This is a genomic window from Huaxiibacter chinensis (assembly GCF_022171985.1).
Taxonomy (GTDB): domain Bacteria; phylum Pseudomonadota; class Gammaproteobacteria; order Enterobacterales; family Enterobacteriaceae; genus Enterobacter; species Enterobacter chinensis_A.
In genome coordinates this window covers 57,672-114,150 of the sequence record NZ_JAJVHF010000007.1, presented here as the reverse complement: position 1 = coordinate 114,150, position 56,479 = coordinate 57,672, and the positions used below count along the sequence as shown (strand labels likewise).

Sequence of the window (56,479 nt, the reverse complement as noted above, 5' to 3'; positions counted from 1 at the left end):
TGGGTACGCAGGTTCGCTGAATTGATATCCTTTTTAGCGACGCCATTCTGCTCCAGGAAAGAGAGATATTGCGCAACGCGATCGTCCGCCTGCTTCTTGGCAGAAGCGGCATCTTTCGCGGCGACGTTCACTTCGATTGCAAGCGTTGCAACATCAGGAACAGCATCCACGCTCGCTGTACCAGAGGTAACAATGTGCGGGCCGTCAGGTAATTCGCTTGCCTGCACCGACACTGCACCAAAACTCACTAATGCCGCCAGGGCCATCACTTTAAACTTCACTGTCATTCCTCCATGTTGCGAAGAGTACCCATTAACAGGGCGCATGCCTGCAAGCTTAGCGGGTCTTATTCAGATGTCCATAAGACAACGCTTAGTTGAAAAGTGTCTGCACGTGCTGGATGCCGTCTTTCGCTAACTGGAAGGCAATAAACCACATGACCAGCCCCACCAGCATATAAATGATGCGCTGGGCTTTCGCGGTCCGCAGACGTGGCGCAAGCCAGGCGGCAAGAATGGCCAGGCCAAAGAACCACAAAAACGAGGCGCTGACCGTACCCAGGGCAAACCAGCGCTTAGGCTCAACATCAAGCTGACCGCCCAGGCTGCCGAGCACAACGAAGGTATCCAGATAGACGTGCGGATTGAGCCATGTCACCGCCAGCATGGTTGCCACGATTTTCCAGCGCCCCTGCTTCATCACTTCGGCGCTAGCCAGCTCAAGATTACTGCTCATCGCGGTTTTCAACGCACCAAAACCATACCACAGCAAAAAGGCCACACCGCCCCAGGTCACCAGCGCCAGCAACCATGGCGACTGCATCAGCAGTGCGCTACCGCCGAAAATGCCGGCGCAGATCAGTAGCAAATCGCTCACCGCGCACAGCAGGGCAATCATCAGATGGTACTGTCGGCGAATGCCCTGGTTCATCACAAAGGCATTTTGCGGACCGAGAGGAAGGATCATCGCCGCGCCTAGCGCAAACCCTTGAAAATAGTAAGATAACATTGCATAACTCTCATCAGGTTTTCTTTATGTGCAGACTATACTGCGCGCGCGCCATTAGAGAAAATTGATAATTTTAATGATTAATTAGAATATTTAATAAAATCCTGTGCAGGGTGCAAGATTCAGATTTTATCAAATCCCCTGCCCCCTCAACCGGCGTATCCTTAATCCCTCCCTGACTCGTTAAACCTCTCCAGGAAATACTATGAAGCATCCAGGATTTGCTGCGTTCGTCTGTGCCGCATTCGCGCTTTTATCTGCCTTCCCGGGCACCGTGAGCGCGGAAAAGATCCTGCGTTACACTGACCACGAACCGTACGGCAATATGCGCACGCAGTTTATAAAACAGGTTTTCTTTCGGGAGATTGAAAAAGAGTCGCAAGGCCGTCTGAAAATTGATGCCCACTGGAATGGGGAAATATCAAATAGTTACAATGCGTTAAGGACGCTGAGTCAGGGTAAAGAAGCTGACATCGGCATAGTCGTGCCCGAATATACGGCTGAACAACTTCCGCTGCATCAGATATTTAAAAGCTTCCCTCTGGGGCCAGATAACGGTGATGCACAGGTGACGTTCTTTCATCGCGTGTTCAAGCAACATCCACAATTTGCCCGGGAACTGGAGCAAAATAACCTGATTAATGTGCAGTTCTTCCTGGGTTATCCGGTAGGTTTTTTTACGCGTCAGCCAGAAGTGAAGTTAAGTCAGTTAAAGGGAACAACGTGGCGAACCGCCAGCTTCTGGCATCAGTCATTTTTGCGCAACGCTGGCGCTACCACCGTGGCAATGCCCTGGAACGACAAAATTAACGACGCATTGCGCGCCGGACAGTTGAACGGGCTGATGGTCAACCTCGACAGCGGATACGACATCCATGCGCAGCGCGAGGCACCCTATATATACTCTTCTCCAGCGCTCTGGCTTGGACATGTCTATCTTCTGGTAATGAATAAAGACACCTGGAACGCGATGTCCGGGCAGGATCGACAGGCTATCTATCGCGCGGCTAACATCACCGAGAAACAGCTCGGCGCGACCCTGGACAAGGGGCTGGCAGCTCTGACCGCTACGCTGGAAAAGGAAGGCGCTCAGTTTCATCTTCTTAGCCGTGGCGAGCTGGAGAAATGGCAAAGAGTGACGCAATATCAAGCAGTACAACGTGACTGGGTGATTCAGCAGGAAAGTAAAGGTAATGCGGACGCGGGCGCATTGATGCGCGATGTTAGCCAGCTTCTGGAGGGAAGCGCGCGCAAACAGCCATAAAGCACAACGCCCGCGTTTCAGGCGGGCGTTGGCTGAGCCGACACGCGTTATTCGGCTTCTTTTACGCGCTTGAAGTTCACGTCCATCTGCGGATACGGGAAGCTGATACCGTTCGCATCAAAATCACGTTTGATACGTTCCAGAACATCCCAGTAAACGTTTTGCAGATCGCTGCTCTTACTCCAGATACGCACCACGAAGTTAATTGACGATGCGCCCAGCTCGTTCAGGCGTACGGTCATTTCGCGATCTTTCAGGATACGTTCATCAGACTCGATAATATCGGTGATGAGCTTCTTAACCAGTTCGGTATCAGAATCGTAACCCACGCCAATCACCAGTTCATTGCGGCGAATCGGCTCACGGGAGAAGTTGGTGATGTTCCCGTCGATGACTTTTTTGTTCGGAACAATAACGATTTTACCGTCTGCCGAACGCAGCGTGGTGGAGAAGATCTGCACGTTCAGCACGGTACCTGCCGTGCCACCCAGATCGACATATTCACCGGCGCGGAACGGACGGAAGGTGACCAGCAGAACGCCAGCCGCCAGGTTAGAGAGCGAGCCCTGAAGTGCCAGGCCAACGGCCAGACCAGCGGCACCCAGCACGGCAATGACGGAGGCGGTCTGCACGCCAACCCGACCTAATGCAGCAATGAGAGTAAACGCAATAATGCCGTAGCGCACCAGCGCTGACAGGAAATCAGCAACCGTGGCGTCAATGTGGCGTGAGAGCATGACGCGATTGATGGCCCGGGAAACGGTACGGGCAACAATCATCCCCACGACGATAATGGCAATTGCCGCCGCAATATTCACGGCGTAGCTGATGAGCAGCGCCTGATTGCGCACCAGCCAGGAGCCAGCGTTATTGATGCTATCTACAACACCGAGATCTTCCATTTATCATTCCTTATGCTCTTATAAACAACAAAATCCATCCCACACGGAGACAGGCAGGTTAGTAAAGGGTAAACAAAAAGCGTGAAAGATGCCAAACAGATCACAAAAACAGAGGATGCAGCTTATTGAAAAGGCATAAAAAAAGGCCCGCAAATGCGGGCCTTTTTGACACGTTTAGCGATTCAAATTACAGAACGTCAACCGCGTTCAGTTCTTTGAATGCCTGCTCCAGACGGGTGATCATTGAAGTCTGTGCAGCACGCAGCCATACGCGTGGATCGTAGTATTTCTTGTTCGGCTGGTCTTCGCCTTTCGGGTTGCCCAGCTGACCCTGCAGGTAAGCTTCGTTTGCTTTGTAGTAGCCCAGGATACCGTCCCATGTTGCCCACTGGGTATCGGTATCGATGTTCATTTTGATAACACCGTAGCTAACAGAGTCTTTGATTTCCTGAGCAGAAGAACCGGAACCGCCGTGGAAGACGAAGTTCAGGCTGTTGTGCGGCAGGTTGTGTTTCTTAGAAACATAGTCCTGAGAATCGCGCAGGATAGTTGGAGTCAGAACCACGTTACCTGGTTTGTAAACGCCGTGAACGTTACCGAAGGACGCTGCAATGGTGAAGCGCGGGCTGATTTTGCTCAGCTCGGTGTACGCGTAGTCAACGTCTTCTGGCTGGGTGTACAGAGCAGAAGCGTCCATGTGGCTGTTGTCCACACCGTCTTCTTCGCCACCGGTGCAACCCAGTTCGATTTCCAGAGTCATGTCCATTTTGGACATACGCGCCAGGTATTTGGAGCAGATTTCGATGTTCTCTTCCAGAGATTCTTCAGACAGGTCGATCATGTGAGAAGAGAACAGTGGTTTACCGGTCGCGGCGAAGTGTTTTTCGCCCGCGTCCAGCAGACCGTCGATCCACGGCAGCAGTTTCTTCGCGCAGTGGTCAGTGTGCAGGATAACTGGAACACCGTAGTGCTCAGCCATCTGGTGAACGTGATGCGCACCAGAGATTGCGCCCAGGATTGCCGCGCCCTGAGGAACGTCAGTTTTCACGCCTTTACCCGCGATGAATGCTGCGCCGCCGTTAGAGAACTGAACGATAACCGGTGCTTTTACTTTTGCAGCGGTTTCCAGTACGGCGTTAATGGAATCGGTACCCACGCAGTTAACAGCAGGCAGAGCAAAGTTGTTTTCTTTAGCTACCTGGAACACTTTCTGAACGTCATCACCAGTGATCACGCCAGGTTTTACGAAATCAAAAATTTTAGACATGTTACGTAGTCCTGTATCTTCGGCCGTTAGAAAAGGTGCGTGCTCATAAAGCGCGCTGAAATTTGGGCAGGTTTCCCTGCCCTTGAATGGCTTACTTCTTAGCGCGCTCTTCGAGCATTGCTACTGCTGGCAGGACTTTGCCTTCCACGAACTCGAGGAATGCACCGCCACCAGTGGAGATGTAGGAGATCTTGTCAGAAATACCGAACAGGTCGATTGCTGCCAGCGTATCACCGCCGCCTGCAATGGAGAACGCGTCGCTGTCTGCGATAGCGTTAGCCACGATTTCAGTTCCTTTACGGAAGTTAGGGAATTCAAACACGCCAACCGGGCCATTCCACAGAATCGTTTTCGCGTTTTTCAGGATTTCAGCCAGTTTCTGTGCAGACACATCGCCCAGGTCCAGAATCTGCTCTTCATCTTTGATGTCGTTAACAGATTTCAGGGTTGCGGTCGCTGTTTCAGAGAACTCTGTTGCGACGCGTACGTCCGTTGGAACCGGGATATCGCAGGTTGTCAGCAGACGTTTTGCTTCGTCCACCAGGTCTGCTTCATACAGGGATTTACCCACGTTATGGCCTTGAGCCGCCACGAAGGTGTTTGCGATACCACCGCCAACGATCAGCTGGTCAGCGATTTTAGACAGAGAATCCAGAACGGTCAGCTTGGTGGACACTTTAGAACCACCAACGATAGCCACCATTGGACGTGCAGGTTCTTTCAGCGCTTTACCCAGTGCTTCCAGTTCGTCTGCCAGCAGAGGACCTGCACAAGCAACGTCTGCAAATTTACCGATACCGTGGGTAGAAGCTTGTGCACGGTGAGCCGTACCAAATGCGTCCATCACGAACACGTCGCACAGAGCGGCGTATTTTTTAGACAGTGCTTCGTCGTCTTTCTTTTCGCCTTTGTTGAAGCGAACGTTTTCCAGAACAACCAGTTCACCTGCGGCAACTTCCACGCCGTCCAGGTAGTCTTTGACCAGACGTACCGGGCTGGACAGTTTGTCTTTCAGATAGTTAACAACCGGCAGCAGAGAGAATTCTTCATTGTACTCACCTTCGGTCGGACGACCCAGGTGGGAGGTAACCATCACTTTTGCGCCCTGCTTCAGAGCCAGTTCGATGGTCGGCAGAGATGCACGAATACGTGCGTCACTGGTCACTTTGCCATCTTTAACCGGTACGTTCAGATCGGCACGGATGAAAACGCGTTTACCTGCCAGATCCAGATCGGTCATCTTAATTACAGACATGGTGAATCCTCTCGTTGATTCTTAAAGTTTTGCAAGCGCACTCTGCGCTCTACCTGAAACCTTGTGCGGCCATTGCTAACGTGGTGTCGAGCATTCGGTTAGCAAAGCCCCATTCGTTATCACACCACACCAGCGTTTTGATGAGGTGGGCACCGCTGACCCGCGTTTGTGTGCCATCGACAATGGCACTGTGCGGATCGTGGTTGAAATCTACTGAGACCAACGGTAATTCCGTATAGTCAACTATACCATGAAATGCACCTTGCGCCGCTTTTTGCAGCAACAGGTTGACTTCACACGCTTTTACCGGTTTCTTCACCGTTACGCTGAGGTCAATAGCCGTCACATTTATGGTCGGCACGCGGACCGCAATGGCCTCGAAACGGTCATTAAACTGGGGGAAAATTCGGGTGATCCCCGCCGCCAGTTTCGTATCCACCGGAATAATGGACTGACTCGCCGCACGTGTGCGACGCAAATCCGGATGGTACGCATCAATGACCTGCTGATCGTGCATGGCAGAGTGAATTGTGGTCACGGTGCCTGATTCAATGCCATAGGCATCGTCTAATAGTTTGATGACCGGAATAATGCAGTTCGTGGTGCAGGAGGCGTTGGAGACAATGCGGTGTTCAGCCTGAAGCTCTTGATGGTTTACGCCATAAACGACAGTGGCATCAAGATCGTGACCACCGGGATGGGAAAACAGGACTTTTTTCGCCCCTGCCGTCAGATGCGCCTCGCCATGTTCGCGAAGGCCATAAACGCCGGTGCAGTCGAGGACCACATCCACTCCCAGCTCACGCCAGGGCAGCGCGTCGATGCTTTGCTCATGCAGAACGCGAATCACATCGTCACCGACGAAGAGCTGCTCTCTTTCCTGGCGAACATCCCAGGCAAAGCGCCCATGACTGGTGTCATATTTCAACAAATGCGCCATGCCCGTGGCATCCGCCAGTTCGTTGATTGCCACCACGGTGATTTCCGCCCGGCGTCCGGATTCGTATAAAGCCCGAACCACGTTACGCCCGATGCGACCGAAGCCATTAATCGCTACGCGTACGGTCATAGATCTCCTGCAAGGCTATCCCTGAGTTGAGGTGCTGAAAGAGTAATCCAGCGACGCCCGAAGGGGAACCTTACCTGTCACAAACTGCGATTGATTGGTCAATTGTCGAACATTTAATCGACTGAAACGCTTCAGCAAGAATAAGCGAAACGAGGAATAAAAGGAACGTCCCGCCGTAGAGATTCGCCATTTATCTGACTTGCGTCACATTTTCGCGAGCAAATGCCCGGCGGATTATTCCATTCTGCCAACCCTGTATTCGCCCCTCTCCGTCATGCACAATAAGACATCGGCCTGGCGACTCTGGCCGAGCACGCGATCGACATTGGGACCATCCGTGCGCAAATAAAAGGCCTGCGCCTCCTCCTGAGATAACCCCCCGGCGATCTTACGCTGCACAAGCCTTTCTCGCAGCGCCGACGCGGGGGCGGTAATAAACACCGAAAGATCGCAACAGGCACCCAGCGCCTTCCAGTTATCGTCATCCAGCAATAGCCAGTTTCCTTCCACGATGACAATACTGGCGCTGACCGCAATCGCGGCTTCAACAGGGTCATGTTTTTGTCGGTCATACTGCGGCCAGTCTACGGTCTCCTCGCCAAGCTGGCGCAGATAGTTTGCCAGTTTTGCCACATCAAAGGTTTCCGGTGCGCCTTTAAAGGGACGCAGCTGATTTGCATCCAGCCAGGCGTTGTAATGATGGAAACCATCCATCGGGAGCGTTTGCATAGCGGGCAGGCCGGGCTCCCGCTGCGAAAGGTATGCCCAGAATGTCGTTAAGGTGGACTTACCTGTACCTGGCGGGGCGCTAAGAAAAACCACGGTTCTTCGTTTACCGCTACGTCTGTGCAGCTTCGCTATATGCTGTAGCAAGGGCAAATGGACCTGTTGAATTTCGGCTTCGCTGTACTGTGCATCAACCTGTAATCCATTCACTGTCAGGCTTATCTTCACGGCTCTAATTCCTTGAGTATTGTCGTTACCGCCAGCGTCATTGCCGTTTTGACCATACCCGTAAAACGAACCTCAGACCATGCGGCAAAATCGGCAAATTTCATCGAGGTAAGCGCATTGAACAGGGTCGCATTACGGGTAATGCTATTTACGTTGCGGATAAAATCCCAGGTGATGTCATCCGCAAAACCCGGAATTTCGCTCTGTTCATTCAGGTACTGACCAAACTGAGCGAAATGGGTGATATCGGCGTAAAGCCACTTATCCATTTTTCCCAGGGCATAAATTAAACGCAACGCTACATTGATATCGTCAAGCGGCCCGCTTTGGGCGAGTAACGGCTTCACTGCATATTCCACGATCTCTTCATCATTATTCACGAACAGCGACGGCAGAAAACGTCTAATCCCCAGCAGCAATATTTCATTTGCTGTTGTCATAAACGAAAGTAAATCCAGCTGAGCATCCAGTTGCTCAATTACGTCGTCTTCGGTTAGCGTCGTCATTCGTTTCTCGATAAATCACCATGAATGCAGGGAGTTTATTATATTACACGTTCGGTCTGCGCCGCCGATCAGTAAAGTTTGCGTGCGCACACCCTTCGTCACCTGTTGAATACCGCTCACCAGATCGCCGCCGGTGACACCTGTCGCAGAGAAAATGACGTCCTGACTTGCCACGAGTTCACGGAGGGAATAGACGCGGTTGATTTCCACCCCCATCGTTTTACAGCGAAGATGTTCCCCGGCGGCCAGGCGTCTGTTCGCTTCCGACTCCCCTTTCGCCTGACAGTAATCAATAAGCTCTGCCTGCATATCTCCGCCCAGTGCGGCAACCGCACAGGCAGAGATCACCCCCTCCGGCGCGCCGCCTGTGGTGTACATGACATCGTATTGATTGTCCTGCAGACAGGTCAGTACACTGGCAGCCACGTCACCATCCGCCAGGGCGAAAACCTTCACGCCCAGCGCGGTGGCGTCATGAATTGCATCACGTAATCGAGGCTTATCGAGCGTGACCATTCGCAGTTTTTCCAGCGGCTTGCCCAGCGCCTGCGCCACGTTACGGAGATTATCGACCAGGGGTAAGCGGAGATCGATGGCCCCTTTTGCCAGCCGGTTAACCACCAGTTTTTTCATATACATATCGGGTGCATGGAGCAAACTGCCTTGTGGAGCAAAGGCCATTACCGCCAGCGCATTGCTTTGCCCCATCGCCACCATCCGGGTGCCTTCAATAGGATCGACGGCAATATCCACGTTCGGTCCGCCGCCCTTGCCGACCTCTTCCCCTATCCACAGCATGGGCGCGCGATCAATCTCGCCCTCACCGATGACAATGCGCCCATGAATCGCCATCTGGTTGAGAGAATGGCGCATTGCGCTCACCGCCAGTCCGTCAATTTTGTTTTTATCGCCGCATCCGATTTGAGGCCAGGCCGCGAGCGCCGCCTGCTCCGTAGTGCGAAACAGCGGCCAGGAAAGCGACATCATGCCATCGCCTCCCCGGTATCCACGCCAAAATGCGCCAGCAAATACTTTTCTGCTTGCTCATTCCAGATGCCGTGCGTCCCGGCAACCAGTGAGGCCAGCTCGCGAAACAGCGGATCGGTCTTACCTTTCTCAGCAAAATCTGAGATTGCCGTTAAAGGCAGGGTCACGCCGTTATAAATCAGTTTCTTGCCCCCAGGAATTGACGGCAAATTAAGGACCGTCTCGGGCACCGCGTCCAGCCCGCCAATATGTGTCACCATAAAGGACGGTTGCAGCTTGCCTGACGCGCTCAGCGCGATCGCTTCTTTCATATCCTCGGTCGAACCGCCGGAGGTCCCCACCACGTGCGTGCTGTTGTAATGGACGTTATAAAAGTTAAGCGGAACCTTAAAATCTTTATCCGTAGGTCCGGCAAAGAAATTGAGGCAACCATCTTCCGCCAGGAGTTCGTCGGCCATTTCCACTACCGACGGAACCGCCGCATAGACAAAGACGTCATCGAAACCGGCATCGTCGGTCAGCGCGCGCAGAGCCGTGGCGGGGTTGTCTACGCCACTGGTATTCACATAAATAAGCTCAATCCCTTTTGCAGTGGCCTGCTCTACGGGCAAAAGCTTACGCGCCTGCGCCAGGCGTGCTTCATCAATATCACCCACCACAATACGAGAAGGCTGAACACCCCCGTTGATGGCGTAATCAATCGCCCCGATTCCCATTGGCCCTGCACAGGCCAGCAGAGCAAGGTTTCCGCCAGGCTTTATTCCCATACGGTGTTCGTAGACGTACGGCGTAGTGTGGTAATTCGCTTTGTACGCGCCAATGATGCAGCAGGCTGGTTCCGCCAACGACGCGGCAGCAAAATAAGATCCGTTATAGGGTAATACGCACCCCAGATTAATGGCCACCTCCGGAATAATCATATAGGTAGCATTACCGCCAAAGTATTCATAGCTATAGCCCGCCGAATAACCTGACGGTAAACCCATGGCAGGTTGTAATACAAAGCGCTGCCCCTTTTTATATTTCCCTGTCAGGTTCTTACCTACTTCAACAATCACCCCGGCGCATTCATGCCCGGTAATGACAGGATGATTCTCTAAATCATCCGGCACACGCTTATGCTCACTGCCAAGCATGGCGGCTTTCCAGGTTGATAAGCAGACGCTATCCGAAATAACGCTGACCAGTAATTCGTTATCCGTTATTGCAGGCAAATCGAATTCGCGCAAACGTACATCGCCCTTACCATAAATCGCGGCAACTTTAGTTTTCATGTTAAACCTCTATAAATCAGATTAGATTTCAGCAGTTATCTTTTTGTAGAGCACGTCGAGCTGCGGATCGCCGATATAATTATGAATAAGGATTAACGGTTTCTCTGATACGCGTTTTACCCGACCTTCAAGACTGGCATGCGTCACGACAATATCTGCATCTGAAGGTATATTCTCAATAGCATAATGTTTTACCTCAATTGCCAGGCCGCCCTTCTCAAGTCGTTTTCGGAAGGTGGTCGCCCCCATCGCGCTTGATCCCATTCCCGCATCGCAGACAAATGCGATTCGCTTAACGTTCTTGAGTGAAAATGCGCCTTCCTGCTTCATGGATTTAATGGCTTTTGTTGATTCCGCAAAACGATCTTCATTTTCGGTTACAACCGGCTTTTCCATTTTCAGGATCACGGATGTCACCGCAAAGGTCACTATCGCCCCTACCGCGACGCCAGCGACCGTCGCCATAAACGAGCCTTTCGGCGTTAAGGCGAGATAGGCAAAAATGGAGCCGGGGCTGGGTCCTGCCACCAGACCGCCGTCGAGTAAATTAAATGTCCAGGTACCGGCCATTCCCCCGGCAATCATGCCTGCCAGCGTCAGGGGCTTCATCAACACATAGGGGAAATAGAGTTCATGGATCCCGCCAAGGAAGTGGATAATCATCGCTCCTGGCGCAGAACGTTTACTCATCCCCTTTCCGAAAAGGGAAAACGCAAGGAGTAATCCGAGCCCGGGACCGGGATTGGAGGCAACCATAAAGAAGATGGATTTTCCGTCAACGGAGGCCTGCTGCATACCCAGCGGATAGTACACTCCCTGGTCAATGGCGTTGTTCAAAAAGAGGATCTTGGCGGGTTCATTGATAACCGATAACAGGGGGAGATAACCTGCGTGTACCAGCGCTTCAATGCACTCTTTCACGAAGGTGTTGGCAATTAACACCGCAGGGCCGATAATTTCGAACCCGAGCAGGCACAGCAACATACCGGCGATGCCCAGCGAAAAGTTATTAATCACCATTTCAAAACCAGCGGGGATGCGCTTCTCCAGAGCCCGGTCGATATATTTAATCATCAGCCCGCCCAGCGGCCCCATGATCATCGATCCCAGGAACATAGGGATATCCGCCCCCACGATCACCCCGATGGTGCCAATTCCGCCCATTACCGCACCACGTTTACCGCCGATGAGATGGCCCCCCGTTGAACCAATCATCACCGGCAACAAATAGGTAATCATCGGGCCGACGATTTTGGCAAAATGCTCATTTGGCAGCCAGCCGGTTGGGATAAATAATGCGGTAATGAATCCCCAGGCAATAAAGGCACCAATATTTGGGATGACCATTGCCGTCAAAAAGCCCCCAAAAGCCTGGACTTTTGCGCGAGCAGACTTATTTTCCATGATATTATCCTGTAAAGGAAAGTGTGATTAGGCCTTAGCAATAATGTCCGTCAGTTCTGTTTCCGTCTGACAATTTAACAGTGCCGCTAAGTGTTCATCTTCAGATAACAACTCACTGAGCGCCTGAATAGCGCCTATATGGGAATCAGGATCGGCGGCGGATAAACCAATTAAGAGTTTTATGGGCTCATCGACGTCATTAAAGGTCACGCCACTCTGTAATAAGGTTAATGACATTCCCGTTTTTAAAGCCCCACACTCTGGTCTGGCGTGCGGCATCGCCACGCCGGGCGCCAGAATATAATAAGGACCATTCTTTAGCGTCGATTCTTTAATAGACTGAATATAGCGCGCATTGATAAATCCGTTTTGCAGCAACGACGCCATGCTGATATCAATAGCCTCTTGCCAGCTATGAGCTGAATGTTTAATTTTTATTGATTCATTCGGGAAATAATTTATGAGTCGCATAAGCACTCTCTTATTTTTAGGATACAGTCTTAACGTAAAAATAAAATACGCGTGCCAATGTATGAAAGCAAACAGGTGAAATGGGGGAAGGAGAAGAATTGAAGGAAATTGAATATCTTAAATAACAATGCGTTGCGCGTATTATTATATTTTGCAACTCGATGAATGCGATCCTGGCTGCAAATATACAAAAAAGACAATAATCATTTATGCGAGACGCATCACTTTTTATCTCTTGCTATATCTAAATAAAGTGATCTTAAGCATAAAAAAAGCCAGGCGATTTTAGTCTACCTGGCCTTAGCGTTTCCCCGGCGACGACCATCCGCCGGGGCAGCTGCGATTACAGCAGTTCTTTCGCTTTCGCGACAACGTTCTCAACGGTAAAGCCAAACTCTTCGAACAGCTGTTCTGCCGGAGCAGATTCACCGAAGGTGGTCATACCCACGATAGCGCCGTTCAGGCCTACATATTTGAACCAGTAGTCAGCGATACCCGCTTCGATTGCCACGCGTGCGGTAACCGCTTTTGGCAATACGGATTCGCGGTACGCGGCATCCTGCTTGTCGAACGCGTCGGTAGACGGCATGGAAACCACGCGCGCTTTCACGCCTTCAGCAGACAGTTTTTCCCAGGCTGCAACAGCCAGTTCCACTTCAGAACCGGTCGCGATGAAGATCAGCTCAGGCTGACCCGCGCAATCTTTCAGCACGTAACCACCGCGCGCGATGTTCGCCAGCTGCTCTGGAGTACGTTCCTGCTGTGCCAGGTTCTGACGGGAGAGGATCAGAGCGGTTGGGCCGTCCTGACGCTCAACGCCGTATTTCCACGCAACCGCAGACTCAACCTGGTCACATGGACGCCATGTAGACATGTTCGGCGTGACGCGCAGGGAAGCCACCTGCTCTACCGGCTGGTGAGTTGGACCATCTTCGCCCAGACCGATGGAGTCATGGGTGTAGACCATCACCTGACGCTGTTTCATCAGCGCAGCCATACGTACGGCGTTACGCGCGTACTCGACAAACATCAGGAAGGTAGAGGTGTACGGCAGGAAACCACCGTGCAGAGAGATACCGTTCGCAATCGCGGTCATACCGAATTCACGCACGCCGTAATGGATATAGTTACCCGCGGTGTCTTCGTTAATCGATTTAGAACCAGACCAGATAGTCAGGTTAGATGGCGCCAGGTCAGCAGAGCCGCCCAGGAATTCTGGCAGCAGCGGACCGAAGGCTTCGATCGCATTCTGAGACGCTTTACGGCTGGCGATTTTAGCAGGGTTCGCCTGCAGCGTAGCAATGATCTCTTTCGCTTTCGCGTCGAAATCAGCGGGCATTTCACCTTTCATACGGCGGGTGAATTCAGCGGCTTCCTGAGGGAAGGCTTTCGCGTAAGCAGCGAACTTCTCGTTCCATGCCGCTTCTTTGGCCTGACCGGCTTCTTTCGCATCCCACTGAGCGTAGATCTCAGAAGGGATTTCGAATGGACCGTATTTCCAGCCCAGTTTTTCACGGGTCAGCGCAATTTCAGCGTCGCCCAGCGGTGCACCGTGAGAATCATGGGTGCCTTCTTTATTTGGTGAGCCGAAACCAATGATGGTTTTGCACATCAGCAGAGAAGGTTTATCGGTTACTGCACGGGCTTCTTCTACAGCGCGTTTAATCGAGTCAGCATTATGGCCATCAACGCCGCGCACAACGTGCCAGCCGTAGGCTTCAAAACGCTTCGCCGTATCGTCTGTGAACCAGCCTTCAACGTGGCCGTCGATAGAGATACCGTTGTCGTCATAGAACGCAACCAGTTTGCCCAGTTTCAGCGTACCGGCCAGGGAGCACACTTCGTGAGAAATGCCTTCCATCATGCAGCCATCGCCCATGAATGCGTAGGTAAAGTGATCGACGATATCGTGACCCGGACGGTTAAATTGCGCCGCCATGGTTTTTTCAGCAATCGCCATACCCACGGCGTTCGCAATACCCTGACCCAGTGGACCAGTGGTGGTTTCGACGCCAGCGGTGTAACCCACTTCAGGGTGACCCGGGGTTTTGGAGTGCAGCTGACGGAAGTTTTTCAGCTCTTCGATAGGCAGTGCATAACCCGTGAGGTGCAGCAGGCTGTAAATCAGCATAGAGCCGTGACCGTTTGACAGCACAAAACGGTCGCGGTCAGCCCAGAGTGGGTTCTGCGGGTTGTGATTCAAAAAATCTCGCCACAGCACTTCGGCAATGTCAGCCATACCCATTGGGGCACCCGGGTGACCAGATTTGGCTTTCTGTACTGCGTCCATGCTCAGCGCACGAATAGCATTAGCAAGCTCTTTACGTGAGGACATTTTAACTCCAGATCGGACTGTTAAAGGCCATGCCCTTGACGACAGCGCGTTTTGGGCTACGCCGGAAAAAAGTGCCAACAATGTAACCCAAGCCGCAAAGCATGTACATGGAGCATTCTTTTGCCGTTTAAGAAATCTCTGGATCATGCTCGCATGTTGCGCAATCTACTCGCCCGGCGCTGTCGATATTCCTTATACTGAGCACATTCCCGCATCGCTGTCGGTGCTTTTCAGATTTTTTTCAGATAAATGGCTACGGAAGCAACATCATGAAAATGCGTGCAATTGTGCTGGCTTTTGGAACAACGCTCCTGCTGAGCGGCTGTCAGAATATGGATTCTAACGGCCTGCTGAGCTCAGGTGCCGAAGCCTTTCAGGCCTATTCACTGAGCGATGCGCAGGTAAAAGAATTAAGCGATCAAGCCTGTAAAGAGATGGACGGAAAAGCGACCATCGCCCCGGCAAACAGCACCTACGCGCAGCGTTTGACCAAAATCGCCTCCGCGCTGGGCGATAACATCAACGGCCAGCCGGTGAACTACAAAGTGTATATGGCGAAAGATGTGAACGCCTTTGCCATGGCAAATGGTTGTATCCGCGTTTACAGCGGGCTGATGGACATGATGACCGATAACGAAGTGGAAGCGGTGATCGGACATGAAATGGGCCACGTTGCGCTGGGTCACGTGAAGAAAGGGATGCAGGTCGCACTGGGGACCAACGCTGTGCGCGCGGCAGCGGCTTCGGCGGGCGGTATTGTCGGCAGCCTGTCACAGTCCCAGCTTGGCGATGTGGGTGAGAAACTGGTTAACTCTCAGTTCTCCCAGCGTCAGGAATCTGAAGCAGATGACTACTCCTACGATCTGTTGCGCAAACGCGGAATTAATCCATCCGGTTTAGCCACCAGCTTCGAAAAACTGGCGAAACTGGAAGCGGGTCGTCAAAGCTCCATGTTTGACGATCACCCGGCGTCCGTTGAACGTGCCCAGCATATTCGCGACCGCATGGCCGCCGACGGGATCAAATAAGAGGGAAAGGAGGCTGAGTTGCCTCCTTTTTTTCGCATGATTTGGCACCTTACCCGCTCATTGTGATAACCCCAACCCCACGCCAGTAAACCAGGCCCGGTAAGCGTAGCATTACCGGGCAAACGACTAGTACAGCGTCTTCTGCGGCGGCCCGGCAAACTTCAGGGCGCCAATCTGCCCCATCCGCACTTCCACAACCGACGGCCCCGGTATGGCAAGTGCTTCGGTCATCACCGCGTCGAAATCCTCCGCCCGTTCAACGCTCCACGCCTGTAATCCCATCGCATGCGCCAGCTGCGTAAAGTCAGGGGTATGGAGTTCGTTGTAATACTGACGCCCGCCGAAATACTTATCCTGAATGCCGCGCATGACCCCGTAACCGCCGTCGTTCATCACCAGCAGCGTCACGTTGGCCTTCTCCTGCGCCAGCGTTGCCATCTCGCCCAGATTCAGACTCACGCCGCCATCGCCCACCAGCCCCACCACTTTGCGCTGCGGGTTGGCAATCGCCGTGCCAATCGCCATCGGTAGCCCCATGCCGATGGCGCCTGCCAGCGAGTGGATGTTCATTAACGGTCCATTGGCGCGGAACAGACGGCTGCCCCACAGGCTTCCGGAGACGGTGATATCCCTGACCAGCAGGCCATCCTGCGGCAGCGCTTTTTCGATGGCGTCGTTGAGCTTCGCATACGCACCGCACTGCTCACGTAGCCCCGCAACGGCTTTCGCCAGCGCCTGCTGCACCTGCGTATCCCACTGTGCATTGCCCCATTCGCGCCCCTGCGCTTTCGCCGCCAGCGCGGTTAACAGCGCCGCGCAGTCGGCCACCAGGGTTGTGTCCATCAGATAGTTGCGGCTCGCCGCCGCGGGGTCGATATCAATCTGGACGCGGGGATGCGGCAACTCCAGCGTCCACGAGCGGGTTTCGTTGCTGCGCAGGCGTGAACCGGCGACCAGCGTAAAGTCGCACCGGGCGATCAACGCCTCAACGGACGGCGAGTTATGAAACGCCCGCAGGCTGGCGCGGTGGCCGTCCGGCAGCACGCCGCGTGCGTGGGTGCTGGAGATAACCGTTACCCCCGCATCCGCCAGTTTTTTTACCGCATCAGCGCTAAGGAGCGCGCCGCCACCCAGCCACAGCAGCGGCTGTTTTGCCGCTTTAAGCTGCGCCCACAGCGTGTCGACCACCGCCGTATCAACCGCGGCAACCGACGTCGGTTTTACCGGAGCGGTGATCAGCGATACGGGGATTTTTGCCCCCTGAATATCAATCGGGATCTCCACGGAGACCGGCCCGCACGGCGGGGTTTGCGCCTCCTGAATGGCCTTGTGCAGGATCGCAATTGCCTGGTGCGCGTTGCTGATGCGGTATGCCCGTTTTGAGCTGGCCTTCAGGAAGGTGAGCTGGTCGCGGGTTTCGTGGATAAAGCCGGTATCGGCATCCAGCCAGGCTTTTTCCACCTGGCCCGTGATGTGCAGCAGCGGCGTGCAGGCGTTCATGGCTTCCACCAGCGCGCCGACGGCGTTACCCGCCCCGGCGCCGGTACTGGTCAGCGCCACGCCAAGCCCGGAAAAACGGCCATGGGCATCGGCCATGGTGACCGACCCCGCTTCGCCGCGTGCGGGGACAAAGCGGATATTCCCGCGCTGCCCTACCGCATCGGCGATGGGCAAATTGTGGATGGAGATGACGCCGTAAATGGCCTCAACCTGATACTGCTCCAGCGTTCTGGCGATGGCGTCGCCGACGGTGATCATTTCGCTCATTGCTTACCCTTTCTCAGTCGCACCAGTGGTTGACGCCGTTACCCGTCGCCAGATAAATGCTCTTTTGCTGCATCCAGGCTTTCAGCCCCTGTATGCCCTTTTCGCGGCCCAGACCGCTCTCTTTAAAGCCCCCGAACGGGGTCGAAATCGCAAACACTTTGTAGGTGTTGATCCACACCGTGCCCGCTTCAAGCTGTTCGCTCAGGCGCAGGGCGCGCCCGGTATCCCGCGTCCAGATCCCGGCGGCCAGGCCATAAACGGAATCATTCGCCTCACGGATCAACGCGTCTTCATCGCTAAAGGGCATTGCCACCAGCACCGGGCCGAAGATCTCCTCCTGACAGGCGCGTGAGCTGTTGGTCAGGCCTTCAATGATGGTGGGCTGGAAGTAACTGCCGTTTGCCAGCAGCGGATCGGCCGGGATCTCCCCGCCACAGAGCACGCGGCCCCCTTCACGCTTTGCCAGCTCAACGTAAGCCTGCACGCTCTGGCGGTGCGCGTCGTTAATCAGCGGCCCCACATGAGTGCCGTCGGTAAAGGGATGCCCGACCCGCAGGCCGCGCGTGAATTCCAGCAGCCTCGCCATCAGCGGAGCGTAAAGGCTCTCGTGGATAAAGAGCCGCGAACCGGCAATGCAGGCCTGACCCGCCGAGCTGAAAATGCCGTAGCAGATCCCGCGCGCAGCCAGCTCAACGTCGGCATCTTCCAGTACGATGGTCGGGGATTTACCGCCCAGTTCCAGCGAGGCCGGGATCAATTTTTCCGCCGCCACGTGCGCCAGATGACGGCCCGTGGTGGTGCCACCGGTAAAGGAGATTTTTCGCACTTTCGGGTGACGCGCCAGCGCATCGCCAATCACCGAGCCTTTGCCCGGCAGCACGCTCAGCAGCCCGGCGGGCAGCCCGGCCTGTTCAAAAAGACGCGCCAGCTCCAGCGCCATCAGCGGGGTGGCTTCGGCTGGTTTGAGCACCACCGCATTACCGGCGGCAATGGCCGGCGCCACTTTCTGCATTTCGCTGGCAATAGGGGAATTCCAGGGGGTGATGGCCGCCACGACACCGAGCGGTTCATATCGGCTCAGCGTCAGGAGATCGGGTTGACGCGGCGTGGGCAGCTCACCTTCCAGAAGCTCACAGGCGGCGGCAAAATAACGCGCCGTGCCTGCCGCGCTCATCACCAGACCCCGCGCTTCCGCCAGCGGTTTACCATTGTCGCGGCTCTGCATGCGGGCCAGTTCATCGACGCGGGATTCGATCAGATCCGCCACCTTATGCAGGATCTTCGCCCGCACATGCGGCAGGCTGTGGCGCCAGGCAGGATCGCGCCACGCGCGCTCTCCGGCGTCGATAGCGTCATGCAGATCGTCCAGGCTTGCCGCGTGGAGCGTGGCGTTCACCGCACCGTCTGCCGGGAAATGGCTCTGCATCGGATTGCCGCCGCCGCGCCGCCAGTGGCCGCCAATAAAAATATTCAGATCGTCCATCGTCGCTCCTCAGCGCTGCGCCAGTTCACGGCAGGCGCGAACCGCGCTGAGTGCCGCCAGGGTGGAGGTTTTAGGGTTGCTGGCAAGCGGTAATCCGCTCAGTTCGAGATGGAACTCACCAAACAGCCCTTCGACGTGCAGCGTGTGGGTGTTGCGTTGCGTGGCCGGGTCGACCATCAGCTGCACGCGGGTGTCGTCCATCCCCACGCCGCCAAGTGCCACGGTCGCCGCCACATTGGCATTGGCGGGGAACAGTCGTGCCGCTTCGCGCGCGCTGCCTTCAAAGAAGATCTGCGCCTCGGACACGGCGTTAAGATCGATAAGCTGCTCGGCATAGCTGCCGCGCCAGCTGGCCGGGCTTTTACGCGACTGGTAGGTCACCTTCTCAAGCCCGCCCTCTTTTGCCGCCGCCAGGCCATCTATGCCCGCCACCGCCCCGGAGAGCAGCGTCAGCTTTCCGCCTGCATTAAGCAGACGCTGCTCCAGCGCGCTGTCTGCCAGCGCGCCGGTGGAGATCACCGCCAGATGCCATCCACGGCGTAAAATCGCTTCCCCGTACTGCGCCACCGCCTGCTGGCTGGCGCACTCCAGCACCAGATCGGGAGTCTCCGTACATAATGCGGGCGAGGTCAGTGCCGCCACCGCATCGCCAAACTGCTGACGAATCGCGGCATGATGCGTTTCGCGCGCCACGATCCAGCCGATGGCAACCTGCTCGGGCAGACGCTCAATGACCGCCTGCGCCATGGCACCGTAGCCGATTAACATGATTTTTTTCATGATGTGTCCTTACAGATGACGGCAGAAGCCGCCGGAAACGTCCAGCGCCGCACCGGTGGTAAACGAAGCCAGCGGCGAAGCGAGGAACAGCAGAGCCTGCGCAGGCTCCTGCGGCTTACCGAGACGCGCCATCGGAATGCCGCGTTTGCGGGCGATATCCGCCGTCCACTGCGGCCAGCTCTGGCTTTTATCCGCCCGGTTCTCAAAGCGACGCCGCCACTGGCCGGATTCCACCATGCCAAGCAAAATGGAATTCACGCGGATGCCCTTACCCACCAGCTCTTTCGAGAGCGTGAGCGTCATGTTGAGCAGCGCGGCACGTGCTGCGGAGGTGGCAATCATGTGTTCCTCTGGCTGTAGCGCCAGCAGCGAGTTCACGCAGGTAATGGAAGCAATATCCGACTGCTCCAGCTGCGCCTGAAACGCCTGCACGGGGTTAATTACCCCAAACAGTTTCAGTTCGGCTTCATGCAGCCAGGCCTCGCGCGGGGTGTCACTGAAGTGCGCCACATAACCCTGTCCGGCGTTATTAATCAGCAAGTCTGTCCCGCCAAAGCGGGCCTTAACGGCCTCTGCGAAGGTCAGAACCTGGTCTGCATCCAGCACGTCGCAACGGTGAGAGAAGATCTCGCCATCAGGGAATTCGTTTTGCAGCGACGCATGCGCGCTGGCAAGCCGGTCCGGGTCGCGGCCGCAGAACGCCACTTTTGCCCCCTCGCCCAGCAGCAGGCGCAGCGTTTCAAAGCCAATGCCAGAAGAACCGCCGGTGACTACCGCTACGCGCCCGTCAATTTGTGCATTCATCGCGCACCTCTTCGTTGATACGTAAAAGCTGTTGATTAAAAAACGCGTCGTTATCGAGATAGCTGGCGTGCCCGGCCTGTGGGATCGCGGTATAGGGCATGCCGTAACGCAGCGCCAGCCCCTGCACCTGCTCAGGCTGGGTAATGGCGTCCTGCTCGCCGCACCAGGTTTCAAAATTCCCGGCGTAACGCTTTAGCCAGCCGTGAATATCGTCATGTGCCAGCATCCATGCGGCAGCGAGGTAGCCTTCCGGGCGCAGGGCACGCATGCCCGTCGCAACGGTCGCGATGTCGTCCGCCCGCGCGCCGGGGCGCAACAGCTTCGCCGCGCGGGTCTGGGCGAGTATGTCGCCGCCCAGCGCGATCTGCTGCTCGCGGTTGCGCCACACCTGCTCGCGCTGTTCCGGCGCGGCCTGGCCGTAGCCCTGCGCCGCGTCCGCCAGCACCAGATGCAGTACGCGTTCGGGAAATTTCGCCGCAAAGGCGCATGCCACCAGCGCCCCGAGAGAATGCCCGACCAGCACCACCTGCCAGACGCCCGCGCGGTCCAGCATGGCCGCCAGCGCGTCGGCGTAATCCCCCGCGTTGGCGCGCTCAACCGCCAGCATCGGGCTTTCGCCATAACCGGGCATGTCCCACGCCAGCACGCGAAAACCGCTCAGCGCCATCTGCTTATGCCATGACGCGGCGCCGGAGCTGATCCCGTGCAGCAACATCAGCGGAATGCCGCTTCCCTGTTCACGAAAACCCGTCATCGTGCCCCCTTAATTGCGCTTCACTTTGGACAACGGATGATCTTCCGGATAGGTCGGAATATGCGGCTTCTGAGTACCGAGCATCACGCACATCAGCGCCTCTTCTTCACCATGATTAAACAGACCGCGATAGATGCCCGGCGGAACGGAGATCAGATCGCGTTCGCGCAGCACGGTTTCGGTGTAGTGATCGCCGTCCTGAATCATCAGCGTGATCTGCCCTTTAAGCATAAAGAACACCTCTTCCACGTCGTCATGCAGATGCAGCGGTCCTTCGCACTTTGACGGCAGTACCATAGTGGAAAAGGTGAAATGATCGGCCGCGACGGTATTGGTATCGCTACCCACCCCCGTGGCGCCGGTACCGATGTAGCGCATCTGCGCGCGGCGGTATTTAGGATCGAAATCGGCCTGGAACTTCAGGGCGTTCCAGTCATATTTACGCCCTTCGAAGCGCGCAATACGCGATTCGACCCACTCTTCCATGGTCAGATGGTCAGGTTTAATGCCTGGTTTTGCAGTTACGGTTGAATCAGTCATGACACTCTCCTCAGTAACGTTTCAGCAGCGGCAGTAACAGGACGCAGCCCACCGCCGCCATCACCGCCAGAAAAATCATTCCGGAATCCATGCTGTGGGTGAAGGCGATCAGTGCGCCCATCACCGCTGGCGACAGCGCGCCCGCAAAGTTTCCCAGCCCGTTGAAAATCCCGCCCGCCGTCGCACTCACCCGGGGATGAGTAGCCTTCGCCAGCAGGGCGAAAATGTTCGGCGCACCGGTGCCCCACATAAAGGTGCTAAAGCTCATCGCCGCGATAACCGCCAAAGGGGTATCGAGATGCATGACCGCCGTCAGGCCTACACCCGCGCCAGCCATTGAGATAAAGCAGGCCGCCGCGCGTTTATCGACCCGGTCAGAAAGCCAGGCGCCAATCACCTCGCCCGCCAGCATGGCGATAAAGGGCATCGACGACAGCCAGCCCGCGTGTTCAAGATGAATGCCTTTCCCGTTAATCAGGTAGCCCGGCAACCAGCCGTTGATCCCCCACAGGTAGGTCAGAAACGCGATGTTAAAGATGCAGATAATCCAGAAGTGCGGGCTGACAAACAGCTCGCGCCGGGCGGCACGTCGTTCATCCTGTGATTCGCGATCCGCGGCAGGTTTAGCCCCCAGACGGATCCCGCGCAGGCCAATGCGCACAAACACCAGTACCGGCACGGTAAGCATCGCCATCACAAAGAAGGTGCTCTGCCAGCCGAACGTATTTAGCAGCCAGAGGGAAAGCGGAAAACCAATCGCCGCGCCTACCGGGGTGCCCAGCAGCCACAGCATGGTGGCCCGCGCCTGTAAATGCTGCGGGAAGTTATGCCGCACGATGGCGAACGCCAGCGGAAACAGCGGCCCTTCTGCCACGCCCAGCAGAATGCGCAGGACGATCATGACCGTGTAGTTATGGGTAAACCCCATGGCCACCATCAGCACACACCACACCACCATCATGCCGGTGAGCAGGCGCAGCGGCGCAATCTTGTCCCCCAGTCCGCTCAAAAAGACCGACGAGAAGCCGTAGCTCAGCAGGAAGGCGCTCATCAGAATGCCCAGACGCGTGGTGTCAAAATCAATGCCCATCGCCTGCTGGAAATGGCTGTCGGAAAAGAGCGCCGCAATGCTGATTTTGTCGAAAAATGCCAGCAGCACGCAGGCCAGCAATGACAGCGGGATGGCCCAGCGCACCGCTTTTTCGGGCGTGCGGGTGCCCTCACCGCCTGCCTCAACCGGCGCGGTGTTGGTCTCAAATGTGGTCATGTCTCCCCCTACGGGTGCGGGTAAGCTATCGCAATGACATCAGTGAAAAAGCAGGGTCCGCCAGCGGGACAGCGGACAGATCCCGTCCGGCTGCCATCCAGCGCTTCGCCAGCTTGACGGTACGCGCATCGTTGAACGCCACCAGCTGCGTCAGCCGTCCGTTTTCGTCCAGCGAAAAATAGAGCGCGTTATCGCGAACGATTGTCTTGCTGCCTGGCTGCGGAATACCGAGGATCTGGATGTTGTGCTGGTATTGATCCGACCACAGCCAGGGCGCGTCGTCATAGCCGGGCGCATCGGGATTGAGCATCGCCTTTGCCGTGGCGACCGCCTGATTCTGGGCAAAGGCCCACGACTGAATGCACAGCCCGTAATGGTGGTGCTGAGCCACATCCCCCGCGGCAAAAATAAACGGATCGGACGTGCGGCCCTGCGCATCTACCACGATCCCGCGATCGGTTTTCAAACCCGCGTCGCGCGCCAGCTCAAGATTGAGATCAACACCGATCCCGACGACGACCGCGTCGAAGGTTTCACGTTTACCGTCGCAGTGAATGACCGGCAGACCATTGTTATCCTCCAGCTCCAGCGCCCCGCAGCCGGTACGGATGTCCACACCCTGCTCGCGGTGGAGCGTCTCTAAATGCTGCGACACTTCGCCACTCACTGAACGCATGCACAGCGCGGGCTGCTGTTCAAACAGCGTTACGGCGACGCCACATTTGCGCGCGGAGGCGGCAATCTCCAGGCCAATCCAGCCTCCGCCGATAATAGCCAGGTTTTGACTCTCTGCCAGGCGCGCCTTCAGCCGCTGCGCATCCTGCCAGTGGCGCAGGGTGTAGACCTGCGGGTGCGTCGCCCATGCCTCACCGGGCAGGCGCGCCCGCCCGCCGGTCGCCATTAAAAGGATGTTGTAACTAAGGCATTCACCGTTGCTCAAACGCACCGTTTTCGCGTGACGATCGAGAGATTCCGCCCGCACCGGCCGGCACCACGTCAGGTTTAACGCCTGTTGCGCCTCTTCAGAAAAGAGACGCGGCAGCGCCGCGTCCGGCTCCAGTAAAGTGGCCTTGGACAGCGGAGGGCGTTCGTAGAAATCCCACGCCTCTTCCGCCACGACGCAAATCTCGCCGTCGAAGCCTTCGTCGCGCAGGGTTTTCGCCGCCCAGCCGCCTGCCTGACCGCCGCCAATAATGACAATGCGCGAGGTCATACCGCCTCCGGCTTTTTCTGCTGGCGGCGGGTGTCGTGGTCAATCCCCCCCTCTACCGCCCATTCGGTGAAGGAGATCAGGGAGTGTTCCAGCTCGCGCGGTTGCCAGTTTTCGGTCAGGTAGTCGTCGTTGGTGTAGTACTCAAACGCCCCGCCGGTCGGGCTGTTGACGTACCAGAAGTAGGCGGACGACACCGGATGACGGCCCGGGCCGATAAAGGTGCTCCAGTCGTTTTTATTCATCGCAATGCCGCCGCCGATCACCTCGTGAATGTCGCGCACGGTAAAGGCGACGTGGTTCAGGCCGCGCTTGCGGTTCGGCAACTGAAGCAGGAACAGGTTGTGATGGCCACCGCGCGGGCCACAGCGCAGAAACACCGCACGGTTGATGTAGCGGTCAGACACCTGGAAACCAAGCACCTCACGGTAGAACTGTTCTACCGCCGCCAGCTCCTCGACAAAGAACACCACGTGGCCTACGTTAATCGGCTGGGCGCGATCGTAGACCGGGCTTGGCGTGTCGATACGGCGGGCATCGCCCCACTGGTTAATCGGCTCGACGTTCAGCTCCACCGGCACCTGATGGCTGACCTGGACGCGCAGGGTCATGCCGTTCGGATCGCGGCACTCCAGCGCGTCGCCCGCTTCACGAAAACCGGGCTGCTTCTCAAGCTTCGGGCGCAGCGCGTCGAGCTCGGACTGTGTGGCCACCGCCCAGGTCATCCGGCGCAACGTATTTCCTGCTTCAAACGCTGGCGGCAGATCGGGGCTGTCGATGGGGTTAAGCTCCACGCGTGCGCCGCTCAGGGTGGTAAAACGCTGGCCGCTGGCATCGCCCGTCAGGCCAAAATCTCGCATAAATTTGGCGCAGTGCGTCAGGTTCTCGACGCCAAATTCCAGCTTTTCAATTCCGGTTATACACATCGTTCGTTGCCTCATCTGGCCCAAATTGGGCGTAAAACATGCCCGACGCACTCAAGCGCCTGACGTTAACGTGTTGATTTAGCTGGCCTGTGACAAATACCCTAAGAAGCCAGAAATTTTATCCGCCGCCATGCGGACTTCGTTTTGCAGACGCTCGCGATCGGTCTGGGGGATCTCCTCCGCGGGCACCAGAATGCTCACCACGGCTGCCACCCTTCCGCTGCGGTCGTACACCGGATACACAATGGAGGAGATGCCATGGCGGAAGAAGGATTCGCCGATCACATAGCCGCGTGCTTTGTCCTGCTGCACCATCTGCCACAACGCTTCACGGTCGTGGATCTGGCCCGGCGTGTTGCCCGGCAGACGCTCGTGCGGGAACAGCTGTTCGAAATCGGCTCGCGACATATCGGTCAGCAGCATGCGTCCCAGCGACGTGCAGTGCACCGGTAAACGGGTACCAATGCTCACCTGATTAATACGGGAACCGGCGGCGCTGACGCGGGCGATATAGATGATGTCGCGCCCGTCGCGGATCGCCAGATGACTGCTGCACTGGCTGACGTCACGCAGCTGCTCGATGACCGGCTGACCGACCTGCGCCACATCCAGTGAGGCGATGTATTCAAAGCCCAGACGCAGGACGTTCATGCCAAGCGAGAAGGTATTGGTTCGCGTGTTGCGCTCCAGAAAACCCATGTATTCCAGGGTTTGTACCACGCGGTAGGCGGTGGCTTTCGGCATATCGACCAGCCTGTGCAGCTCGGCAAAGGTCAGTTCACGGTGCTGCTCGCCAAAGGCCAGCAGCAGCTGTAAGCCGCGCTCCAGCCCCGGCACCAGGTACTTCACGTCGTGATCGCTTGCCATATTTGCTTTACCTCAGTTAAAGACAAAACCGCCGTTGACCGGAATCAGCTGTCCGGTGATAAACCGCGACAGATCGCTTAACAGCCAGACCACGCTGCCCGTGACGTCTTCCGGCTGCTGCGCCCCGGTGAGCGCCCGACCGTTTTCGTAGAGCTGATGCCGCTCTGCAGGGACATATTCCGTCGCTTCGACGCGGGTTAAGCCCGGCGCGATGGCGTTAATACGAATGCGTTTTTCACCCAGCTCGCGCGCCATTGAACGGGTCATGGCAATCACGGCGCCCTTGCTGGCCACATAGGCCATCAGGCGCGGCGCGCCCCACAGCGCGGTGTCGGAAGCCACATTGACAATGGCGGCCCCTTCGCGCAGCAGCGGTACCGCATCACGGGTTACCAGCCAGGTGCCTTTGACGTTCACAGACATGACGCGATCCCACAGATCCGGATCGTAATCGAGCATGTTCTTGCCGCCGACGCCGGTCGCCATCGCCGCGTTATTCACCAGGCCGTCGAGGGGGCCCTGTTCGCCAATGGCACTGAACACGCGTGATATGGACTCAGGATCGGCAAGATCGATGACATGTGACTCAATCGCATAGCCCTGCTCACTCAAGCCATGCGCGCTTTCGGCCAGCTCGCCCTGAAGGATGTCGCACATCACCACCGCTGCGCCCTGCTCTGCACAGGCCTTCGCAAAATGAAACCCCAGCCCCCGCGCGGCACCGGTCACCACGATGCGCTTGCCCTGTAACAGACCATTCATCAGGCGGCTCCCTGTTGCGCTTCACGCGCCGCCAGCTGCTCTTTTGCCGCTTTTTGCATCATGCGGCGCAGGCGCGAGAGGCCCACATCATGCTGGTAGAGGTATTCATGTTCCCGTGCATCTGGCGCCATGCTCTCCAGCACCACGCGGTCCTGCTCAAGGACTTCCCAGTGCAGTTTTTCCAGACGGTTACGGTACATAAAGCGCCACATATCGCGCTGCCAGCCCTGCACGCGGCGGATACGCCAGAAGAAGACGCGGCAGTTATCGTTATCTTCCGGCACCACCATGCCGACAATGAAGAAGTGACCGCCCGGCCCGAAACGCTTCTTATAAGGAATGGACAGACGCATCCAGTAGGTGCCGCTGTTGCCGAGCTCAACCCAGTCGAAGTTGATGCCGCTCTGGCCTTTTTTCTCAAAGATAAACCCGGTTTTCGTCGGCTGCAGGACCATATCCGCTTTGCGATCCCCTTCCGCCATGGAGTGCGACGAAGAGTGCAGATAGGTGCCATGCATCGGGTCCATGACGTTTTCCAGCGCGTACTGGTAGTTGCATTTCCACCCGGCGGTGCAGAGAAAGTGGCTGAAATTTTCCGTGTCAGCGAGTTCATCCGGGAAGCTCAGTTCGTCGGGTTGCCGATCGGCGGTCACGCCAAACCACAGGAAAATGGCACCGTGCGCCTCCTGCACGTTGTAGCTGCGCACGCACTGCTGCCCGACCAGAGGACATTTGTCCACCGCAGGCACATCCTTCACTTCGCCGTTGCCCGCCACCTCCACGCCGTGATACCAGCAGGCGATACGATCGCCCAGATTCCAGCCCATCGACAGACGTGCGCCACGGTGCGGGCAGCGATCTTCCAGCGCCTGCACCTGGCCATCTTTGTTGCGCCAGACCACAATCTGTTCGCCCAGACGGGTGATCCCCACCGGCGCTGACTGCACTTCCCAGCTGGCCAGCACCGGATACCACAGGCCGCGCAGACCTTTATCAAGATAGTTTTGTACGGTAGTCGTCATCGCATCGTCCTCAGTAGCCGTTAACCTGTAAGAATGCCTGGAAGCTGGCATCGCTCCACGGCTCGCCCTGCCGATCGTGCATGCGTACCGCGTTCAGCCCGTTGACCAGTTCCGGCAGGGTTTCTGCACCCTGTTCGAACAGCTCTTCCAGCGTCGCGATCAGCGTGATTTCCCACTCTTCCGGGACGCGGCTGCGGGTCTGCCAGATCAGGTTGGGGTAATCACCGGGCTTATGGATGGCGCCGTTACCGCCCTCCGCCGGCGGGGTAAACTGACGGCTTTCCGGCAATGCAGGATTGAAGTTCAGACGTTCGCTCATGCCACTGTCTCCTCGACGAAGGTAATCTGGATTTGGTTTTCAAAGAGCCGAACCGGGTAACGGTTGAGGTTACGTCCGCCGGGGCCGTGCAGGCACTGGCCGGTTTTGACATCGAAAACCGCCTCATGCAGCGGGCACTCCACCTTACCGTCCTCGACGAATCCCTGACTCAGCAGGGCGTAAGCGTGCGGGCATACGTCTTCCAGCGCGTAATATTCACCATCAATCACATAAACGCCGATCTCTTTGCCCTCGACGTTGCCGCTAAAAGGGAAATCTTCCTGTACTTGTTCTGCGTCACATACGCCTATCCAGCTCATCACGATCCTCCAGGCTTTTGTTTCATATATGAAACTCTGTTTCTTATTTAATACGGTCAATATAAAAGCGATGAATGTTTCGTCAAGCTCGAATGTGACGAATTTGTTAACCAGGCGGAGTTTAATTATCTAACTGTGCAAGCGATCACGAAAAAATGCAGCGAGATGAAATTTTCATTATTGAAGGGAGAATAAATCGCTTTTTCAGAGGGCCCTCTGTTTTTTTAAAAAGATATTGACTTCTTTTGCTCTCATTCCTTAAAAACTATATGCGCGCCTGATCAGGGTGTTTCACCTGTGAAACTGATATTTAATTTATCTTTATTTAACAATGAGTTTCACAGGTGAATCATTTTAGTTGCGTGACAATAACATTCGTAAAAATATAAACAGACAGCACGCTTAAGGCGGATAAAATGACGGCGAGATGGCAAGGTACTTTAGCACTTTTGATGCTGATTATTATTTCTTACATCGACCGGGTAAATATCTCGGTGATGATTTTAAACCCTGAATTTGCCGAACATTTTCAGCTAAATGAAAACAGAATGTTACAAGGAATGCTCATGACCTGCTTTCTGCTGGGTTATGGTTTTTCCGCTCTTCTGTTAACGCCGGTTATTGAAAGCAAGATGCATTACCGGCAGGGATTATTAAGCAGTATTGCAATATGGGCCGTGATTTGTGCCCTCTCGCCTCTGCTGGGTTCGCTGATGGGGATGCTCATTGCCCGCCTGGTTTTAGGCATTGCCGAAGGGCCGCTCTTTTCACTGAAAACACGCTTTATCAGCGATAACTTTCACGCCGGGGAGATCGGCAAGCCTAACGCCGTCACCGCGCTGGGCGTTTCCCTGGGGCTGGCGGTAGGCTTTCCGCTGGTGACCTGGCTGATGACCCATTTCGGCTGGGCAGGTTCGTTTTATGCCCTGGCGCTGCTGAACATGGTGCTGGGAGGGGGTGTTATCTGGCGCTTTCTGCCGGCCCCGCATCGCGCGGTAAAGCAGAAAAAACCGGGGTTTAAGCAGACCTTTACGCTTGCCTGGCAGACGCCGCTTTTGGGCTGGATCCTGCTGGTTGAAATTGCCACGCTCAGTTATCTGTGGGGCAGCAGCGCCTGGCTTCCGGCCTGGCTGCGCGATGAACATCACTTCTCGCTGCACGCGACCGGCTTTCTCGCGGCAATCCCCTTCCTGCTGAGCCTGGGCTCGAAGTTTCTCGGCGGTGTTTTGCTGGACAGAATGCGTCCGGACCAGGCGCCCGTGCTGTTTGTAATAGGCGGGTTCTTAACGGCCTGTTCAGTCGTCATGCTGATGCTGAGCCACCAGCCCGGCTGGCTGGCGCTGTTTATGCTCTCGGCCAATATTTTCTGGGGGCTTCAGGGTGCGGCCATTCCGGCGGTTATCCAGCATCATGCGGCGCGGGAAGCCGTTGGCAGTGCCTACGGGATCATCAACGGGATTGGGAATATTTGCGCGGCGTTTATTCCGCTGCTGATGGGGATGGTGATGAAATCGGTGGGTTCAGTCAGCTCAGGGTTTTCGGTGCTGGTCGTCTCGCAGGTTATCACCCTGCTGGCAGGAGGCATGTTGCTGCTGCGCATGCGTCGCGCAGCAGCAATCCGGGCGTAAGGCTTATTCGCCTTTTTTCGCCGCCTGGATGTAAAGCATTTCCAGAGCGAGGGTGGCCGCCGCCAGAGCCGTGATTTCTGACTGGTCGTAAGCCGGAGCCACTTCCACCACGTCCATCCCCACGATGTTCAGATCCTTCAGGCCGCGCACCAGTTTAATGGCGCGGTCTGAGGTCAGGCCGCCGATGACCGGCGTACCGGTGCCCGGTGCAAACGCCGGATCCAGGCAGTCGATATCGAAGGTCAGGTACACCGGCATATCGCCTACGATCTGCTTCACCTGGGCGATGATGTCGTCCACGCCGCGATCGTTCACCTGGCCGGCGTCCAGCACGGTGAAACCATTGTCTTTATCGAACTCGGTACGGATACCAATCTGCACCGAGTGATTCGGATCGATCAGCCCCTCTTTCGGCGCGGTGAAGAACATGGTGCCATGGTCGAATTCACAGCCGTTCGCGTAGGTGTCGGTATGCGCATCAAAATGCACCAGCGCCATCTTACCAAAGTGCTTCGCATGCGCGCGCAGCAGCGGCAGCGTAACGAAGTGGTCGCCGCCGAAGGAGAGCATACGCTTGCCTGCCGCCAGCAGCTTCTCGGCGTGGGCCTGCAGCTTTTCGCTCATCTCGCGTGCGTCACCGAAGGCATACACCAGATCGCCACAGTCAACCACGTTCAGGCGCTCGCGCATGTCGAAGTTCCACGGGAAGCGGTTATGCTCCCAGGCCAGGTTGGTAGAAACCTGACGAATTGCCGCCGGACCATGGCGCCCACCGGCACGACCGGACGTGGCCATATCGAAAGGCACGCCGGTGATGACCCAGTCGGCATCGCTGTCGTACGGCTGGAAGTTCATCGGAAGGCGTAAAAAACCAAACGCATTCGATACCAGAGAGTTATCGTACTGATGACCTAAAGTGCTCATGTCCTGACCTCTTTCAACGTCGATACATTAAAAACAGATGAAAAAAAATCCCCTCCGCGTCGTTAAACCCGACGAGGAAGGGATTGATTCGTAAATCGCTTATTGGGGCGAATTATCGCCGTTAATTCATACGGGTTCAAGAGAGTATAGGCGATGGGACCGCCTGGTGCTCTGACCCTGCTCCCTCCCACCGGGAGAGAGCGGTTTCCTTACTCGTCTTCGAGGTACGTGTACCCGTACAGACCTGCTTCAAACTCTTCCAGGAACTGCTGCTGAAGCGCCGCGTCCAGATCGGTGTTTTTCACCTGATCGCGGAACTGGGTGAGCAGTTTTTTCGGATCCAGCTGCACGTACTCCAGCATGTCGGCGACAGTATCGCCCTCATCCGACAGCTCCACTTCCACGTTGCCGTCAGGGAAGACAAACACGTCAACCGCTTCGGTATCCCCGAACAGGTTATGCATGTTGCCTAAAATTTCCTGATACGCCCCGACCATAAAGAAGCCCAGCATTGGCGGGTTCTCTGGATCGTATTCCGGCATTGGCATGGTGGTCGCAATACCGTCACCGTCGACGTAGTGATCGATAGCACCGTCGGAATCACAGGTGATATCCAGCAGTACCGCACGGCGCTCCGGCGCACGATTCAGCCCTTCCAGCGGCAGAACCGGGAACAGTTGATCGATACCCCAGGCGTCCGGCATGGACTGGAACAGCGAGAAGTTGACGTAGATTTTATCCGCCATACGTTCCTGCAGTTCGTCGATGATAGGACGATGCGCACGGTTGCTCGGATCGAGCTGTTTCTGCACTTCATGGCACATATTCAGATACAGCTGTTCCGCCCACGCACGTTCCTGAAGGCTGAACGAACCTGAAGAGTAACCGACATGGATATCGTGAAGATCCATCTGGCTGTCGTGCAGCCATTCGCGCAGGGAGCGGCGCGTGCCCGGTTCGTGCATCTCCTGCCAGGTTTCCCACATATTTTGCAGGGAACGCGGTGCATCATCCTGCGGCGGCGTGGCTTCGGAAATTTCGCTACGCTCAACGCCGATAATATTCGACACCAGCACGGTGTGATGCGCCGTTACGGCACGACCGGATTCAGTGATTACCGTGGGATGCGGTAACCCGTGTTCTTCACAGGCGTCGCCAATCGCCCAGATAATGTTGTTGGCATATTCGTTCAGGCCGTAGTTAACGGAGCAGTCAGACTGCGAGCGGGTTCCTTCATAGTCGACACCCAGACCGCCGCCGACGTCAAAGCACTGAATATTCACGCCAAGCTTGTGCAGCTCAACGTAGAACCGCGCCGATTCACGCACGCCCGTTGCGATATCGCGAATGTTCGCCATCTGCGAACCAAGGTGGAAGTGCAGCAGCTGGATGCTGTCCAGACGACCGCGTTCACGTAACATTTCGACCAGTTGCAGAACCTGGTTGGCCGCCAGCCCGAACTTGGATTTTTCGCCGCCGGACGACTGCCATTTACCGGAGCCTTGCGACGCCAGACGCGCACGCACGCCCAGGCGCGGAACAACGTTCAGACGCTCGGCCTCTTCCAGCACGATGGCAATTTCGGACATCTTCTCGATGACCAGATAGACCTTGTGGCCCATCTTCTCGCCAATCAGCGCCAGTCGAATGTATTCGCGGTCTTTATAGCCGTTACAGACGATCACCGAGCGGGTCATGCCAGCATGTGCCAGTACGGCCATCAGTTCGGCTTTAGAGCCCGCTTCCAGTCCCAGCGGTTCGCCGGAATGAATGAGAGATTCGATCACGCGGCGGTGCTGGTTCACCTTGATCGGGTAAACCAGGAAGTAGTCACCGTTATAGCCATAGGATTCACGCGCACGCTTAAACGCCGCGTTGATGGAGCGCAAACGGTGTTGCAGAATCTGTGGGAAGCAGAACAGTGCAGGCAGACGCTGCCCCTGCGCTTCACGCGCTTTCACAAGGCTTGCAAGATCGACGCGCGCTTCCGGTACATCAGGATCCGGGCATACGGTGATATGGCCCAGTTCGTTGACGTCGTAGTAGTTATTGCCCCACCAGGCAATATTGTAAGTGCGTAGCATCTTGCTGGCTTCCTGGGAGCTCATCGCAACCTCCTGCATAGAACGTAGTACACCCTGTTCGCCTGCTGACGAAGGCGAAAGCGAAGACATGTCGTCAGACATAGCGAACCTCAACTTATTGTATTCAGTGTAAAACAGTTGACTACTATCGCAGCGAAAAACTGCGATAACAACCCATAAACGACCCGGGCACTCAGCAGATTATGCTGAATACGAGGCCGTGCGACCGGTTTCTTATTCATATCATTGTAAACACGTAACCGAACTTAAGTATGACAAGGTTCGGCGAAACCACGAGAAAACTCCTGAATTAACAAGAGCGCCCTTGTTCAGTTTTCACAAAGCGTGACCGGCCCTGGAATCCTGAGAAGCACCGAGATGGGTATAACATCGGCAGGTTTGCAGACTAGAAATGCGGGTTGCGGAAATCAAATGCGCGCCAGAACGGCTGCGCTGAATTAGCGGAAAACGATGGTTCATTATCTCGTATCACCTCCACGGCCGCTCCTGTTGAAACGGACCACAAGCTAAAGCTAAAAATTCACTGCTTAACCCGGCTGGAAGTGGCGACACGATGAATTCATCGAGCGCTTATTGGTTATCTGCCTGTGCGTTCCTGTTTCAGGAATTTTTACCTGAAAACAACGTCAGACCGATACGAGCCGCGCGCCGCGTTTTATACCGAGAACAGGGGTAAAAAGCAAAAGATAATTGCGTACGTTGTCACCACCGTCAGGAAATATTTCCAGCAGAAAGATCAACAGGGTGAGACCGAAGTCAAAAAACACTGGAAATCGGGCGAAGAACTGACCTAAAATAGCCGTCCAGATGTTAATCCATCCATACTGATTAACACTCAGACTGCCAGTGTCATTAACCTGCAGGCCTTGGTAGAATCATCTCCTATGGCTCTTCCGCACAGCAGTTTGAGCTAACCAAATTCCTCTTAGGTGAAATAAAAAATGGCAAAACACCTGTTTACGTCCGAGTCCGTATCAGAAGGACATCCTGATAAAATCGCTGACCAAATCTCCGATGCGGTGCTGGATGCGATCCTCGAACAGGATCCTAAAGCGCGCGTTGCGTGTGAAACCTACGTCAAAACCGGCATGGTTCTGGTAGGCGGCGAGATCACCACCAGCGCGTGGGTGGATATCGAAGAGATCACCCGTAACACGGTGCGTGAAATCGGCTACGTGCATTCCGATATGGGCTTTGACGCCAACTCTTGCGCCGTATTGAGCGCGATCGGCAAACAGTCTCCGGACATCAACCAGGGCGTCGACCGTCAGGACCCACTGGAACAGGGCGCGGGCGACCAGGGCCTGATGTTTGGTTATGCCACCAACGAAACCGACGTGCTGATGCCAGCGCCAGTCACCTACGCACACCGTCTGGTGCAGCGTCAGGCTGACGTGCGTAAAAACGGCACTCTGCCCTGGCTGCGTCCTGACGCAAAAAGCCAGGTGACCTTCCAGTACGACGACGGCAAAATCGTGGGTATCGACGCGGTCGTGTTGTCTACCCAACATGCTGAAGATATCGATCAGAAATCCCTGCAAGAAGCGGTGATGGAAGAGATCATTAAGCCCGTTCTGCCCGTCGAGTGGCTGAACGCGTCCACCAAATACTTCATTAACCCGACGGGCCGTTTTGTTATCGGTGGTCCTATGGGCGACTGCGGTCTGACCGGACGTAAAATCATCGTTGATACCTACGGCGGCATGGCGCGTCACGGTGGCGGTGCGTTCTCAGGTAAAGATCCGTCTAAGGTTGACCGTTCTGCTGCCTACGCTGCACGTTATGTGGCGAAAAACATCGTGGCTGCGGGTCTGGCTGACCGTTGTGAGATTCAGGTTTCTTACGCGATCGGCGTGGCTGAACCCACTTCCATCATGGTTGAAACCTTCGGAACGGAAAAAGTGCCGACCGAGCAACTGACCCTGCTGGTACGTGAGTTCTTCGACCTGCGTCCATACGGCCTGATTCAGATGCTGGATCTGCTGCACCCAATCTACAAAGAAACCGCTGCATACGGTCACTTTGGTCGCGAACATTTCCCATGGGAAAAAACCGACAAAGCCGCTCTGCTGCGTGATGCTGCCGGCCTGTAAATTACGACCGCCAGTAAAAAAGGCCAGCCTCGTGCTGGCTTTTTTGTTTTTCTCGTCGGGACTGCGGCGCCTGACCAGACGATAAATGAAACCGCTTACACCCCATCCTTAATGCCGCGCTTTCAGAATAATCTCTTTGCATGATCTAACTTCATATGCTGTTACATTCCGTTTCAGTTAAGTCTGAATTTTATGCAAACGGGATGCGCATCAACTCTTTTACCTCTATATTTTCAAAGCTTTAATAAATTTTACAGGATTGCGGTAGTGTAACCGATTACACCAATGTGATTAGTCTCACATATTTTTACGCCGCACTGGCCTAACCTTTACATTGATAAAACTGATAACCCAACTGGAGGGCATAATGCCTGACAATAAAAAACAGGGGCGTACGTCCAATAAGGCAATGACATTTTTTGTCTGCTTTCTCGCAGCCCTCGCAGGATTACTGTTCGGCCTGGATATCGGCGTGATTGCAGGGGCATTGCCCTTCATCACTGATGAATTCCAGATTAGCGCGCACACGCAAGAGTGGGTCGTTAGCTCCATGATGTTTGGTGCTGCCGTGGGTGCTGTAGGCAGCGGCTGGCTCTCTTATCGCCTCGGGCGTAAAAAGAGCCTGATGATCGGGGCGATCCTCTTTGTGGTCGGTTCACTCTGCTCTGCCGCGGCACCAAACGTGGAAGTTCTGATTATCTCCCGCGTGCTGCTGGGCCTGGCAGTGGGTGTAGCCTCTTACACCGCCCCGCTCTACCTGTCTGAAATTGCCCCGGAAAAAATCCGCGGCAGTATGATCTCCATGTATCAGCTGATGATCACCATCGGGATTTTGGGTGCCTATCTGTCTGATACCGCCTTCAGCTACAGCGGCGCATGGCGCTGGATGCTGGGCGTCATCATCATTCCGGCCATTTTACTGCTGATTGGCGTCTTCTTCCTGCCAGACAGCCCGCGCTGGTATGCCGCGAAACGCCGCTTCCACGACGCAGAACGCGTGCTGTTGCGCCTTCGCGACTCCAGCGCGGAAGCAAAAAATGAGCTGGATGAGATCCGCGAAAGCCTGAAGGTCAAACAGACCGGCTGGGCGCTGTTCAAAGAAAACAGCAACTTCCGTCGTGCGGTGTTCCTGGGCGTGCTCCTGCAGGTGATGCAGCAGTTCACCGGCATGAACGTCATCATGTATTACGCGCCTAAAATCTTTGAACTGGCAGGCTATACCAACACTACCGAGCAGATGTGGGGAACCGTTATCGTTGGTCTGACGAACGTTCTGGCGACCTTCATTGCGATTGGGCTGGTGGACCGCTGGGGTCGTAAACCGACGCTCACGCTGGGCTTCCTGGTCATGGCTGTCGGCATGGGCGTGCTGGGTACGATGATGCATCTGGGCATCCACTCGCCATCGGCGCAGTACTTCGCCGTCGCGATGCTCCTGATGTTTATCGTTGGCTTCGCCATGAGTGCAGGTCCGCTGATTTGGGTACTGTGTTCTGAGATCCAGCCGCTGAAAGGCCGCGATTTTGGTATCACCTGTTCAACGGCCACCAACTGGATTGCCAACATGATCGTCGGTGCAACCTTCCTGACCATGCTGAACACGCTGGGCAACGCCAATACCTTCTGGGTGTACGGCGGTCTGAACCTGCTGTTCATCGTGCTGACGCTGTGGCTGGTGCCTGAAACCAAACACGTGTCGCTGGAACACATCGAACGTAACCTGATGAAAGGTCGTCCTCTGCGCGAAATTGGCGCACGCGACTAATCTCCCGAGGGGAGGCGCCCCTTGCGCCTCCCCGCTCCACGTTTTATGCTCTGCCCCTATGAAAACACCCCGTCTTCCTCTCGCCCTCCAGCTTGCCGTCATGCGCTGTCTGCGGGATAAACTCGCCCAGGCTAATCTCAAGCTGGGGCGCACCTACCCCGAACCCAAAATGGTTTATCGTCAGCGCGGAACGTCGGCGGGCACCGCCTGGCTCGACGCGTATGAAATCCGGCTGAATCCCGTATTAATGATGGAAAACCAGCAGGCCTTCATCGACGAAGTGGTGCCTCACGAGCTGGCGCATTTACTGGTATGGAAACACTTTGGTCGCGTGGCGCCCCACGGTAAAGAGTGGAAATGGATGATGGAAGAGGTTCTTGGCGTGCCGGCCCGCCGGACGCATCAGTTCCAGCTGGAATCGGTACGGCGCAATACGTTCCCCTATCGCTGCACGTGCCAGCAGCATCAGTTAACCGTCCGCCGCCATAATCGGGTGGTGCGAGGAGAAGCGACCTACCGCTGCGTGAAATGCGGGGAGCCGCTGGTAGCAGAATAATCGGTAGAACCATCAGGAACTTTCGTGATCTGCCTGATTGCATACAGGAGCAACTTTCGTTACGTTGCGGGCTCGTTTTGACACGGAGTTCACGATGTCCCGTAATCTCTCCTTCGCGGTCGCTCTTCTGGCGACGGCATTTTCAGGCCATGTTCTGGCCGACGGTATCAAGAGTTTCTCTCAGGCAAAAGCCGCTGGCGTGAAGGTGAACGCCGACGTTCCCGGTGATTTCTACTGCGGCTGCAAGATTAACTGGCAAGGTAAAAAAGGGGTCGTGGATCTTGAATCCTGCGGCTATAAAGTGCGCAAAAATGAAAATCGCGCCAGCCGTATTGAATGGGAGCATGTGGTTCCCGCGTGGCAGTTTGGCCACCAGCGCCAGTGCTGGCAGGATGGCGGACGTAAAAATTGTGCCAGGGATCCGGTCTATCGTCAGATAGAGAGCGACATGCATAACCTGCAACCCGCCGTGGGCGAAGTGAACGGCGATCGCGGCAACTTTATGTACAGCCAGTGGAACGGGGGCGAAGGCCAGTATGGTCAGTGCGGCATGAAGGTCGACTTCAAAGAGAAGCTGGCAGAACCGCCCGCCCGCGCCCGTGGCAGCATTGCCCGCACCTACTTCTATATGCGCGATCGCTATGACCTGAATTTGTCGCGCCAGCAGACCCAGCTCTTCAACGCCTGGAATAAACTTTATCCTGTGACCGACTGGGAGTGCCAGCGCGACGAGCGGATTGCTAAAGTTCAGGGGAATCATAACCCGTATGTCCAGCGGGCTTGCCAGGCGCAAAAGAGCTAACCTACACTAGCGGCAATTGTTAACAGGTTTCCCCCACCTTCCCCCTCTCCTGCCAGGCGAGCGGGGAAAACGTGCCGGGACTCAGCTCTTGATGGACGTCTTAACTATGCGTGTTCCTCGTATTTATCACCCTGAATGCATTACCGCTGGCAGCGACATTGCGCTGTCTGAAGACGCCGCTAACCACGTTGGCCGCGTGCTGCGTATGAGTGCAGGTCAGTCGATTCAGCTATTTGATGGCTCAAACCAGGTCTTCGACGCGCAAATCATCCGCGCCGATAAGAAAAGCGTCCAGGTCACTATCCTGGGCGGTGAAACGGACGATCGTGAATCCCCGCTGCATATTCATCTGGGCCAGGTGATGTCACGCGGCGAAAAAATGGAATTTACCATCCAGAAATCGATCGAACTTGGGGTAAGCCTCATTACGCCACTTTTTTCTGAGCGTTGCGGCGTTAAACTGGATGCTGAACGTCTGAACAAAAAGATCCAACAGTGGCAGAAAATCGCTATCGCAGCCTGTGAGCAGTGCGGCCGTAACCGCATCCCGGAAATCCGTCCCCCGATGGATCTCGAAGCCTGGTGTGCCGAAGAAGAGTCGGGCCTTAAGCTCAACCTTCATCCACGCGCCAGCGCAAGCATTAACACGCTGCCGCTGCCGGTCGAACGCGTTCGCCTGCTTATTGGTCCCGAAGGGGGCCTTTCGGCTGATGAAATAGCAATGACGGCCCGCTACCAGTTTACTGATATTCTGTTGGGACCTCGCGTTCTGCGCACTGAGACAACGGCACTCACTGCCATCACCGCGCTTCAGGTGCGGTTTGGCGATCTGGGTTGAAGCTAAGCCTGACCGATTAGGCTTTTAACGGAGATGAACATGATCAAGCTCGGCATCGTGATGGACCCCATCGCAAACATTAACATCAAGAAAGACTCCAGCTTCGCTATGCTGCTGGAAGCGCAGCGTCGCGGCTATCAGCTTCATTATATGGAGATGAGCGATCTTTACCTGATCAACGGTGAAGCCCGTGCGCGCACGCGTATCGTTAACGTCGAGCAGAATTACGATAAATGGTATGAGTTCGGTTCCGAGCAAGACCTGCCGCTCGCCGAGCTTGATGTGATCCTGATGCGTAAAGATCCGCCGTTTGACACCGAATATATCTACTGCACGTATATCCTTGAACGCGCAGAAGAAAAAGGCACGCTGATCGTTAACAAACCGCAGAGCCTGCGCGACTGTAACGAAAAATTGTATACGGCCTGGTTCTCCGATCTGACGCCTGAAACGCTGGTGACGCGCAGTAAAGCCCAGCTTAAAGCCTTCTGGCAGAAGCACACCGATATCATCCTCAAACCGCTCGACGGCATGGGCGGTGCATCTATTTTCCGTGTTAAAGAAGGCGATCCGAATATTGGCGTTATCGCCGAAACGCTGACCGAGCACGGCACCCGCTACTGCATGGCGCAGAACTATATTCCGGCCATTGTGGACGGCGACAAGCGCGTGCTGGTTGTGGATGGCGAGCCGGTACCTTACTGCCTGGCGCGCATTCCGCAGGGCGGCGAAACCCGGGGTAACCTGGCGGCTGGCGGCCGTGGCGAACCTCGCCCACTGAGCGAAAGCGACTGGGAAATCGCCCGTCGTGTTGGACCGATGCTGAAAGCGAAAGGCCTTATCTTTGTCGGTCTGGATATCATCGGCGATCGCCTGACGGAAGTGAACGTCACCAGCCCCACCTGCATCCGCGAAATCGAAGCCGAATTCCCTGTTTCCATTACCGGTATGCTGATGGACGCTATTGAGAAACGATTAGTGAAGTAATACACCAATAAGTGACAGCGTTCTCATTTGTACGCATACTGAACGCTGTTGCTTTTTAAACCAGGAAACAGAACCTCTGACAATGAATTTACAGCATCACTTTCTGATTGCCATGCCTGCTCTCCAGGACCCCTTTTTTCGTCGTTCCGTAGTCTATATCTGCGAATACAATGAAGACGGTGCGATGGGGATTATCATTAATAAACCGCTGGAAAATCTGCAAATCGACGGCATTCTGGATAAGCTGAAGATCGCTTCAGAAGATCGCCTTCCGGAGATCCGCCTCGATAAACCGGTGATGCTGGGTGGCCCCCTGGCGGAAGATCGCGGGTTTATCCTTCATACGCCGCCGGGTTTTTCCTCCAGCATTCGCGTGTCTGACAATACGGTCGTCACCACCTCGCGCGACGTGCTCGAAACGCTGGGTACGGCCAGCCAGCCTACAGACGTGCTGGTTGCGCTCGGATATGCTTCGTGGGAGAAAGGTCAACTGGAGCAGGAGATCCTCGATAACGCGTGGCTCACCGCCCCCGCCGATCTGAATATTCTGTTTAAGACCCCCATTGCGGACCGCTGGCGCGACGCGGCAAAACTGATTGGTATTGATATCCAGACGATGCCTGGCGTTGCGGGGCACGCGTAATGAGTGGCACCCTTCTCGCATTCGATTTTGGTACCAAAAGTATTGGCGTGGCTATTGGTCAGCGCATCACCGGTACCGCGCGCCCGTTGACCGCGCTAAAGGCGCAGGACGGCACGCCGGACTGGACGCTGATCGAACGCCTGCTCAAAGAATGGCAGCCCGATGAGGTTATTGTTGGCCTGCCGTTAAACATGGACGGTACCGAGCAGCCGCTCACTGCCCGTGCGCGTAAGTTCGCCAATAAAATTCACGGACGTTTCGGAGTGGCTGTTAAGCTTCATGACGAGCGTCTGAGCACCGTTGAAGCCCGTTCCGGCCTGTTTCAACAGGGTGGATTCCGTGCGCTTAACAAGGGCAGCATTGATTCTGCGTCCGCTGTGATTATCCTCGAAAGCTTCTTCGAACAGGGTTACTGACCCGAGCCGATTTGCCCGCGTTGCCGGGCAAAATCTTTTTATCTCTCGATCCTGCTCACACTTCCCGGTCTCCTTTTTGCATCTTCCCGAGTGTTTCTATAAAAGAAACATAGTGGCTTATGCGCTTTCTAACAGTTGGGCATTCAGTGCATAAAGCTCTTTCAGACGCGCCTGTATCACGGCATCGCCAGGTTGCCACATGCCGGCAAAGGCCAGCGCAGCGTGGTGTGCTCCGACCGGTTGCGCCATGGAGACCTCTCCGTCTTCGTGGTGCCAGACGACATGCCCCTGTTCGCGCTGCTGAGCCACATACGGCGCCAGGCTGGACCACTGTTCAGGCGTCAATCTGGCTGTTAACTGCTCGTCGCTTTCGGCAGCCAGTAGCGACATGCCAATAACCGATTGCCAGGCGGGCAGCATATGGAAGCCCGCTAAAGCCTGACTGGTCGGGCTGCCGGGAACGGAGTGCCAGATGTAAATCACCTGGTCTTCCCAGAGAACCCCGAGCGCCACAACGATATCCCGTGGTGCCAGGCGCTCAAGCTTGGGCAGCGCACTGGAGAAGAGTCTGGAGCCACGAATCGACTGCGCGGCTAATGCGTGGATACCCGGGCCGGGTAAATAGCGGCGTTGCTCATCCTGCATCGTCAGGCCAATGGAGGCCATGGTCATCAGTAAACGGTTCACGCGTGTCGTGTTGATTCCCATCAGACGCGACAGTTCGCGGCAGCCAATGGCGCGATCGCTTGAGACCAGATATTGCAGACAGCGTATGCCGTCAATCAGGCTTTGATTCGGTTGTGATGACATAGCAGTTTTTATTCGATTTAGAAGTGAATGCGTCGATTCTACAGCCAGTTCAGAAGGATACAAGGTAATGAAAATCTATCCGCAAAATGATGCCAGAACCTTCCCCGTGACTTCGCTTACGGCCGACCTGCTGGTTGCCGGCGGCGGGCTTGCCGGGCTATGCGCGGCGCTCGCAGCGGCCCGGGACGGACTGAACGTTGTGCTCATTCAGGACAGGCCCGTGCTGGGCGGTAACGCCTCAAGCGAAGTGCGCCTGTGGGCTAACGGTGCCACCTCGCATATGGGCAACAATAACCGCTGGGCGCGTGAAGGCGGCATTATGGGTGAGATCATGGAGGAGAATCTCTGGCGCAACAAAGAGGGAAACCCGGTGATGTTTGACCTGGTCCTGCTCGATCTCGCCAAAAGCCAGCCGGGACTGACGCTGCTGTTGAATACCGCCGTTTACGACATCGAGAAACAAGGCTCACGCATCACTGCCGTCAGCGCGTTTAATGCCATCAACGAGACGTTTTACCATGTTCAGGCCGGGCAGTTTTGCGATGCAACCGGCGACGGCGTGCTGGGTTTCCTCGCAGGAGCAGAGTTTCGTGAAGGGGCGGAAGATATCGACGAACTGGGCGAAAAAATGGCCCCCGGCGATCGCTTCGGCCATAAGCTTGGCCATTCGATTTACTTCTATACCAAACGCACTTCCGGGCCGGTTAAGTTTGTGGCCCCCTCCTTCGCCCTGAAAGACATCACCGAGATCCCCCGCTACAGACGTCTTACCTCGACGCTCAACGGCTGCGACCTGTGGTGGCTGGAGTGGGGCGGGCGTCTTGATACCGTACATCAAAGCGAAGAGATCAAATGGGAGCTGTGGAAAATCGTCTGGGGCGTCTGGGATTACATTAAAAACTCCGGTGAATTCCCTGATGCGGATAACCTGACGATTGAATGGGTCGGCGCGATCCCCGGCAAACGGGAGAGCCGCCGGTTTATGGGCGATCATCTGCTTTGCCAGCAGGACATCATCGAGCAGCGCGATCATTACGATGCCGTGGCCTACGGCGGGTGGTCGATTGACCTGCACCCAGCCGACGGCGTTTACAGTACCCATGATGGCTGCCGTCAGTTTCACAGCAAGGGCACCTACACCATTCCGTTTCGATCGCTCTATAGCCGTTCGCTGGATAACCTGTTCCTGACCGGCAGGCTGATTTCCGCCTCGCACGTCGCCTTCGGCAGCGCCCGCGTGATGTGCACCTGCGGTGTGCTTGGCGAAGTCGTCGGGCGCGCGGCGGCGCTGTGTCATGCTCAACACCTCACGCCCAAAATGCTGGCCGACCCCGGGCGCATTGGCGCACTGCAACAACAGCTGCAGGCGACAGGCTGCTATATCCCGCGCCAGCGGCTGGAAAACCCGGCGCAGGGGGCAACCGTCACCACCAGCAGTGAATTTATACTCTCCACCCTGGAGCAGAACGGAGAGTGGCTGTCGCTAGGCGCCAGAATGGCAGTCGTTATGCCGGTAAAAAGCTGCGAGCCTTTTCCTGACATTACCTTCCGCCTGCGTTCGACTGCCCCGCAATCAATCGGCGTGTCGCTGCTGGGCAGTATGAAAGCAGGCAATTTCACCCCTGACCTGGAGTATGCTCGTTGCAGCTTAGCCTTAGCGGATGAACAGGATCACCGCTGCACCTTTGCCTGGACAAGCGATCGCGATCAGTATGTGTTTATCGCCTTTGATGCCTGCGATAGCGCTGAAATTGCGCTGACCGACGTGCATCTGCCCGGTTTAATGACCGTCTTCAATAGCCTTAACGCGCGCGTGGCAAAACATACCCGTCAGGTGGTCGAGGGGGATTTTGGCGTGGACGAATTCGACTTCTGGCTTCCGCGCCGCCATCCGCATCAGGTCTTCCCCGCTCTGCGGCTGAGTACGCCTATGCGCTGTTATGCCGCAGGGCAATTACTGAATGGTCACCTTCGTCCGGAGCAGCAAACCAACGGATGGATCCCCGCCGATGATGATCTCTCTCCGCAGGTCGTCTGGCGCTGGGCGAACCCGCAGGAAATCCGTAGCCTGACGCTAATCCAGGACCATGATTTCGATAATGCGATGGAGACGGTGCAAATGGGCCATCATCAGGCCGTTACGCCCCACTGCATTACGCATTACCGACTGTGGGCCGATGAACAAATGATTAGCGAGGTGGAGCATAACCATCATTCCGTCTGCGAGCATCACCTGCCTGCCCCCATCATGGCCCGTGAAGTGAAGATGGAGATCCTTGCCACTGCCGGCAGACGGCCTGCGGTCTACGCTCTGCACGTTCGTTAGAGTCGCCCCTGTGCCCGGCGCTCTGCCAGGCTCTGGTCAAAATTCTGCATTCCTGCCTGTTGCCCGGTTTGAATGACGCCGGGCAACTGCCAGGTTTTGCCTTCGCGAATCAGGTTTGCCGAAGCCGGCGTATTGACCAGCATTTCATACAGCGCCACGCGCCCTCCCTGCACGTCCCGCAGCAACTTCTGGGCCAGGACTGCCCGCAGGCTGCCTGCCAGCTGATTGCGTACCGGATCTTTCTCCTGCGCGGGAAAGGTATCCACCAGCCGTTCGATGGCCTGCGCCGCGCCGCGGGTATGCAGCGTGGCGAGCACCAAATGCCCGGTTTCTGCCGCCGTGAGTGCCTGGCGGATCGTCTCGCTGTCGCGGAGTTCTCCGATTAAAATGACGTCCGGATCTTCACGCAGCGCGGCGCGTAACGCGTCGGAAAACGACGGACAATTAAGGCCAATTTCACGCTGATGTATCAGGCATCGTTCGCTGTGATAGATAAACTCCACCGGATCTTCCAGCGTCAGCAAATGCCCGTCGAGATGGTGATTGAGATAATCCACCATCGCCGCGAGGGTGGTGGATTTGCCGCTGCCCGTGGCGCCGGTCACCAGAATCAACCCGTTGTCATAGGTCAGCAGCTCGGGAATCACCCTGGGCGCACCTAAATCGGCGAGCGTTGGGCACGCGCGCGGCAGCAATCTTAAGGTCAGGGACATACCGGTAAGGTGCAAAAAGGCGCTGGCGCGCAGCCGCTGCCCCGAGTCCAGCGCAACCGCGAAATCCACATGACCATTGGCCCACCACGCGCCCTGCTGCTCGTCGTTAAGCCACGCTTTCAGCAGCTGCGCAATATCTGGCGACGGAAATGGCGCAGGCTCCAGGTCGCCCTGCCTTCGCCAGCGCGGTGGCGAATCACTGCACAGGTGTAGATCGGAGACGTTATGCTTTACACTAAGGGCCACAATTTCTTCCATATCCATACGACACTCCCCGGAAAATGAACGACATTGCGCATAACCTGACACAGGTCAGGAACAAAATCTCAGCCGCTGCAATGCGTTGCGGCCGTGCTTCAGAAGAAGTCACGCTGCTTGCAGTCAGCAAAACGAAACCTGCGAGTGCGATCGCAGAAGCGATTGACGCAGGCCACCGCGCCTTTGGCGAAAATTACGTTCAGGAAGGTGTGGAAAAAATTCGCCATTTTCAGGCATCGGGAATTGGCGATCTGCAGTGGCACTTTATCGGTCCCTTGCAGTCGAACAAAAGCCGTCTGGTCGCAGAACATTTTGACTGGTGCCACACCGTCGATCGTCTGCGCATCGCCACGCGCTTAAGCGAGCAACGCCCTTCAGGCATGACCCCGCTTAACGTACTGATTCAAATCAATATCAGCGATGAAAACAGCAAATCCGGCATTGCGCTCTCTGCCCTTGACGAACTGGCGGCGCAGGTCGCTGAACTGCCGGGCTTAACGCTTCGCGGTTTGATGGCAATTCCGGCCCCTGAGTCAAGTTATGAAAGGCAGTTTGCGGTAGCCCGGCAAATGGCGGTAGCATTTGAGGCGCTTAAAGCACACTACCCTACGGTAGACACGCTTTCACTGGGCATGTCGGACGATATGGAAGCCGCTATCGCGGCAGGCAGCACTATGGTGCGCATCGGCACAGCCATTTTCGGTGCGCGCAACTACTCCCAATAATAAGGAAACCTGAGGAACGCCATGAAGACGTTGACCTTCCTGCTCTCAACGGTCATTGAACTGTATACGATGGCGCTTTTGCTGCGCGTCTGGATGCAGTGGGCCCGCTGTGATTTTTACAATCCGTTCTCACAGTTTGTCGTGAAAATCACGCAACCTGTCATCGGCCCGTTACGCCGCATTATTCCTGCGATGGGGCCTATTGACAGCGCTTCGCTGCTGGTCGCTTTTATTCTGTCCGTGGTGAAAGCCATCGTGCTGTTTATGGTGATCACCTTCCAGCCGATTATCTGGATTGCCGCGGTTTTGATCCTCCTGAAAACCATTGGCTCGCTCATTTTCTGGGTCCTGCTGGTCATGGCGATCATGAGCTGGGTGAGCCGTGGCCGCAGCCCGGTTGAGTTTGCAATGATTCAGCTGACGGAACCGCTGCTGCGCCCGATTCGTAATTTGCTGCCTTCAATGGGCGGTATCGACTTCTCCCCGATGATTCTGGTACTGCTGCTTTATGTGCTGAATATGGGCATCGCCGAACTGTTACAGTCAACGGGCAACATGCTGCTGCCGGGGCTGTGGATGGCGCTATGAGTGCGGTCAGCGCCTGCACTGACGGGCTGGTTTTACGGCTGTATATTCAGCCGAAAGCCAGCCGGGACAGCATTGTCGGTTTGCATGGCGACGAGCTAAAAGTCGCCATTACCGCCCCGCCGGTGGATGGTCAGGCAAATGCGCATCTGACCAAATATCTGGCAAAACAGTTTCGGGTGGCGAAAAGCCAGGTCATCATAGAAAAGGGTGAACTGGGCCGCCATAAACAGGTAAAAATCCTTCATCCGCAAAATATCCCGACGGAAGTCGCGGCACTGACAGAGTAGGAAAAACAATGCAAAAAGTGGTTCTCGCTACCGGTAACGCCGGTAAGGTGCGCGAGCTGGCCTCGCTATTAAATGATTTCGGCCTGGATGTGGTAGCACAGACGGAGCTCGGCGTAGAATCCGCCGACGAGACCGGCCTGACCTTTATTGAAAATGCGATCCTGAAAGCGCGCCATGCCGCGCAGGTGACGGGACTGCCCGCCATCGCTGACGACTCGGGACTGGCGGTGGACTTTTTAGGCGGCGCACCGGGGATCTACTCCGCGCGCTATTCTGGTGCTGATGCAACCGACCAGCAGAATCTGGAAAAGTTGCTGGTGGCACTGGAAGGCGTGCCTGACGCCCAACGGCAGGCACAGTTCCATTGCGTGCTGGTTTACCTGCGCCACGCCGAAGATCCCACGCCGATTGTCTGCCACGGCAGCTGGCCCGGGGTGATTGCCCGTGAATCCTCCGGTAACGGTGGCTTTGGTTACGATCCCATTTTCTTTGTCCCCTCTGAGGGCAAAACCGCTGCGGAGCTCACCCGCGAAGAGAAAAGCGCGATTTCCCACCGTGGACGCGCCCTGAAACTGTTACTGGAAGCACTGCGTAATGGCTAATTTGCCACCCCTGAGTCTTTATATTCACATCCCCTGGTGCGTGCAGAAATGCCCGTACTGTGATTTCAACTCGCACGCGCTGAAGGGTGAAGTGCCGCATGATGACTACGTTGCGCATCTGCTGGCCGACCTGGATGCCGATGTACCTTACGCACAGGGACGTGAAGTTAAGACCATTTTCATTGGTGGCGGTACGCCGAGCCTGCTTTCTGGCCCGGCGATGCAGACGCTGCTGGACGGCGTGCGTGCGCGGCTGAATCTGGCGGCAGATGCTGAAATTACAATGGAAGCCAACCCCGGCACCGTAGAAGCCGACCGTTTTGTCGACTACCAGCGAGCCGGTGTGAACCGCATCTCCATTGGCGTGCAGAGTTTTAGCGAACCGAAATTAAAACGTCTTGGTCGTATTCACGGTTCGCAAGAGGCCAAACGCGCCGCGAATCTGGCGACAGGGCTGGGGTTGCGAAGCTTTAACCTTGATTTGATGCACGGTCTGCCGGACCAGTCGCTTGAAGAGGCGCTGGATGATTTACGCCAGGCCATTGCGCTGAATCCTCCACACCTTTCCTGGTATCAGCTGACCATCGAACCCAACACCTTGTTTGGATCGCGTCCGCCCAAACTGCCCGATGACGATGCGCTGTGGGACATCTTTGAGCAGGGCCATCAGTTATTGAGTGCCGCGGGTTATCAGCAATACGAAACCTCTGCGTATGCAAAACCGGGGTATCAGTGTCAGCACAACCTGAACTACTGGCGCTTTGGTGATTATCTGGGGATTGGCTGTGGCGCGCATGGTAAAGTGACCTTCCCGGACGGGCGCATTTTGCGTACCGCGAAGACGCGGCATCCACGCGGCTATATGGAAGGCCGTTACCTGGAACGCAGCCATGACGTCGAGACGGAAGATAAACCTTTTGAGTTCTTTATGAACCGCTTCCGTCTGCTGGAACCGGCACCACGCGCGGAGTTTACGCTCTATACCGGCTTGTCAGAGTCGGTGATCCGTCCGCAAATTGACGAGGCCCTGGCGAAAGGGTATCTCACAGAGTGCGAGCATTTCTGGCAGATCACCGAGCACGGCAAACTGTTCTTAAACTCCCTTCTTGAGCTGTTCCTCGCCGAAGGATCCTGAAGACGGATTCCGGATTTTGCATCCTGTTCTGCCAGCTGAGCGAAAGGCTGGCAGAGTGTGGGGATGGACAACGTAAAACAACTGCGAACGACGATGACACCCGAAGAGCTGCGCCTGTGGTATCTGCTTCGGGATCGTCGTTTTTTTGGCTATAAATTTCGCCGCCAGATGCCGATTGGGCCGTATGTCGTCGATTTTGCTTGTGTCAAAGCGAAGCTGATTGTTGAGCTGGACGGAGGGCAACATCAGGACAGGGAAGCCTATGATTCACGTCGTTGTGAATTTTTGAACGCAAATGGCTGGGAAGTGGTGCGCTTCTGGAATAATGAATTTCGGGAGAACGAGGAGGCGGTATTGATGGTTCTGTTGCAACATTTGCGCCGCCTGATGCCCTCACCCTAACCCTCTCCCACGGGGAGAGGGAACGGTGACGTCCTGCAGGTGGAGGGGATGGGGGCGAGTTTGTAGCCCTTGCGCCGCCTGATGCCCTCACCCTAACCCGCTCCCACGGGAGAGGGAACGGTGACGTCCTGCAGATGGAGGGGATGGAGGGCGAGCTTGTAGCCCTTGCGCCGCCTGTTGCCCTCACCCTGGCCCTCTCCCACGGGAGAGGGAACGGTGACATCCTGCTGGTGGAGGGGATGGGGGCGAGTTTGCACCCCTTGCGCCGCCTGATGCCCTCACCCTGGCCCTCTCCCACGGGAGAGGGAACGGTGACGTCCTGCTGGTGGAGGGGATGGGGGGTGAGCTTGTAGCCCTTGCGCCGCCTGATGCCCTTACCCTGGCCCTCTCCCACGGGAGAGGGAACGGTGACATCCTGCAGGTACAGGGGATGGAGGGCAAGCTTGTAGCCCTTGCGCCGCCTGATGCCCTCACCCTGGCCCTCTCCCACGGGAAGAGGGAACGGTGACATCCTGCTGGTGGAGGGGATGGAGGGCGAGTTTGTAGCCCTTGCGCCGCCTGATGCCCTCACCCTAACCCGCTCCCACGGGAGAGGGAACGGTGACGTCCTGCAGCTGGAGGCAAACGGTCTTTCTCCCTCTCCCCTGGGGAGAGGGTCGGGGTGAGGGGCCCAGCGCGCAGAAACGCTACTTCAGCGTCCCTACCAGCGCCTTACGGCTATCTTCGAGCGACACCACGCGTTTACACACGTCTTTGCCGAACTGCTGGAAATCGGCTTCCTGATTCTTCCACTCATTCTGGATGGAGGTCTGTAAACCGCCCAGGCTGCCCAGCACACCCTGCAAAGGATTGCCGCCGCCTTTCAGTACCGCTTTGGCGCCCATCTCATTAATACTGTCCTGCAGAATCCCGCCCATCGCCTGATTAACCAGGTTTTGCCCATCGGCGCGCACCTGATCGATCGCTTTATAATGGAATGTCAGGCCGTCGGTACGGTGCTCAATAATCCGGTTCATTTGCTCTTTGAGCTGCGCATCAAGCTTGGTCAGACGGGAACGCATATTGCTGCTCTCTCCCATCTCTTTGGTGATGATCTTATCCAGAGCCACGCGGCCTTTCTCAACGCGCGTGAGTGCGCCTTCGTCAATCCACGGCAGAGCGGTACGCAGGTCAGCCTGATAATCTTTTGCCTGTTCACGCTGCGCGGCGCTAAGGGTGTATTGCTTACCGTTGTACATGACACTGCCATCTGGCGTAATGACCAGATTGCCGTTTTCGCCTTTAACCTGCACGGTTTGCGGGCTTAAAATCACATCATCTCGCGGCGTCACTTCGCATTTGTAGTCCGCATGTGCGGCAAGCGTCGTGGTCATCAGTGCCGCAGCAAGCAGCGTTTTGCGCATCATAAAAACTCCCTCAGACAAAACGGGCCAGCTAATGCTGGCCCCGTGTTGCTTATTTAGTCCCACCAAATGTCGAAAAGTTCGCTCACGCGCACTTCTTCGAATTTGCGGTCTTCCAGCCATTTGCGCACAAGAGTCTGCTGCTCTTCGGTACATTTACCGATTTCTTGCTTACAGATCAGACCTTCCCATGCCAGGTAACCACTGCCGTCAAACGCCAGTTTGTTTGGCTCGATGACTTCATCGATGAACGCATCAACTTCTTTATCGATGGTTTCTACGCTGGTGCCTTCCGGGAAACGCCATGCAACAGAAAAACCCACTTCCTGGAATTCTTCGATATGCATCTTTTTACGCAGACGACGGCTACGGTTCTTTGCCATTATTTCACCCTCTCGAACATTAAGTCCCATACACCGTGACCAAGACGATGGCCACGCTGTTCAAATTTTGTCACCGGACGTGAATCCGGGCGCGGTACGTAGTCATTGCTCTCAGACTGATTTTTATAGCCATCCAGAGATGACATCACTTCAAGCATGTGTTCCGCGTACGGTTCCCAGTCGGTCGCCATATGGAAAACGCCGCCCAGTTTTAGCTTACTTTTCACTAACTCAGCAAAAGGGGCCTGAACGATACGGCGTTTATTATGACGTGCTTTGTGCCACGGGTCAGGGAAAAAGAGCTGAACCATGTTTAAAGAATTGTCAGGAATCATTTTATGCAGCACTTCGACCGCATCGTGACACATCACGCGCAGGTTCTCTACGCCCTCTTCGTGGGCCATGGCCAGACAGGCACCCACACCCGGGGAGTGCACTTCAATGCCCAGGAAAGCCTGCTCAGGCCGCGCTTTTGCCATGGTCACCAGCGAGGTGCCCATACCAAACCCAATTTCCAGCGTCACCGGCGCTTCACGACCAAACAGTTCGGCAAAGTCGACAGGCTGTTCAGTGAACTCAACGCCCATCACCGGCCAGTAGTTGTCCAGCGCGTGCTGCTGCCCTTTGGTCAGGCGCCCCTGACGGCGGACAAAGCTGCGAATACGGCGCAGCGGGCGACCGTTTTCATCAAATTCCGGTGAAATGACGTCGTTTTTCATAAAAGAGTAGTCTGCTTGTGAGAGTGTTCGGGAAACGGGCATTATCCAAAGTTAAGCCATCTATGCAAGCATGGGAAAGATCCGGTTTACAGTCGATTAACGCTGTGCTGCAATCTGCGTCCCTGATTATGTGAATCGATAACCATGCAAGCCTCTCAATTTTCAGCCCAGGTGCTGGACTGGTACGACAAATACGGGCGTAAAACCCTGCCCTGGCAAATTGAAAAAACGCCTTACAAAGTATGGCTCTCTGAGGTGATGTTGCAACAAACTCAGGTTGCGACGGTGATTCCCTATTTCGAGCGCTTTATGGCGCGTTTCCCGACGGTCACCGATCTGGCCAATGCCCCTTTGGATGAAGTGCTGCACCTGTGGACAGGTCTCGGTTATTACGCGCGAGCCCGCAATCTGCACAAAGCCGCTCAGCAGGTGGCCACGCTGCATAAGGGCCGTTTCCCGGAGACGTTCGATGAAGTGGCGGCACTGCCCGGCGTCGGCCGCTCCACTGCGGGCGCCGTCCTTTCTCTTTCGCTGGGCCAGCACTATCCGATTCTCGATGGCAACGTAAAACGCGTGCTGGCACGTTGCTATGCTGTTGACGGCTGGCCGGGTAAGAAAGACGTTGAAAAACGCCTGTGGGACATTAGCGAGGCCGTGACCCCTGCGTCAGGCGTAGCGCGTTTTAATCAGGCAATGATGGATCTCGGCGCGATCGTCTGTACGCGCACGAAACCTAAGTGCGAACTCTGTCCGGTAAATAACCTGTGCGTGGCCTATGCTCATCACAGCTGGGCACAGTACCCGGGCAAGAAACCGAAACAGACTCTCCCCGAGCGTACCGGCTATATGCTTTTAATGCAGCACGGTGACGACGCCTGGCTCGCCCAGCGTCCGCCGAGCGGCCTGTGGGGCGGCTTGTTCTGCTTCCCCCAGTTTGAATCCGAGGAAGCGCTTCGCGAGTGGCTGAACCTGCGAGGTATTCCTGCCGATACCCTGACGCAACTGACCGCTTTCCGCCATACGTTTAGCCATTTCCATCTGGATATTGTCCCGATGTGGCTTCCCGTGTCCTCCTTCACCTCATGCATGGATGAAGGCAGCGGTCTCTGGTATAACTTAGCGCAACCGCCGTCAGTTGGGCTGGCGGCTCCCGTGGAGCGTCTGTTACAACAATTACGCACCGGAGCAATGGTTTAGCTTCGGTTAAAAAAGAGGAACGAGTATGGCCAGAACAATTTTTTGCACCTTCCTGCAACGTGACGCCGAAGGCCAGGACTTCCAGCTCTATCCGGGCGATCTGGGTAAACGTATTTATAACGAAATCTCGAAAGAGGCGTGGGCGCAGTGGCAGCACAAGCAGACTATGCTTATCAACGAGAAAAAACTGACCATGATGAACCCGGAACACCGCAAACTGCTGGAGCAGGAGATGGTGAACTTCCTGTTCGAAGGCAAAGACGTGCATATTGAAGGCTACACGCCGCCGGAAAAATAATTTTGCGGGCTGTTGCCGGGTAGCGCTGCGCTTACCCGGCTTATAACACCTTAGGCCCGTGCCCAACGCAAACACAACACGCACTCCCGGAATGATGAAAAAAATTTTAGCGCTTGCACTTGTTGCGCCGCTGCTTGTCTCTTGTTCCTCCAAAAAGGGCGATAGCTACAACGAAGCCTGGGTCAAGGACACCAACGGTTTTGACATTTTGATGGGGCAGTTTGCCCATAACATCGAAAATATTTGGGGATTTAACGAGGTCCTTATTGCCGGACCCAAGGATTACGTTAAATATACCGACGCTTACCAGACGCGTAGCCACATCAACTTTGATGAGGGTACGATCACCATTGAGACCATCGCGGGCACCGAGCCAACGGCGCGGTTACGCCAGGCCATTGTTAAAACCCTGCTGATGGGTGACGATCCGGGCACCATCGACCTCTATTCTGACGCTGACGATATCACCATTTCAAAAGAACCGTTCCTGTACGGTCAGGTGGTCGATCAGACCGGGCAGCCCATCCGCTGGGAAGGCCGCGCGACAAAGTTTGCTGACTATCTGCTGCAAACCCGCCTGAAGAGCCGCAACAACGGGCTCAAAATTATCTACAGCGTGACCATTAATCTGGTGCCGAACCACCTTGATAAGCGTGCACATAAATACATTGGCATGGTGCGTCAGGCATCGCGTAAGTACGGTGTCGATGAATCACTGATTCTGGCCATTATGCAGACGGAATCGTCGTTTAACCCATACGCAGTAAGCCGTTCCGACGCCCTGGGGTTGATGCAGGTCGTTCAGCACAGCGCCGGTAAAGACGTCTTCCGTTCAAAGGGTAAATCCGGCACGCCGAGCCGCAGCTATCTGTTTGATCCGCAGAGTAATATCGATACCGGTACCGCGTATCTGGCGATGCTGAGCAATGTCTATCTTGGCGGAATTGATAACCCGACGTCACGTCGCTATGCGGTGATCACGGCATACAATGGCGGGGCAGGCAGCGTATTGCGGGTGTTCTCAAGCGATAAGGTGCAGGCAGCGAATATCATTAACACCATGACGCCAGGAGATGTCTACTCCACCCTGACCACCCGCCATCCGTCGGCGGAATCTCGACGCTATCTGTACAAGGTGAATACCGCTCAGAAAGGGTACCGACGCAAATAGCGTTGTTTCCTTCCTCTGAGCTCCTTCTCCCCCTCCCTGGGGGAGCCAGGAGTGTTCACCGCCCTTCTCTCCCTCCCTGCGGGGGAGCCAGGAGTGGACCACCGCCCTTCTCCCTCCCTGCGAGGAGCCAGGAGTGTTCACCGCCCTTCTCCCTCCCTGCGGGGGAGCCAGGAGTGGACCACCACCCTTTTCCCTCCCTGCGGAGGAGCCAGGAGTGGACCACCGCCCTTCTCCCTCCCTGGGGGAGCCAGGAGTGGACCACCGCCCTTCTCCCTCCCTGCGGGGAACCAGGAGTGGACCACCGCCCTTCTCCCTCCCTGCGGGGGAGCCAGGAGTGGACCACCGCCTTTCTCCCTCCCTGCGGGGAACCAGGAGTGGACCACCGCCCTTCTCCCTCTCCCGGTGGGAGAGGGCCGGGGTGAGGGCATCAGACCGCACTCCCCACCCATACGAAAATGTTATTTGCATCACAATCTGATCTGCAAATTAATATGGATTGCATTTTTTTGCGGGAGGTAACAAAACATAACGTTGCCTGCTGATAGAATCGCATCAAATAGCAACCCTGAATGTTCCCATATCAACATATCTCCCGCTCATTTGTGAGGAAAGTAACATGAACCTTAAGCTGCAGCTTAAAATCTTGTCGTTTCTGCAGTTCTGCCTGTGGGGGAGCTGGCTGACCACGCTCGGCTCCTATATGTTTGTCACGCTCAAGTTCGACGGCGCATCTATTGGCGCCGTCTACAGCTCACTGGGTATCGCGGCAGTCTTCATGCCTACGCTGCTGGGGATCGTGGCGGACAAATGGATCAGCGCAAAATGGCTGTATGCCCTTTGCCACCTCGTGGGGGCGGGCACGTTATTTATGGCTGCGGGCGTCACGACGCCAGGCGCGATGTTTATCGTGATCCTGCTTAACTCGCTGGCCTATATGCCTACGCTGGGTTTGATCAACACGATCTCCTATCACCGCATCAAGTCAGCTGGCCTTGATATCGTTACCGATTTTCCCCCCATCCGTATCTGGGGCACCATCGGCTTTATTATGGCGATGTGGGGCGTGAGCTTCGCAGGCTTTGAACTGAGCCATATGCAGCTGTACATCGGTGCCGCGCTCTCCGTGGTGCTGGCACTGTTCACCCTGACGCTGCCGCACGTTCCGGTGTCGAATCAGCAAAAGAACCAGACCTGGACCTCAATGCTGGGCCTGGACGCGTTCGCACTGTTTAAAAACCGACGCATGGCGATCTTCTTTATCTTCTCCATGCTGCTGGGCGCCGAGCTGCAAATCACCAACATGTTCGGCAACACGTTCCTGCACAGCTTCGATAATAACCCACTGTTCTCCGGCAGCTTTATTGTCGAACACGCTTCGGTGATGATGTCGATTTCCCAGATTTCTGAAACCCTGTTCATTCTGACCATCCCGTTCTTCCTGAGCCGCTACGGCATCAAGAACGTTATGCTCATCAGTATTGCTGCATGGATGTTGCGCTTCGGTCTGTTCGCCTACGGCGACCCAAGCCCATTCGGCACCGTGCTGCTGGTTCTGTCGATGATTGTTTACGGCTGCGCCTTCGACTTCTTCAACATTTCTGGTTCGGTCTTTGTGGAAAAAGAAGTGAAGCCTGAAATTCGTGCCAGTGCGCAGGGTATGTTCCTGATGATGACTAACGGTTTCGGCTGTATCCTGGGCGGCATTGTGAGCGGTAAAGTCGTTGAAATGTATACCACCAACGGCATCACCGACTGGCAGCCAGTCTGGCTTATCTTTGCCGGTTACTCGCTGGTGCTGTTCTTCGCGTTCATCGCGCTGTTCAAGTACAAGCACGTTCGCGAACCACACGGCGCACAATCTGTCGCGCATTAACAATATCCCCTCTCAGATAAGAGAGGGGCCTGCCTGACGCGGTTTCACCCCTCGTCCGCTATGGACGAGGGGGAAATCACTCGCTTTTCAGCACATAGCCGTACAAGCGCTTAATCCCATCGGCATCTTTTTGACTGTAGACGCCCTGCAGTTCCGGCGAGAAGCCAGGCAGCAGATTAATGCCCTCCTCAAGCGCCAGGAAGTAGCGCTGGACCGCGCCTCCCCACACCTCGCCAGGCACCACGCACAGGACGCCCGGTGGATAAGGTAATGCCCCTTCTGCCGCG

The 56,479-nt window shown here is 55.8% G+C and carries 59 protein-coding genes (2 of these 59 only partly in view); 22 read left to right on the top strand and 37 right to left on the bottom strand.

The window, feature by feature from the left end; translation table 11 throughout:
• A protein-coding gene (locus tag LZP96_RS16505) for an oxidative stress defense protein (protein WP_064327298.1) crosses the window boundary here: on the bottom strand, positions 1–281 show its 5' portion. It extends 478 nt beyond the left edge of the window; 281 of the gene's 759 nt are visible here — the first part of the coding sequence; it begins with the start codon at positions 279–281; the stop codon falls past the left edge of the window.
• 91 nt (positions 282–372) lie between these two features.
• On the bottom strand, positions 373–1,008 hold the full coding sequence (gene argO, locus LZP96_RS16500) for an arginine exporter ArgO (protein WP_258926176.1): 636 nt from the start codon (positions 1,006–1,008) through the stop codon (positions 373–375).
• A 205-nt stretch (positions 1,009–1,213) separates the two neighbouring features.
• Here argO and dctP point away from each other — a divergent pair, with 205 nt between their 5' ends.
• The gene (dctP, locus tag LZP96_RS16495; protein WP_064327300.1) at positions 1,214–2,272 is read left to right on the top strand and encodes a TRAP transporter substrate-binding protein DctP; all 1,059 of its coding nucleotides are present in this window, start codon (positions 1,214–1,216) and stop codon (positions 2,270–2,272) included.
• Between the two features lie 47 nt (positions 2,273–2,319).
• Here the strand turns inward: dctP and mscS are convergent, their stop codons facing one another.
• From mscS to tkt, 11 genes are all read right to left on the bottom strand, one after another.
• A complete protein-coding gene (mscS, locus tag LZP96_RS16490) occupies positions 2,320–3,174 on the bottom strand; it encodes a small-conductance mechanosensitive channel MscS (protein WP_064327301.1) in 855 nt (284 codons plus the stop codon).
• A gap of 187 nt (positions 3,175–3,361) precedes the next feature.
• A complete protein-coding gene (fbaA, locus tag LZP96_RS16485; protein WP_064327302.1) occupies positions 3,362–4,441 on the bottom strand; it encodes a class II fructose-bisphosphate aldolase in 1,080 nt (359 codons plus the stop codon).
• 91 nt (positions 4,442–4,532) lie between these two features.
• Positions 4,533–5,696 (bottom strand): phosphoglycerate kinase, encoded by a 1,164-nt coding sequence (gene pgk, locus LZP96_RS16480; RefSeq protein ID WP_064327303.1) that lies wholly within the window; start codon positions 5,694–5,696, stop codon positions 4,533–4,535.
• Between the two features lie 49 nt (positions 5,697–5,745).
• Positions 5,746–6,765, bottom strand: a complete 1,020-nt coding sequence (epd, locus tag LZP96_RS16475) for an erythrose-4-phosphate dehydrogenase (RefSeq protein WP_064327304.1) — start codon at positions 6,763–6,765, stop codon at positions 5,746–5,748.
• Between the two features lie 234 nt (positions 6,766–6,999).
• Positions 7,000–7,719, bottom strand: a complete 720-nt coding sequence (locus LZP96_RS16470) for a nucleoside/nucleotide kinase family protein (protein WP_064327305.1) — start codon at positions 7,717–7,719, stop codon at positions 7,000–7,002.
• Entirely contained in the window at positions 7,716–8,225 is a 510-nt protein-coding gene (locus tag LZP96_RS16465) for an MltR family transcriptional regulator (protein WP_064327306.1), read from the bottom strand. Before LZP96_RS16465 ends, LZP96_RS16470 begins: the two co-directional genes overlap by 4 nt.
• 15 nt (positions 8,226–8,240) lie before the next feature.
• Positions 8,241–9,212 carry a class II fructose-bisphosphatase gene (glpX, locus tag LZP96_RS16460; RefSeq protein WP_064327307.1) on the bottom strand — a complete coding sequence of 324 codons (972 nt, stop codon included), beginning with the start codon at positions 9,210–9,212 and terminating at the stop codon, positions 8,241–8,243.
• Positions 9,209–10,486, bottom strand: coding sequence for a zinc-binding dehydrogenase (locus LZP96_RS16455; protein WP_064327308.1), 1,278 nt, complete (start codon positions 10,484–10,486; stop codon positions 9,209–9,211). Before LZP96_RS16455 ends, glpX begins: the two co-directional genes overlap by 4 nt.
• Positions 10,487–10,507: 21 nt before the next feature.
• The gene (locus LZP96_RS16450) at positions 10,508–11,890 is read right to left on the bottom strand and encodes a PTS mannitol transporter subunit IIBC (RefSeq protein WP_064327309.1); all 1,383 of its coding nucleotides are present in this window, start codon (positions 11,888–11,890) and stop codon (positions 10,508–10,510) included.
• 27 nt (positions 11,891–11,917) lie between these two features.
• Positions 11,918–12,361, bottom strand: coding sequence for a PTS mannitol transporter subunit IIA (cmtB, locus tag LZP96_RS16445; RefSeq protein ID WP_064327310.1), 444 nt, complete (start codon positions 12,359–12,361; stop codon positions 11,918–11,920).
• Between the two features lie 343 nt (positions 12,362–12,704).
• Complete coding sequence (gene tkt / locus LZP96_RS16440) at positions 12,705–14,696, bottom strand: transketolase (RefSeq protein ID WP_064327311.1); 1,992 nt, start codon at positions 14,694–14,696, stop codon at positions 12,705–12,707.
• 269 nt (positions 14,697–14,965) lie between these two features.
• On the opposite strand from tkt, the gene loiP reads away from it, so the two are divergent.
• Positions 14,966–15,724: a metalloprotease LoiP gene (loiP, locus tag LZP96_RS16435; RefSeq protein ID WP_064327312.1), complete on the top strand. Its 759-nt coding sequence runs from the start codon at positions 14,966–14,968 to the stop codon at positions 15,722–15,724.
• 126 nt (positions 15,725–15,850) lie between these two features.
• Here the strand turns inward: loiP and LZP96_RS16430 are convergent, their stop codons facing one another.
• The 14 genes from LZP96_RS16430 to LZP96_RS16365 form a co-directional block, all read right to left on the bottom strand.
• The gene (locus LZP96_RS16430; protein WP_064327313.1) at positions 15,851–17,491 is read right to left on the bottom strand and encodes a thiamine pyrophosphate-binding protein; all 1,641 of its coding nucleotides are present in this window, start codon (positions 17,489–17,491) and stop codon (positions 15,851–15,853) included.
• A 13-nt stretch (positions 17,492–17,504) separates the two neighbouring features.
• Positions 17,505–18,974 (bottom strand): aldehyde dehydrogenase, encoded by a 1,470-nt coding sequence (locus LZP96_RS16425; RefSeq protein WP_064327314.1) that lies wholly within the window; start codon positions 18,972–18,974, stop codon positions 17,505–17,507.
• Between the two features lie 9 nt (positions 18,975–18,983).
• Positions 18,984–19,754: an aspartate dehydrogenase gene (locus LZP96_RS16420; protein ID WP_064327315.1), complete on the bottom strand. Its 771-nt coding sequence runs from the start codon at positions 19,752–19,754 to the stop codon at positions 18,984–18,986.
• A gap of 9 nt (positions 19,755–19,763) precedes the next feature.
• The gene (locus tag LZP96_RS16415; RefSeq protein WP_064327316.1) at positions 19,764–20,558 is read right to left on the bottom strand and encodes an SDR family oxidoreductase; all 795 of its coding nucleotides are present in this window, start codon (positions 20,556–20,558) and stop codon (positions 19,764–19,766) included.
• A complete protein-coding gene (locus tag LZP96_RS16410; protein WP_064327317.1) occupies positions 20,542–21,312 on the bottom strand; it encodes an alpha/beta fold hydrolase in 771 nt (256 codons plus the stop codon). Before LZP96_RS16410 ends, LZP96_RS16415 begins: the two co-directional genes overlap by 17 nt.
• A 9-nt stretch (positions 21,313–21,321) precedes the next feature.
• A complete protein-coding gene (locus LZP96_RS16405) occupies positions 21,322–21,852 on the bottom strand; it encodes a cupin domain-containing protein (RefSeq protein WP_064327318.1) in 531 nt (176 codons plus the stop codon).
• A gap of 10 nt (positions 21,853–21,862) precedes the next feature.
• Positions 21,863–23,119 (bottom strand): MFS transporter, encoded by a 1,257-nt coding sequence (locus LZP96_RS16400; RefSeq protein WP_064327319.1) that lies wholly within the window; start codon positions 23,117–23,119, stop codon positions 21,863–21,865.
• 25 nt (positions 23,120–23,144) lie between these two features.
• Positions 23,145–24,332, bottom strand: coding sequence for an NAD(P)/FAD-dependent oxidoreductase (locus LZP96_RS16395; RefSeq protein WP_064327320.1), 1,188 nt, complete (start codon positions 24,330–24,332; stop codon positions 23,145–23,147).
• Positions 24,329–25,255, bottom strand: coding sequence for a VOC family protein (locus LZP96_RS16390; protein WP_064327321.1), 927 nt, complete (start codon positions 25,253–25,255; stop codon positions 24,329–24,331). Before LZP96_RS16390 ends, LZP96_RS16395 begins: the two co-directional genes overlap by 4 nt.
• Before the next feature lie 78 nt (positions 25,256–25,333).
• Complete coding sequence (locus LZP96_RS16385; RefSeq protein ID WP_064327322.1) at positions 25,334–26,122, bottom strand: IclR family transcriptional regulator; 789 nt, start codon at positions 26,120–26,122, stop codon at positions 25,334–25,336.
• A 12-nt stretch (positions 26,123–26,134) separates the two neighbouring features.
• Positions 26,135–26,884, bottom strand: a complete 750-nt coding sequence (locus LZP96_RS16380; protein ID WP_064327323.1) for an SDR family oxidoreductase — start codon at positions 26,882–26,884, stop codon at positions 26,135–26,137.
• A complete protein-coding gene (locus LZP96_RS16375; RefSeq protein ID WP_064327324.1) occupies positions 26,884–27,906 on the bottom strand; it encodes a Rieske 2Fe-2S domain-containing protein in 1,023 nt (340 codons plus the stop codon). Before LZP96_RS16375 ends, LZP96_RS16380 begins: the two co-directional genes overlap by 1 nt.
• Positions 27,907–27,916: 10 nt before the next feature.
• Positions 27,917–28,225 carry a recombinase-like helix-turn-helix domain-containing protein gene (locus tag LZP96_RS16370; protein ID WP_064327325.1) on the bottom strand — a complete coding sequence of 103 codons (309 nt, stop codon included), beginning with the start codon at positions 28,223–28,225 and terminating at the stop codon, positions 27,917–27,919.
• A complete protein-coding gene (locus LZP96_RS16365) occupies positions 28,222–28,545 on the bottom strand; it encodes a Rieske (2Fe-2S) protein (protein ID WP_064327326.1) in 324 nt (107 codons plus the stop codon). The genes LZP96_RS16370 and LZP96_RS16365 overlap by 4 nt, the downstream gene beginning before the upstream one ends.
• Before the next feature lie 416 nt (positions 28,546–28,961).
• Between LZP96_RS16365 and LZP96_RS16360 the strand changes: the two genes are divergently transcribed.
• Positions 28,962–30,173, top strand: a complete 1,212-nt coding sequence (locus tag LZP96_RS16360) for an MFS transporter (RefSeq protein ID WP_064327327.1) — start codon at positions 28,962–28,964, stop codon at positions 30,171–30,173.
• Positions 30,174–30,176: 3 nt separating this feature from the next.
• Here LZP96_RS16360 and speB read toward each other — a convergent pair whose 3' ends face one another.
• From speB to yqgG, 4 genes are all read right to left on the bottom strand, one after another.
• Positions 30,177–31,097 carry an agmatinase gene (gene speB / locus LZP96_RS16355; RefSeq protein WP_059307233.1) on the bottom strand — a complete coding sequence of 307 codons (921 nt, stop codon included), beginning with the start codon at positions 31,095–31,097 and terminating at the stop codon, positions 30,177–30,179.
• A 209-nt stretch (positions 31,098–31,306) separates the two neighbouring features.
• Positions 31,307–33,283, bottom strand: a complete 1,977-nt coding sequence (gene speA / locus LZP96_RS16350; protein ID WP_064327328.1) for a biosynthetic arginine decarboxylase — start codon at positions 33,281–33,283, stop codon at positions 31,307–31,309.
• A gap of 8 nt (positions 33,284–33,291) precedes the next feature.
• The gene (gene yqgB, locus LZP96_RS16345) at positions 33,292–33,423 is read right to left on the bottom strand and encodes an acid stress response protein YqgB (RefSeq protein WP_071892438.1); all 132 of its coding nucleotides are present in this window, start codon (positions 33,421–33,423) and stop codon (positions 33,292–33,294) included.
• A 94-nt stretch (positions 33,424–33,517) separates the two neighbouring features.
• Positions 33,518–33,661 carry a small protein YqgG gene (yqgG, locus tag LZP96_RS24295; protein ID WP_442358638.1) on the bottom strand — a complete coding sequence of 48 codons (144 nt, stop codon included), beginning with the start codon at positions 33,659–33,661 and terminating at the stop codon, positions 33,518–33,520.
• Positions 33,662–34,143: 482 nt separating this feature from the next.
• On the opposite strand from yqgG, the gene metK reads away from it, so the two are divergent.
• The 8 genes from metK to ruvX all read left to right on the top strand — a co-directional run bounded on the left by metK (position 34,144) and on the right by ruvX (position 41,302).
• On the top strand, positions 34,144–35,295 hold the full coding sequence (gene metK / locus LZP96_RS16340) for a methionine adenosyltransferase (RefSeq protein ID WP_064327330.1): 1,152 nt from the start codon (positions 34,144–34,146) through the stop codon (positions 35,293–35,295).
• Positions 35,296–35,662: 367 nt separating this feature from the next.
• Complete coding sequence (gene galP / locus LZP96_RS16335) at positions 35,663–37,060, top strand: galactose/proton symporter (RefSeq protein WP_064327331.1); 1,398 nt, start codon at positions 35,663–35,665, stop codon at positions 37,058–37,060.
• Positions 37,061–37,118: 58 nt separating this feature from the next.
• On the top strand, positions 37,119–37,616 hold the full coding sequence (locus LZP96_RS16330) for a SprT family zinc-dependent metalloprotease (protein WP_064327332.1): 498 nt from the start codon (positions 37,119–37,121) through the stop codon (positions 37,614–37,616).
• 94 nt (positions 37,617–37,710) lie between these two features.
• Positions 37,711–38,418 (top strand): deoxyribonuclease I, encoded by a 708-nt coding sequence (gene endA / locus LZP96_RS16325; protein ID WP_064327333.1) that lies wholly within the window; start codon positions 37,711–37,713, stop codon positions 38,416–38,418.
• A gap of 106 nt (positions 38,419–38,524) precedes the next feature.
• On the top strand, positions 38,525–39,256 hold the full coding sequence (gene rsmE, locus LZP96_RS16320; protein ID WP_064328185.1) for a 16S rRNA (uracil(1498)-N(3))-methyltransferase: 732 nt from the start codon (positions 38,525–38,527) through the stop codon (positions 39,254–39,256).
• A 39-nt stretch (positions 39,257–39,295) separates the two neighbouring features.
• Positions 39,296–40,243 (top strand): glutathione synthase, encoded by a 948-nt coding sequence (gene gshB, locus LZP96_RS16315; RefSeq protein WP_064327334.1) that lies wholly within the window; start codon positions 39,296–39,298, stop codon positions 40,241–40,243.
• 82 nt (positions 40,244–40,325) lie between these two features.
• Positions 40,326–40,886, top strand: coding sequence for a YqgE/AlgH family protein (locus LZP96_RS16310; protein ID WP_064327335.1), 561 nt, complete (start codon positions 40,326–40,328; stop codon positions 40,884–40,886).
• Complete coding sequence (ruvX, locus tag LZP96_RS16305) at positions 40,886–41,302, top strand: Holliday junction resolvase RuvX (protein WP_064327336.1); 417 nt, start codon at positions 40,886–40,888, stop codon at positions 41,300–41,302. Before LZP96_RS16310 ends, ruvX begins: the two co-directional genes overlap by 1 nt.
• Before the next feature lie 117 nt (positions 41,303–41,419).
• On the opposite strand, the gene LZP96_RS16300 is transcribed toward ruvX, so the two are convergent.
• Positions 41,420–42,112: an IclR family transcriptional regulator gene (locus LZP96_RS16300; protein ID WP_064327337.1), complete on the bottom strand. Its 693-nt coding sequence runs from the start codon at positions 42,110–42,112 to the stop codon at positions 41,420–41,422.
• Between the two features lie 67 nt (positions 42,113–42,179).
• Between LZP96_RS16300 and LZP96_RS16295 the strand changes: the two genes are divergently transcribed.
• On the top strand, positions 42,180–44,438 hold the full coding sequence (locus LZP96_RS16295; protein WP_064327338.1) for an FAD-dependent oxidoreductase: 2,259 nt from the start codon (positions 42,180–42,182) through the stop codon (positions 44,436–44,438).
• Here the strand turns inward: LZP96_RS16295 and LZP96_RS16290 are convergent.
• Positions 44,435–45,415 (bottom strand): type IV pilus twitching motility protein PilT, encoded by a 981-nt coding sequence (locus LZP96_RS16290; RefSeq protein ID WP_064327339.1) that lies wholly within the window; start codon positions 45,413–45,415, stop codon positions 44,435–44,437. The two genes, LZP96_RS16295 and LZP96_RS16290, sit on opposite strands and share 4 nt — an antisense overlap.
• A gap of 17 nt (positions 45,416–45,432) precedes the next feature.
• On the opposite strand from LZP96_RS16290, the gene LZP96_RS16285 reads away from it, so the two are divergent.
• The 6 genes from LZP96_RS16285 (at position 45,433) to LZP96_RS16260 (ending at position 49,148) form a co-directional block, all read left to right on the top strand.
• On the top strand, positions 45,433–46,134 hold the full coding sequence (locus LZP96_RS16285; RefSeq protein ID WP_064327340.1) for a YggS family pyridoxal phosphate-dependent enzyme: 702 nt from the start codon (positions 45,433–45,435) through the stop codon (positions 46,132–46,134).
• Between the two features lie 21 nt (positions 46,135–46,155).
• Entirely contained in the window at positions 46,156–46,722 is a 567-nt protein-coding gene (locus tag LZP96_RS16280) for a YggT family protein (RefSeq protein WP_064327341.1), read from the top strand.
• On the top strand, positions 46,719–47,009 hold the full coding sequence (yggU, locus tag LZP96_RS16275; RefSeq protein ID WP_064327342.1) for a DUF167 family protein YggU: 291 nt from the start codon (positions 46,719–46,721) through the stop codon (positions 47,007–47,009). The genes LZP96_RS16280 and yggU overlap by 4 nt, the downstream gene beginning before the upstream one ends.
• Positions 47,010–47,017: 8 nt before the next feature.
• Positions 47,018–47,611: an XTP/dITP diphosphatase gene (locus LZP96_RS16270; protein WP_064327343.1), complete on the top strand. Its 594-nt coding sequence runs from the start codon at positions 47,018–47,020 to the stop codon at positions 47,609–47,611.
• Positions 47,604–48,746 carry a radical SAM family heme chaperone HemW gene (hemW, locus tag LZP96_RS16265; protein WP_064327344.1) on the top strand — a complete coding sequence of 381 codons (1,143 nt, stop codon included), beginning with the start codon at positions 47,604–47,606 and terminating at the stop codon, positions 48,744–48,746. Before LZP96_RS16270 ends, hemW begins: the two co-directional genes overlap by 8 nt.
• A gap of 63 nt (positions 48,747–48,809) precedes the next feature.
• Positions 48,810–49,148, top strand: coding sequence for an endonuclease domain-containing protein (locus LZP96_RS16260; RefSeq protein ID WP_064327345.1), 339 nt, complete (start codon positions 48,810–48,812; stop codon positions 49,146–49,148).
• Between the two features lie 686 nt (positions 49,149–49,834).
• On the opposite strand, the gene LZP96_RS16255 is transcribed toward LZP96_RS16260, so the two are convergent.
• The 3 genes from LZP96_RS16255 to trmB are packed head-to-tail and all read right to left on the bottom strand — an operon-like array spanning position 49,835 to position 51,653.
• Positions 49,835–50,554 (bottom strand): YggN family protein, encoded by a 720-nt coding sequence (locus LZP96_RS16255; protein ID WP_064327346.1) that lies wholly within the window; start codon positions 50,552–50,554, stop codon positions 49,835–49,837.
• A 53-nt stretch (positions 50,555–50,607) separates the two neighbouring features.
• The gene (locus tag LZP96_RS16250; RefSeq protein ID WP_064327347.1) at positions 50,608–50,934 is read right to left on the bottom strand and encodes a YggL family protein; all 327 of its coding nucleotides are present in this window, start codon (positions 50,932–50,934) and stop codon (positions 50,608–50,610) included.
• Entirely contained in the window at positions 50,934–51,653 is a 720-nt protein-coding gene (gene trmB, locus LZP96_RS16245; RefSeq protein WP_064327348.1) for a tRNA (guanosine(46)-N7)-methyltransferase TrmB, read from the bottom strand. Before trmB ends, LZP96_RS16250 begins: the two co-directional genes overlap by 1 nt.
• 144 nt (positions 51,654–51,797) lie before the next feature.
• Between trmB and mutY the strand changes: the two genes are divergently transcribed.
• The 4 genes from mutY (at position 51,798) to LZP96_RS16225 (ending at position 56,192) form a co-directional block, all read left to right on the top strand.
• Positions 51,798–52,850 carry an A/G-specific adenine glycosylase gene (gene mutY / locus LZP96_RS16240; RefSeq protein ID WP_198324744.1) on the top strand — a complete coding sequence of 351 codons (1,053 nt, stop codon included), beginning with the start codon at positions 51,798–51,800 and terminating at the stop codon, positions 52,848–52,850.
• Between the two features lie 25 nt (positions 52,851–52,875).
• Positions 52,876–53,148 (top strand): oxidative damage protection protein, encoded by a 273-nt coding sequence (locus LZP96_RS16235; protein ID WP_064327350.1) that lies wholly within the window; start codon positions 52,876–52,878, stop codon positions 53,146–53,148.
• A 94-nt stretch (positions 53,149–53,242) separates the two neighbouring features.
• Entirely contained in the window at positions 53,243–54,319 is a 1,077-nt protein-coding gene (mltC, locus tag LZP96_RS16230; protein ID WP_064327351.1) for a membrane-bound lytic murein transglycosylase MltC, read from the top strand.
• 616 nt (positions 54,320–54,935) lie between these two features.
• Positions 54,936–56,192, top strand: coding sequence for a nucleoside permease (locus tag LZP96_RS16225; protein ID WP_064327352.1), 1,257 nt, complete (start codon positions 54,936–54,938; stop codon positions 56,190–56,192).
• 76 nt (positions 56,193–56,268) lie between these two features.
• Here the strand turns inward: LZP96_RS16225 and LZP96_RS16220 are convergent, their stop codons facing one another.
• Positions 56,269–56,479, bottom strand: partial view of an ornithine decarboxylase gene (locus LZP96_RS16220; RefSeq protein WP_064327353.1) — the 3' end only. It continues 1,931 nt past the right edge of the window; the window shows 211 of its 2,142 coding nt (coding positions 1,932–2,142); the start codon falls outside the window, past its right edge; its stop codon occupies positions 56,269–56,271.

Coding starts and splice junctions, on each gene's coding strand:
- LZP96_RS16370 (WP_064327325.1), bottom strand. CDS start 28,225: ATGAGCGAACGTCTGAACTTCAATCCTGCATTGCCGGAAAGCCGTCAG.
- mscS (WP_064327301.1), bottom strand. CDS start 3,174: ATGGAAGATCTCGGTGTTGTAGATAGCATCAATAACGCTGGCTCCTGG.
- yggU (WP_064327342.1), top strand. CDS start 46,719: ATGAGTGCGGTCAGCGCCTGCACTGACGGGCTGGTTTTACGGCTGTAT.
- yqgG (WP_442358638.1), bottom strand. CDS start 33,661: ATGAACCATCGTTTTCCGCTAATTCAGCGCAGCCGTTCTGGCGCGCAT.
- LZP96_RS16365 (WP_064327326.1), bottom strand. CDS start 28,545: ATGAGCTGGATAGGCGTATGTGACGCAGAACAAGTACAGGAAGATTTC.
- LZP96_RS16420 (WP_064327315.1), bottom strand. CDS start 19,754: ATGAAAAAAATCATGTTAATCGGCTACGGTGCCATGGCGCAGGCGGTC.
- LZP96_RS16290 (WP_064327339.1), bottom strand. CDS start 45,415: ATGGATATGGAAGAAATTGTGGCCCTTAGTGTAAAGCATAACGTCTCC.
- LZP96_RS16380 (WP_064327323.1), bottom strand. CDS start 26,884: ATGAATGGTCTGTTACAGGGCAAGCGCATCGTGGTGACCGGTGCCGCG.
- LZP96_RS16455 (WP_064327308.1), bottom strand. CDS start 10,486: ATGAAAACTAAAGTTGCCGCGATTTATGGTAAGGGCGATGTACGTTTG.
- hemW (WP_064327344.1), top strand. CDS start 47,604: ATGGCTAATTTGCCACCCCTGAGTCTTTATATTCACATCCCCTGGTGC.
- LZP96_RS16415 (WP_064327316.1), bottom strand. CDS start 20,558: ATGAATGCACAAATTGACGGGCGCGTAGCGGTAGTCACCGGCGGTTCT.
- mltC (WP_064327351.1), top strand. CDS start 53,243: ATGAAAAAAATTTTAGCGCTTGCACTTGTTGCGCCGCTGCTTGTCTCT.
- trmB (WP_064327348.1), bottom strand. CDS start 51,653: ATGAAAAACGACGTCATTTCACCGGAATTTGATGAAAACGGTCGCCCG.
- LZP96_RS16280 (WP_064327341.1), top strand. CDS start 46,156: ATGAAGACGTTGACCTTCCTGCTCTCAACGGTCATTGAACTGTATACG.
- LZP96_RS16400 (WP_064327319.1), bottom strand. CDS start 23,119: ATGACCACATTTGAGACCAACACCGCGCCGGTTGAGGCAGGCGGTGAG.
- speA (WP_064327328.1), bottom strand. CDS start 33,283: ATGTCTGACGACATGTCTTCGCTTTCGCCTTCGTCAGCAGGCGAACAG.
- LZP96_RS16225 (WP_064327352.1), top strand. CDS start 54,936: ATGAACCTTAAGCTGCAGCTTAAAATCTTGTCGTTTCTGCAGTTCTGC.
- endA (WP_064327333.1), top strand. CDS start 37,711: ATGTCCCGTAATCTCTCCTTCGCGGTCGCTCTTCTGGCGACGGCATTT.
- LZP96_RS16405 (WP_064327318.1), bottom strand. CDS start 21,852: ATGACTGATTCAACCGTAACTGCAAAACCAGGCATTAAACCTGACCAT.
- metK (WP_064327330.1), top strand. CDS start 34,144: ATGGCAAAACACCTGTTTACGTCCGAGTCCGTATCAGAAGGACATCCT.
- LZP96_RS16255 (WP_064327346.1), bottom strand. CDS start 50,554: ATGATGCGCAAAACGCTGCTTGCTGCGGCACTGATGACCACGACGCTT.
- LZP96_RS16410 (WP_064327317.1), bottom strand. CDS start 21,312: ATGACGGGTTTTCGTGAACAGGGAAGCGGCATTCCGCTGATGTTGCTG.
- LZP96_RS16295 (WP_064327338.1), top strand. CDS start 42,180: ATGAAAATCTATCCGCAAAATGATGCCAGAACCTTCCCCGTGACTTCG.
- LZP96_RS16375 (WP_064327324.1), bottom strand. CDS start 27,906: ATGACGACTACCGTACAAAACTATCTTGATAAAGGTCTGCGCGGCCTG.
- loiP (WP_064327312.1), top strand. CDS start 14,966: ATGAAAATGCGTGCAATTGTGCTGGCTTTTGGAACAACGCTCCTGCTG.
- LZP96_RS16300 (WP_064327337.1), bottom strand. CDS start 42,112: ATGTCATCACAACCGAATCAAAGCCTGATTGACGGCATACGCTGTCTG.
- LZP96_RS16450 (WP_064327309.1), bottom strand. CDS start 11,890: ATGGAAAATAAGTCTGCTCGCGCAAAAGTCCAGGCTTTTGGGGGCTTT.
- LZP96_RS16465 (WP_064327306.1), bottom strand. CDS start 8,225: ATGACGACGCTAACCGAAGACGACGTAATTGAGCAACTGGATGCTCAG.
- mutY (WP_198324744.1), top strand. CDS start 51,798: ATGCAAGCCTCTCAATTTTCAGCCCAGGTGCTGGACTGGTACGACAAA.
- galP (WP_064327331.1), top strand. CDS start 35,663: ATGCCTGACAATAAAAAACAGGGGCGTACGTCCAATAAGGCAATGACA.
- ruvX (WP_064327336.1), top strand. CDS start 40,886: ATGAGTGGCACCCTTCTCGCATTCGATTTTGGTACCAAAAGTATTGGC.
- LZP96_RS16425 (WP_064327314.1), bottom strand. CDS start 18,974: ATGGACGATCTGAATATTTTTATTGGCGGCCACTGGCGGCGCGGCGGC.
- LZP96_RS16390 (WP_064327321.1), bottom strand. CDS start 25,255: ATGTGTATAACCGGAATTGAAAAGCTGGAATTTGGCGTCGAGAACCTG.
- pgk (WP_064327303.1), bottom strand. CDS start 5,696: ATGTCTGTAATTAAGATGACCGATCTGGATCTGGCAGGTAAACGCGTT.
- cmtB (WP_064327310.1), bottom strand. CDS start 12,361: ATGCGACTCATAAATTATTTCCCGAATGAATCAATAAAAATTAAACAT.
- dctP (WP_064327300.1), top strand. CDS start 1,214: ATGAAGCATCCAGGATTTGCTGCGTTCGTCTGTGCCGCATTCGCGCTT.
- speB (WP_059307233.1), bottom strand. CDS start 31,097: ATGAGCACTTTAGGTCATCAGTACGATAACTCTCTGGTATCGAATGCG.
- LZP96_RS16310 (WP_064327335.1), top strand. CDS start 40,326: ATGAATTTACAGCATCACTTTCTGATTGCCATGCCTGCTCTCCAGGAC.
- LZP96_RS16260 (WP_064327345.1), top strand. CDS start 48,810: ATGGACAACGTAAAACAACTGCGAACGACGATGACACCCGAAGAGCTG.
- tkt (WP_064327311.1), bottom strand. CDS start 14,696: ATGTCCTCACGTAAAGAGCTTGCTAATGCTATTCGTGCGCTGAGCATG.
- argO (WP_258926176.1), bottom strand. CDS start 1,008: ATGTTATCTTACTATTTTCAAGGGTTTGCGCTAGGCGCGGCGATGATC.
- LZP96_RS16235 (WP_064327350.1), top strand. CDS start 52,876: ATGGCCAGAACAATTTTTTGCACCTTCCTGCAACGTGACGCCGAAGGC.
- LZP96_RS16330 (WP_064327332.1), top strand. CDS start 37,119: ATGAAAACACCCCGTCTTCCTCTCGCCCTCCAGCTTGCCGTCATGCGC.
- fbaA (WP_064327302.1), bottom strand. CDS start 4,441: ATGTCTAAAATTTTTGATTTCGTAAAACCTGGCGTGATCACTGGTGAT.
- epd (WP_064327304.1), bottom strand. CDS start 6,765: ATGACCGTACGCGTAGCGATTAATGGCTTCGGTCGCATCGGGCGTAAC.
- LZP96_RS16360 (WP_064327327.1), top strand. CDS start 28,962: ATGACGGCGAGATGGCAAGGTACTTTAGCACTTTTGATGCTGATTATT.
- LZP96_RS16285 (WP_064327340.1), top strand. CDS start 45,433: ATGAACGACATTGCGCATAACCTGACACAGGTCAGGAACAAAATCTCA.
- LZP96_RS16270 (WP_064327343.1), top strand. CDS start 47,018: ATGCAAAAAGTGGTTCTCGCTACCGGTAACGCCGGTAAGGTGCGCGAG.
- LZP96_RS16395 (WP_064327320.1), bottom strand. CDS start 24,332: ATGACCTCGCGCATTGTCATTATTGGCGGCGGTCAGGCAGGCGGCTGG.
- rsmE (WP_064328185.1), top strand. CDS start 38,525: ATGCGTGTTCCTCGTATTTATCACCCTGAATGCATTACCGCTGGCAGC.
- LZP96_RS16430 (WP_064327313.1), bottom strand. CDS start 17,491: ATGAGCGAAATGATCACCGTCGGCGACGCCATCGCCAGAACGCTGGAG.
- LZP96_RS16385 (WP_064327322.1), bottom strand. CDS start 26,122: ATGGCAAGCGATCACGACGTGAAGTACCTGGTGCCGGGGCTGGAGCGC.
- LZP96_RS16250 (WP_064327347.1), bottom strand. CDS start 50,934: ATGGCAAAGAACCGTAGCCGTCGTCTGCGTAAAAAGATGCATATCGAA.
- yqgB (WP_071892438.1), bottom strand. CDS start 33,423: ATGAATAAGAAACCGGTCGCACGGCCTCGTATTCAGCATAATCTGCTG.
- gshB (WP_064327334.1), top strand. CDS start 39,296: ATGATCAAGCTCGGCATCGTGATGGACCCCATCGCAAACATTAACATC.
- glpX (WP_064327307.1), bottom strand. CDS start 9,212: ATGATGTCGCTTTCCTGGCCGCTGTTTCGCACTACGGAGCAGGCGGCG.